Here is a 56,339-nt window from a genome sequence, read left to right on the forward strand (position 1 = left end):
CGTCAGTCACGATGGGCACGGCGGATCCGGGAACGTTGTCCTCGAACACGATTCCCCACTCGCGGTCGCCCGTCGCCGCATCGAGTGCAGCGATCCCACCGCTGTATGTGAAGGTGTCCGGATCGGTGTTGCTGAACTCGGCGCCGTCAGTTATGGCGTAGACAGAACCGTTCACAGCGGCAATCGTCTCCCCAGCGAACGACGTCGAAACGGGATCGCCCGCCTCCTCGTTATCCGGTCGTACTTCGATCTCGTCACGGTCCCACTGAACTGACCCGTCTTCGGCGTTGAGTGCATATAGCGCCCCGGCGGCAACGACGCAAATCGAGCCGTAGGTGGCTGTTGGACTGAGAATCTGGTCGTCGGTATCCAACTCCCGTTCCCACCGGACCGAGCCGTCCGCCGCGTCGAGCGCCGCGACGTACCCCTGACTACCGACGTAGACCGTGTCGTCGGCAACCGTCGGCCTCCCCTCCGACGAAATCTCGGTCTCCCACTCGAGCTCGCCGTCGTCGGCGTCGAGTGCGAGGAGTTCGGTATCCGTCTGGACGTAGACCCGACCGTCGACGACCGCGACTCGACCCTTCGCGACGCGGCCGGCTTCCGAGAAATCGTACCGCCAGGCCTCCGTGTCCGGTTCCGGGAACTCGTCCTCGAGCGGCAGGTACCGCGAGTTCGCGGCGTTCCCGCGATCCGAAGACCACCCCTCCGGGTCGCCGACCGTAACCGAACTCGAGGTCGTCTCCCCCGAACCCGTCGACTTCGCGGCCGTCGAGTTGATCGACGCGAGCGCGCCGGTCGTCGAGAGCGCTGCACAGCTTGCCAGTACGGATCGTCGTCGCCACGTAGCCATACGAACGAGCACGAAATCCAGTCACAATACTATCTAATCAATAGTGGAGTGTTTTCAGCCGTACAACTGTTTCGGACTCGATTGAGTCCAGGATTCACGCGGGGTTTTCAGCGCGGTTCGACGCGCAGTATTCGTATCCGAGCAGCTGTCCGCCGTTCGGTTCGCATCTCACCGCGGCGGCTGGTTCGAACGTTGCGAGCGGAAATCACCGACGACGCCGAGAGAGTTCCATTCTCAGTACTCAGTACGGCATTCATGACGTCGATCCGTGAAATTAATCGACCTGCTATCGACTCTTTGCCCCGTGCGCAACCACGACTGTCGACCGCTGTGAGTGATGACCGACCCCGACGAGGGGACGCTGACGGCCGAGAAAAAGCCTTTAACACCGTCGCCACGTACACCGAGCAAATGGTACTCGACGATCTCGGGAGTTCACTGCGGGGAACCCTCGACAAACTCCGCGGGAAGTCACGACTCAGCGAGGAGGACATCGAGGAGATCGTCAAGGAGATCCAGCGCTCCTTGCTCTCCGCCGACGTCGACGTCTCGCTGGTGATGGAGCTGTCGGACAACATCAAAGAGCGTGCCCTGGAGGAGGAACCCCCCGCCGGTACCCCGGCGCGGGACTTCGTCCTCCGCATCGTTTACGAGGAACTGGTCGACCTCATCGGCGAGTCGACGGATCTGCCGCTCGAGGAGCAGACGATCCTCCTGGCGGGCCTGCAGGGGTCGGGGAAGACGACCTCCGCCGCGAAGATGGCCTGGTGGTTCTCGACGAAGGGCCTTCGTCCGGCGGTCGTCCAGACGGACACCTTCCGGCCCGGCGCCTACGATCAGGCCAAGGAGATGTGCGAGCGCGCGGAGGTCGACTTCTACGGCAACCCGGACAACGACGACCCGGTCGAGATCGCTCGCAACGGCCTCGAGGAGACGAGCGAGGCCGACGTCCACATCGTGGACACGGCAGGTCGCCACGCGCTCGAGGAGGACCTGATCGACGAGATCGAGCAGATCGAGGAGACGGTCGATCCCGACAAGTCGCTGCTCGTCCTCGACGCGGCGATCGGCCAGGGTGCGAAGGACCAGGCCCAGCAGTTCGACGAGTCGATCGGGATCGACGGCGTCGTCATCACCAAACTGGACGGTACTGCGAAGGGTGGCGGTGCCCTGACTGCCGTCGATCAGACCGACAGTTCGATCGCGTTCCTCGGGACCGGCGAGGAGGTCCAGGACATCGAGCGGTTCGAACCCAACGGCTTCATCTCGCGGCTGCTCGGGATGGGCGACCTCGGCCAGCTCGCCGAGCGCGTCGAGCGCGCCATGGAGCAGACCGACGTCGAGGAGGAGGAGTGGGACCCCGAAGACATGCTCAAGGGCCAGTTCACCCTGAACGACATGCAAAAACAGATGGAGGCGATGAACAACATGGGGCCGCTCGACCAGGTGATGGACATGATCCCCGGCTTCGGCGGCGGGATCAAGGATCAGCTTCCCGACGACGCGATGGACGTCACTCAGGATCGCATGCGAAGCTTCACGGTGATCATGGATTCGATGACCGACGCCGAGAAGGAGTATCCGAAGGCGATCGGCGCGAGCCAGATCGAACGCATCGCGCGCGGCTCCGGGACGAGCGAGGAGGAGGTTCGGGAACTGCTCCAGCAGTACAAGATGATGGAACGGACGATCAAGCAGTTCCAGGGGATGGGATCGGACAAGGAGATGCAGCGCATGATGAAACAGATGCAACAGGGCGGCGGTGGCGGCGGCGGTATGGGCGGCATGGGTCCGTTCGGATAACGTCCGATTCTCGCCGCCTCGACCTTCCGTCGCGGAAGTCTCTTGGAGACGAGCTATCCAGTACGTTCATTGTATTCTAGACGTATGGTCGAGTACGAATGGATCGTCGTCACTATCTTCGGATCGGACTCTCTCTCGCGTGCTGTAGTGCAATCGCCGGCTGTCTCGACGAGGTCGATGCGACCGTCGGATCGGACGACGAAAGCGACGTCGACGTTGCGGACCGCACCGGCGAACGGGCGCTCGCCCGGGCGGTCGGGCGACTGAACGATGCGGCGCTCGCACTCGAGACCGACGACCTCGAGTCAGAGGGTGCGGCGTTCGACCCCGAGGAGCCGCGGGAACTGCTCGCCGCCGCGCGGGAGTTCCTCGAGACCGCCGCGACCGAACTCGAGGACGATCGTCGGCCGGACGTCGACGAACTGCGGGCGTACGCGGACGTTCTCGAGGCCCTGGTCGACGTCACCGAAACCGTCACCGACGAGACCCACGAGGAGGACGTCGACGCGGTCTCCGACGCCATCGCGGACCGGCGACTCGAGGACGCGTCGGAGACCGTCGACGAACTGGCCGAGACGTTCGACCGTGCAGACGATCGATTCGACACTGCCGTATCCGACCTCGAGTCGCTCGACGCCGACAGACTCGCGGCGCTCTCGATCGTCGACCTCGCGGAGATCGAATCGGGTGCGTCGGCGCTCGGCGACGTTCTGGCGTCGACGATCGCGCTCGTGACTGCCCTCGAGTCGACGGTCGGGGGGTACGAGTGTCTCAAGCGCGGCGAAGCACACGACGAGAACGAGGAGTACGAGCGCGCCGAGGAGTCGTTCCGTGACGCCGAGGCGGCGTTCGCCGCGGCGACGACGAGCCTCGAAGACGGACGGGAAGATGCGCCGACGGGACTCGAATCGCACTTCGAGACCGGACTCTGCCAGAACGCTTCCCTCGCGTCCGCGGCCGACCACTTCGTCGCGGCCGCCGAGGCGGCGACGAATCGCGATCCGCACACCGCACGGCGGCGACGGGACGACGCCGAGACGGCTCTCGAGTCCGTCGAAGACTGCTAGGCCGTCGCCGTCCGCTCGAGAATCGATTCCGGCGGCAGTTCGTCGATGAGAACGACCGCGTCGCCCTCGAGGACGACCTCGTCGGAACCGTCGCGGACGGTCGTTTCGATCCGGTACTTCGAGCGCCCGAGGTCGTCGGTCACCTCGCAGACGGCGGTCACGCGGTCGCCGACCGAGATCGGCGCGAGGAAGCTACTCTCCTGGGAGAGATAGATCGTCAGGCCCGGAAGCCGCGCGAGCGCCGCACTGATCAGCCCGTTCGCGAGGACGCCGTGAACGATCGGTTCCCCGAAGCGCGTCTCGGCGGCGTACTCCGGGTCGAGATGGAGCCGATTCGTGTCGCCGGTTACCTCGGCAAAGTCCTCGACGTCTTCGGCGGAGAGGTTCTTCGAGAAGGTGGCGACGTCGCCGACCGACACGGTCGATTCGTCTTCGCCGTGGTACTCGAACTCCCAGTCGTCGCGCTCGTACTGGGTGTCGGTTCGCACCCGGCGCTTCGGTGGCTGGGCGTCGACGCCACCCACGTGGCGAAGGAGGTGCGGGACGAAGTAGGAGAGCTCCGTGGTCGTGAGAATACCGACGAGTTCGCCGTCCCCGTCGGCTCCGCCCTCGTTCGTTCCGGAACCGTCGTCCGGTTCAGTGACCGGGAGGTGTTCGAGACCTGTCGCCCGTAATCGCTCGGCTGCGTCGACGATCGACGCGTCCGCCGCGATCGTTTCGAGCGGACGCGCCATCACGTTGGCGAGTTCGACGCCGCGAAGATCCTGCCGGTCGCAGAGACAGGTTGCGAAGTCACCCTCGGTGACGATCCCGATCGGCCGGTCGTCGCGGACGACGACGACGGAACTGACGCGATCGTCTCGCATCAGCGTTGCAGCGTCGGCGACGGTCGCGTCCGGCCGAGCGGTGACGACGTCGGTGACCATGATCTCCGAGACGGGTATCGTGCGGTGCATACCGACGACCTACACCGGTCCACCCTATCAACACCGTGCCCTCGTACCGTCGACGCGGCCGGCCGCTCGAGTCGGCTCAGGTGTCGACCGGTCTGCCGTCCTCGGTCGGCGGTGCGATCTGGTCGACGTAGCTCTCGAGATCCGGTTCTTCGACGCGCACTCGAACGGTGATCTCGCCGAGTTCGTCCGGTTCGCCGACCGAGAAGTTGACCCGGTCCTCGAAGGCTGCCTGTTTCTTCAGCGCAAAGGAGAAGGTGTCGCCCTCGCGGTTGGCGAAGAACTCGCCGCGGGCGGTATCGAGGATCTCCTGGCGGTGCAACAGTTCGGAGAAGTGATCAAGCGAGTGGGTCTCACCTCTGATCTCGCCGAACTCCTCCTCGAGTTCGGCGTTGGGGAAGACGTTCATGACGGCGTCTGCGACGCGGCTCGTCACTTCGGTGTCGTACACTGGTGCCGTGATCTCGACGTCGACGCGGTAGATCTCTGTCATGGCTGTCGTAGCTCGTTTCCTGCGTTTTCGGCCGCGCGCGACTCGTCTTCGACGATCGCCCGGATCCGCTCGCGGAACGCCTCGAGCGAGTCGGTGTTCTCGACGACGACGTCGGCGCGGTCCATCGCGTCGTCCATGCCGAAGCCCCGCTCGCGCTCGTCGCGAGCGGCGAGCGCCTCGCCGCCGCCGTCCTCGCTGACGTCGCGGCCGCGGGCGTCGATGCGCTCGGCCCGAAGCTCGAAGGGGGCCTCGATGCTGACGAGCGTGAACGACTCCTCGAACCGTTCCTCGAAGACGTCGACTTCGACGTCGGATCGGATGCCGTCGACCAGCACCGTGTCGTGGTCCTCGAGGCGGTCTTCGATCATCGGGAGCGAGCGCTCGGCGATGGCCGCCGGTCCGTTCTCGTCGCGCAGCGCCTGGGCGACGCTCCCGTGGTCTTTCGCGGGGTCGAGTCCGCGGTCGGCTGTCTCCTGGCGGACGACGTCGCCCATCGTCACTACGGGGATTCCCTCCTCGCGTGCGACGGTGGCGGCCTCGCCCTTGCCGCTGCCGGGAAGTCCCACCGTTCCGATGACGTGCATCGAGGGAACGTACCGCGGAGACGTGCATAAGGGCTGTGTTCGTCGCTCGAGAGCGTTCGTTCCGCTAGCCCGTGGATAGCGGCCCGGTTGTCTCTATTGCAACTCATTAGCGATCGATATAGTCGGACCGCGTCCGGTCGATCTGGCCTCTCGGATGCTAATTATTTCGCGATGTCGACTCGATAACGATACGGAATTCGGACGTCTCCGGTCTTTCAGTGCTTTCAGTACCGAAACAACGATCATTTTTGCAACCGTTTACGCGTCCGGATCGAACCGTTGAGAACTCGTCTGAATCCAACCCAATCGTCGAAACCGAGTCGGTCCGTTATTTACCAGTCTGCCATTGCACCCGAGTGCATACCATGACAAAACCATCCCTCGACAGGCGCCGATTCACGAAGGTAGTCGGCGCTGGTGCGGTCGCAGCTATCGCAGGTTGTATGGACGACGACGAAGAGGAAGACGACGGCCTCGGCGACGAGGAGGAAGACGGAATGGAGGAAGACGACGAGATGGGCGAAGAGGACGACGGCATGGGCGAGGACGACGAGGAGGATGACGGCCTCGGCGAGGAAGACAACGAGACGGACGAAGACGGCGGCATGGGCGAAGACGACGAGGAGGACGACGGAATGGGCGAGGACGACGAGGAGGATGACGGCCTCGGCGAGGACGACGAAGAAGAAAACGCCAGCATGGACGACGAAGAAGAAGACGACGACGGTCTCTAACGCGGCAGACAACGGCTGACGGACTGGGCTGACGTCAGTTTTGGTCACCTTCCTCTTCGGTTCGACCAGTTGGCCGATAGACACTGGCACGTACCGCGTGCTGGTCTCCGCGCGACGGCTCGAGGGCCGAAATGGGGTGTCACTGACAGCGGGTCGACGCGGTGGTCGCTGCCCGCCTCGCGACGTTCGGGGTCCTCGGGCCCGACGCACCGCCGGTCGCGTTCAGCTGTTCTTTCGGGTGTAGTCGAGTGCCTCGGGGCGGTCGTCTCGACTTGGTTCGCGACGCGGACTCCCGTGACTCGGTCGACCTCCTGTTCGCGGTATTGCGGCGCGGCTGGCGGAATTCCAACCGCTTATATCGCTCGATGGACGATTCGTACTCGAGGGCACGTAGCTCAGTCCGGAAAGAGCGTCGGACTTCTAATCCGACGGTCGTGGGTTCAAATCCCATCGTGCCCGCTGATTCTGTTGCGAGCGAACGCGAGCAACGAATCGAGGACCGCGTGGGATTTGAATCAGGGAGTAGCTTCGCTGTGACCGTGGTTCAAATCCTATCGTGCCCGTGAACGAGCCACAAAGTGACGAGTGAACCGACCGTCTGGCTCCGGTTCAAATCCCGCTGTGCCAGCTGTTGCGAACGATACAACTGTTGATATCGTAGCTTTTCACCGCGAAATCAATTCTCGAGGGGGCGCTACCGGTCGGGGGTACCGTCTCCGCCTCTGTCGACGGCCGCATCGGTTCACTGTGCAGGCCGCCGATACAACCCGCTCGAGCCGCTTTTCCAGATATGAACGAGACGGACGTCGAGACGACCGCGTACACCGAAACGATCGCCGACTCGGACACGTTCGCCGAGCAAGCGCGCCGTCGCGCGGCGACCGAGCGGGAGGTCGTCGAGTGGGCCGTCGACGAACTCGCGTCGGCGATCGCCGAGCAGGAGGTCGATCTCGAACCGCTGCTCGAGTACGGCCGTCGGAGTCGCGAGAGCCTGCCGGATCGCCACCGCCGGGCCTACGAGGCGATGGCCGAGGAGTTCGACGTCGATCCGGACGTCTACGAAGCGTACGTCTTCGCGTACTCGGAACTCTGTGAGGAACTGGCCGACGGAGCGGGGCGCACGGAGAAGCATCCGAAGGGATGTACGAACGCGCTCGTTGCGCCGTCGAAGGTCGATTCCGAGTCGGCCGCGGACACCGCCGACGCGCCGGCCGACGGCCCGCTCGTACTCAAAAACCGTGATATCGCGGGTCGAGGTGCCCGGCCGAAGTCGGTCGTCGAACAGCCGCCGATCGACGACTACTACGGATTCCTGACCGTCGACACCTGCGGGACGATCTCGGTCTTCAAGGGGGTCAACGACCAGGGGCTGGTCGCGGCGAACACCTACATCGACAGCGAGCGAGACGACGTCGATCCCGAGGAGCAGCTTCGAAACGGGACGGTCATCCGCATGCTGCTAGAGGAGTGTGCCACCGTCGAGGAGGCTCGGACGCTGCTCGAGTCCCGTCCGACGCGCCGGCTGATGGGACAGACGCTGTTTCTCGCCGACGAGGCCGACGCCGTCCTGCTCGAGATCGATCCGGTCGCCGAGCGGATCGCCGTCGACGACGAGAGTGTCGTGACGCGAACGAATCACTTCGTGCTGTCGGAGTCGACCGAGACGAGGAGTTCGATCAGGCGACGAGAACGGGCGCTGTCGCTGCTCGAGGGCGACGAGCGGCTCGATCGAGACGACCTGTGGACGTTCGCGCGGGATCACGAGAACGGGCCCGGTGACGACTCGATCTGTCGGCACCCGGAGCCCGAGACGGACGAACCGCACGCGTTCGGGCAACTGACGACCGCGAGCACGGCCATCTTCGAGGGCGGATCGCCGGAGATCGACGTCGCGATGGGCAACCCTTGCGAGACGGAGCGCGAGCGGTGTTCGTTCGCCGACGAGATTCCGACGGCGCTCCGGACCGGCCAGCGGTGGCTCGATCGACGGTAACTGCCGGCTATCGGCAACGCGTTTCCATAACGCGCAGGATCAGGCTCGAACGCGAGGCCGTTCGAGGTCGGCCTCGAGCCGTCTCGCGGCCTCGAGTCGCAGGTTCTTCGCGCGGGCTTTCGTGAGCCGCGAGTCGGGCATTCGAGCCGCGAGCGGATCGTACGCCGAGGGGGAGAACCCGAGTTCCTGCAAGTAACGCTGAACGCCCGAGTCCTCGAGACCGTCGTGGATCACGGTGTCGGTGACTTCCTCGACGGTTTCGAACGCGGGGAGCGGCATTTCGCCACCGGTGGCGCCGGTCGACGCGTCGGTGCCGTCGATAGTGGTGCCGCGGGCGTCGGCGTGCGTGACGATCGACCGAACCGTCTCCGCCAGCTGAAGCACCTGACTCGGCAGGGCCGTGTCGGGCGAGCGCCACTCGACCGTCGGCATCGCTTTTCGCAGCCGGACCGGCGTCCAGACCGCGTCGTAGGGATCGAACTCGTCGTCGAAGGCGTCCGGATCGACGCCGTACTCGAGCGCGCGTTCGCGGAACCCGTTGTAAGCGTCCTCGAGACGCGCTTCCCACTCGGCGACGCTGTCGACGTAGGGCCAGAGCTGACCCTGCTCGGGACAGGCCCCGTAACACGAGCGCCGGTAGAGGTACGGGCGTGCACAGTCGTGGATCCGTTCGCCGCGGTAGTGCGACGAACTGTTGACGAGCGCGAAAGCGGGATCGAGTGCGGTGAGCGTATTGAGCTGGTCGACGACGTTCGACTGCTCGAAGTGAACGTGCGTGCCGGCGCAGACGCGCGCGTCGTCGAACGTCGGCCCGACGATCCGGCGCTGGAGGTCGGTTCCCCGCTTCTCGCGGTAGGGGATCTCTGCCGGCGAGGCGTGCAACGGCGTCGCCAACGGGACGAGTCGCTTATCCCGTTCGCGGGCTGCGTCCACGACGGTCCTGATTCGGCCGAGGAACTCCTCGCGGAGTTCGGTCGTCGACGAACACGGGGTTGTCTTGATCTCGAGCATCGGCTCGACGAACTCGGGGTCGATCTGCTTCGAGACGTCGAGCAGCGTTTCGGGGGGTACCAGGTCGCCATCGTCGTCGATGACCCAGTACTCTACCTCGAGGCTAGTTTTCATGGATGTCTCTGTTGGACTGCGCCTGTCGTATCGGCCCTCGAGCAAGCCGTCACCGGGCCGTTGCTATCAGTCGAGCGCCGATATCCGAACTCGAACGGTACCGACGAATTCGGTGACAGCGCCCTGTTTTCCGCTTCTGGATTCTGAGCTAGGGAGGTTCTACGTGAAGCGGTTGAGCCTGCGTGTGAAGGGAAAACGTCGCTCCGAATCCAACGAGATACCGATTCCCGGCGCGTGAGGCTAATTTCCGCGGTATCCGTCTCCGGGCGTCCTCGAGTTCAGGCCTGTGACGCCACCGGCCGACGCTACGGGAGGCGGTCCCGACCCAGTGTGCGCGGTACGTAGCGATTGCGGCGAGTGGGACGTACTCCGCGCGTGGATGCAACTTATGCCGTTCAGTCACGTACCACCGATAATGGCTCCGAACGTCGCGGACAGGCGAACGTTCCTGTCGGGTGCGGCTGCGACGGTCGCGACCGCGTCCGTCGCCGGCTGTCTACGCGGCGAGGACGAGAGCGACGGAGGCGACGAGTCGGAACCCATCGTGGACGTGGCGGAAACGATCGAGGGAGACACCAGTCCCGAGGCGTGGCGAGAGGTCGAACGGATCCGTTTCGACGGCTACGTCGGGGGCTGGGTCGGCGTCGAACCGTCACACATCGACCGCGTCGAGAATCCGACCCTGGTGCTCTTCGAGGGTCGTCCGTACGAGATCACCTGGGAGAACCGGGACAACGTCAAGCACAATCTGGCGATCTACGACGCCGAGGAGCAGCTCGTCGACGAGTACGCGACCGACGTCGTCGCCGACGTCGGCGGAACTGAAACGCTCGCGTTTACCGCAACCGATGAGATGGAAACCTACATCTGCGAGCACCAGCCGGCGATCCAGCTCGGCGACATCGAGATCGTCGACGACGCAGACGCGTCGATACGCAACACGTAGCGCCGAGAACGGGTGGTATCGATCGTCTCCGTCCGGGTTCGCGACTGGTGGGTAACGACGTTCAGGCGGCTGCTATCGTAAGGAGCGTTCGTCGAGTCTGACGTCTCGAGTCCCGGCGATCTCGAGGTCACCGTCGGAGCGAAGCTCCGACGAGCCTCCGCTCGCGTCGCTCGCGGAGACGCCGTCGACGCGATCGTCTCCCTCGCGAGCGATCTCCCGGAGCGCGCGGGGGAAGTCGCTGGCGGTCGAGGGGAAGGTGAGTAACACGCAGCGAGTCGTCCCGTTCGAGAGGACTGACGGCCCCACTCAGCGGACGACGGTAACCGGGACCGGCGCCCGACGGACGATCTTCTCGGCGACGCTGCCGAGCAGGACGCGGGAGACGCCTTCTCGTCCGTGGCTCCCGATCACGATGTGGTCGACGTCGTGCTCCTCGGCGAACGTCACGACCTCACGTTCGGGCTTGCCGACGGCGGTCTCCGTCCGGAATTCGACGTCGTCGGTATCGAGTACCGCCGTGGCGTCTTCGAGTTCCGTCGAGGCCTCCTCCTCTCGGTCCTGGAGCGCTTCCTTCACGAGATTGATGCCGGCTTCGGTAGAGCCGTCCGCCGCTTCGACGACGCGCAACAGGATGATCTCCTCGTCGGCGTGGGACGAAAACGCGTACTCTACCGCCTTCTGTGCCGGCGCCGAACCGTCGTACGCGACGAGCACTGCCATGCGTCCGCTAGTCGTTCCGGGATCATAAACACCGAACTTTTTCCGCTCGGGTGGCTCGCTCCGCTCGCCACCACTCTCTGCTCACGGGCACTTCGTGCCCGTTCGCACGGCTCGCGGGACCATCGGTCCCGCGCTGGGCGCAAAAACATCCTCAGAAATCTTCGATTTCTGACGGGCCCGCAAGCGCGCAGCGCTTGCGGACTTCGATGAAAAAGGCCGCGACTCGCTCCGTTCGTCGCGGATGCTATTCTTCACGGCTCGCGTTGCACGCTACTTGCACGCTATTCCGATCCACGGTTCGAAACGAACGACGTGAGTGAGAACCGCGCTACTCTTCGAACCCGTCCTCGAATCGGAACGTCCCGTTCCGCTGCACCACTTCGCCGTCGACTTCGATGAACGAATCCTCGCTCATGTCGACGATCATGTCGACGTGAACTGCGGAGTCGTTGGCCTCGTTGCCCTCGCCGACGGTATCGTCGTAGGCGCGGCCGACGGCCATGTGGACGGTGTCGCCCATCTTCTCGTCGAACAGCATGTTGTAGGTAAACCGGTCGATGTCGCGGTTCATCCCGATCCCGAGTTCGCCCAGTCGGCGGGCGCCCGCGTCGGTCTCGAGCACCTCCGTCAGGACGTCCTCGTTCTTCGCGGCCGAGTGGGAGACGACCTCGCCGCCCTCGAACTCGAGGGAGACGTTCGTGATCTCCCGTCCCTGGTGGTACAGCGGCATGTCGAACAGCACCTCGCCCTCGACGGAGTCGGGTTCGGGTGCGGTGAAGACCTCGCCGCCGGGGAGGTTGTGCTCGCCGTAGTCGTTGAGCGTCGGGTTGCCGTCGATCGACATCGTGACGTCCGTGGTGTCGCCGCTAACGATCCGGATCTCCTCGGCGGGATTCATGATCTCGACCATGTTCGACTGGTGGTCGCGCTGTTCGTCCCAGTCCTTGTTGACGGCGTCCCAGACGAAGTTCTCGTAGCCCTCCGTGCTCATCTCCGCGAGCTGGGCGTTCGCCGGCGCCGGGTACTGAGTGAGACACCAGCGCGTCGAGAGCCGCTCCTCGAGGATGGGTTGGTGAGCCTGCTGGTAGGCCGCCTGCGTCTCGGGCTCGACGTCGCTGGTCTGGGTGACGTTGTCGCTCGCCCGGATGGCGATGTAGACGTCGGTGTTTTCGATGAGCGCGAGTTCGTGCTCGGGCGTCTCGAAATCGGGGTCGGCCGCCCGGAGGTAGGCGCGCTGCTGGCGCTTCCCGGTTCGCTGGCTGGTCGTGATCGGGTTGGCGCCGTGGTCGCCGATCACCTCGTGGAGGGCGACGACCAGGTCCTCGGCGACGGGGTGTGCGTCGACGACGACGTTATCCCCCACCTGGAGGTCGACGGAGTGGTTCGCGATGATCTCGGCGTGTTCCCGGATACGTGCGTCCATGTGACGCAAATTCTGCCACGGTGGTCATACCGTTTTCGAATCGAAATCCCCCGCCGCCGGTCAGTCGTCCCGGTTCGCCAGGAAGACGCCGAGGTAGATCGACGCCACCGCGCAGGCGACGCCGACGAGAAACGCGATCGTAAACGGCGACTCGAGCGAGAACGCGGCCGCTTCCCCCGTCGCCCAGCCGACGAATCCGGTCACGAGGAGGACGACCGCCGCGAGTCGCAGGACGGTGATGAGTTGCTGTGCGTGCACACTCGGTCCGTGGCGTTCCTCAGACACGTCGTTCTACCGCCTCCGCCTCGACCAGTTCCCGGACGAACGAGACCGACGCCGCCGTCAGCACGAGCGCGAGCGGGACGGCAGCGAGCAGCGCGAGCAGAAATCCGACGCCCCCGGCGCTGACGAACAGCGAGAGGACGAGCGAACTGACGACCGCGACGCCGACGTGCCAGAGCGCGAACGTGAGGTACGCGCGTTCGCCGACCGCGAACCCGTAGGACCGTCGGAACGCCTCGAGCACACCGTCGTCCGCGACGACGAAGAGGAACGGCGCGGCGTAGAAGAGATAGGCCAGCAGGATGAGCGCAGGGAATGCCAGCAGGAGCACGGCCGGCGAGAGTAGCACGAACGGCACGAGCGCTGCCACCGCGCCGTAGACGAGGAGATTGTACGCGAAAAAGCGCGGTCCGTACGCCGTCGCACACGTCGGGACGGCCGCAGGTTCGCCGCGGAGGCGTCGATCGAGTCCGCCGACGTAGACGGCCGCGAGTACCGCCGCGACCGCGGCGTAGGCGACGAGAACGAACGCGACCCAGCCCATCGTCTCGAGCCCGGCTCCCTCGAGCGGAAGGACGACAGTTTCGAGGGGCGTGTCGACGGTCAGATCGAACTGTCCGCCGGCCGAACCCGTCGATCCGCGGGATTCGTCCCCGGTCGGGAACGAATTCGGAGCCGAATCGTGTCCTCCGACTCCGCCGGCCGGCTCGGGCGGATCAGCGAACGTCCAGAGGTCGAGCAACGGCGTCGGCAGGGCGAACTCCAGATTGATCGACGTCCCGCGAGCGCCCTCGAGCGCCCGGGCGCCGTTCTCGAGCGGGAAGAGCGAGGTCAGCAGCGGGACGAGTGCAAAGGAAAGGATCGCCCCGAACCGGTTCAGGACGCGGGAAACGTGCCACGGGAACGAGTGGGGCCGTTCGTCGCGAGGAGTACCGGGTAGACCCTCGCTGCCGGGTCTTCCGCCCGGACCGGGTCCTGAGGTGGAGGCTGCGTGATCGGGGTCCATACGACAGCGAACAAACACGAACGCCTTGAATCCTCCGCTCACCGGAAGCCGGGAACGTCGGCTATTTGACGATCCGCCGGCTACCGGGTCGCATGATCGATCTCCGCTCCGATACCGTAACGACGCCCGACGAGGCGATGCGGGATGCCGCCGCCGCGGCCGACGTCGGCGACGACGTCTACGGGGAGGATCCGACGGTGAACGAACTCGAGGCCCGCGCCGCCGACCGCGTCGGCAAGGAGGCCGCGCTCTACGTCCCGACCGGGACGATGGGCAACCAGATCGCGGCCCGCGTCCACACCGACCGCGGCCAGGAGGTGCTCGCCGATCGCAAGAGCCACGTCGTGAAGTACGAACTCGGCGGCTTCGCCCAGCACGCGGGCCTCCAGGTGCGGATGCTCGACGCCGATCCGCGCGGGGTTCCGACGCCCGCACAGGTCGACGCGAGCTACGCCGACGAGGACCTCCACCGCGCCGGCACGGGGTTGCTCTGCCTCGAGAACACGCACAACGCCCGCGGCGGACTCGCGATCGAACCCGAGAAGATCGAAGCGGCAGCCGACGCCGCTCACGACCGCGACGTCCCGGTCCACGTCGACGGCGCGCGGCTGTTCAACGCCGCGACGGCGCTCGACGTCCCGGTCACCGACCTCACCGAGCCCGTCGACTCGGTCATGTTCTGTCTCTCGAAAGGGCTCGGCGCGCCGGTCGGCTCGATGCTCGCCGGCTCCGAAGCGTTCGTCGAGCGCGCTCGGCGGGTTCGCAAACTGTTCGGCGGCGGGATGCGCCAGGCCGGCATCATCGCCGGGCCCGGACTCGAGGCGCTCGAGAACGTCGACGACCTCGCGACCGACCACGAGCACGCTCGTCTTCTCGCCGACGAGATGCGCGATATCGACGGTCTCGACGTCCTGGAGCCGGAGACGAACATCGTTCTCGTGGACGTCTCGGGGATCGGTCTGGACGCCGACGGCGCGCTCGAGCGACTCCGCGACGAGGAGATCCTGGCGTCGGCGTTCGGCGAGACGACCCTGCGGTTCTGTACCCATCGCAGCGTCTCGCGTGAGGAGGTCGATCGGGCGATCACGCGTCTCACCGCGGCGTTCGACTGATCGCTGCTGCTCGCCTCAGCGTCCTTCCATTCCGTCGCGGAACTCGAGGATCGTTCGCCGAAGGAGCAGATACGAGAAGAAGATCAGCGACAGCAGGATCAGGACGATCGCGATAATGACGGGATCGTCGGGAATGAAAGTGACCATACTGGATCGCTACAGTGTCGGCCTGCAAAACCGTTTCGACGTTCCGTATCGAGCTCGATTCTCCGGGATCGTCTCCATTGTAGTGCCAACTAAAACGGTTCACACCGATCGCACGGCCGCCCACCGTGCGATCGGTGTGCACTGACTTTCAGTAGCTACTATAGCTAAAACTCGTTTTTCACCTTGCGCTGACTATATTGCTAGCCGTCTCGTAGCTTCAGATGCGCCTCGATCCCGCCTGCCCGTCGACATCGAGGCCACCCGTCCGGCGCAGCCCACGCGCCAGATTGCCCTCTGCCACCGGTCCACTGTCGCCGGACGCGGTTCCGGGTGGTTATGCCAGTCCCGGACCGGTCCCCGTTGACGCTGCCCTCCACACGCAGCACTGTCGACGCCGCTTCGACGACTATTCTCGAGTCGCAACGGTGAACTCCGAGACGAGCGTTCCGTCCGGTTCTCGAACTTCGCCGACCAACTCGTCTCCCGCTTCCTCGAGCACGGCGAACCCCGGCCGGTTCCCGCGCGGTTGAGCGTGACTCCCCGGGTTCAACAGCAGGACGTCGTCGGTTTCGACGACGGACGGTCGGTGACTGTGTCCCGAGACGACGACGTCGGCGTCCCGCGAACGGCCGAACATCGCCAGCCCGGTCGCGCCCCCCTCGCGTCGGTGCGTCACCGCGAACCGGACGCCGCCCTCCTCGACGACCCGCGCCGTCGGCAGTCGCTCCCGGACCGCCGCGCTGTCGGCGTTGCCGTGGACGGCGAACAGCCGATCGCACTCGCTCTGGAAGGCTTCGAGCGCCGTCGTGCTCGTGAAATCGCCGGCGTGGATCACGGTTTCCGCGGTTCGGGCCGCCTCCAGGGCCTCGTCCGCGAGTTCGTGACCGCCGGTGCTGTGCGTATCCGAGAAGATCGCGATCATGAGTGGGCGGTCGGCCGCGAGGGGGACGACACTTTCGACACGAGGTCGCGGTCGGACCGAGGCCGCGATCCGATCCCCTCGAACTGCCGATTTCGAGAGGCCGGTCGCGGCTTTTTGTGGGTGACGATCGTAGTCGCCGCCGATGGCCGGCAGTACCTCCGTCGTTATCGCCGCGCTGTTCGCGAACGCAGCGATCGCGGTTCTGAAGTTCGGCGGGTTCCTCCTCACCGGAAGCCCGGCGATGCTCTCGGAGACGTACCACTCCATCTCCGACACGGGAAATCAGGTGTTTCTGCTGATCGGGATCCGCTACGGGGCCCGGGAAGCGACGCGGAGTCACCCGTTCGGTCACGGGAAGGCCCAGTTCTTTTACAGCTTCCTCGTGAGCGTGATGCTGTTCGGTATCGCCGGCTGGGAGAGCGCCAGGCACGGGTACGACGCGCTGACGCACGGCGGCGCCCACCGCGCGAACGAACCCGTCGCGCTGCTCGGGGCGACGTTCGATCCGGTCTACGTCAACTACGCCGTGCTGCTCGGCGCGATCGCGTTCGAAAGCTACGCGTTCAAGAAGGCCTACGCGGAGACCACACGTCAGATGGACGAATACGGCTGGGGGTCGCTTCGCGAGATGTTTTCGAAGACCAGCGACGTGACGACGCTCACCGCGCTCACCGAGGACACGGTCGCCCTCGCGGGCGCCGGAATCGCGCTGTTCGGCGTGTACCTCTCCCGACAGACCGGAAATCCGGTCTACGACGCCGGTGCCGCGCTGCTCATCGGACTCCTACTCATGGGGTTCGCCGTGGCGCTGGCGCTCGAGAACAAGCGACTCCTCCTCGGCGAGAGTCTGCCGGCGCCCGCCGAGAACGAACTGCGCGCCGTCGTCGACGACTGGGACGGCGTCGCCGAGGTCGTCGACTTCCGAACGGTGTACTTCGGCCCCGAGGAACTGCTCGTCGCCGCGGACGTCGCGTTCGAACCCGGACTCGACGGAGCGGCGATCGACGACCGAATCACCGAACTCGAGCGCGCCCTGGCCGAGCGAGACGAGCAGGTTCGACGCGTTTACGTCGAACCCGAGGTGTGATCGGCGGAGCGCGGAACGACGGTTACTCGGTCGGATCGCCGGGCTCGCTGTAGTGAGCCGCGACGATCGTCGACCCCGACGGCCGGTCGTTCGTCGTCGCCGTCACGGTCGTCTCCTCGAGATCGACGGTCGACTCGAGGGTGTCCCACCCGTCGTCGGTTCCGACGGCGATCCCGACGTCGGTCGGACTCGCACCCGGCGGGAGGGCGGACGGATCGTAGACGAGCGAGATCCGGAACGCCTCCACCGCTCGCAACCCGTCGTGACCGGCGATGTCGACCGGCTCCGCGAGGGCGTCGGCCGGCGGGTCCCGGACGCTTCGCTCGAGACCGAACTCGTCGGGAACGACGCCCGCGACGACGTCGACGCGGGCTCCCGCGCGCTCGAGTGTGAACTCTGCGACGTCACCGGAATCGTAACCGGGAATGGCCATGTTCGAGGCGAAGCGCTCGAGCGGTATGTCCCTGTAGCGTGCGTACGCCGGCCGGTAATCGATCGCCGCTACGGTCCCGTGATCGCGAGCGGACCACCGGTATCCGACCGAGACGAACCCTTTTATCGAAGCGGGAACCTATCATCGTCCGTGTCCGAGACAGCCGGGTACATGCGCTTTTTCCCGTACGAGCAGCCGTACGAGAACCAGCGCGAGGCGATGGATCGCATCCACAACGCGCTCGTGCGCGATCAGAACGTGCTCTTCGAGGGGGCCTGCGGGACCGGCAAGACCCTCTCGTCGCTGGCTCCCGCACTCGAGGTCGCTCGCGAGCAGGACAAGACGGTCGTCATCACGACGAACGTCCACCAGCAGATGCGCCAGTTCGTCGCCGAGGCCCGGGCGATCACCCGCAAGGAACCCATTCGCGCGGTGGTGTTCAAGGGAAAGGGCTCGATGTGTCACATCGACGTCGGCTACGAGGAGTGTCAGGCCCTGCGGGACAACACCCGCGCGGTCGTCGACGCCGAACAGGACAGGGAGCAACTCGAGCGTCGCCAGCGCGAACTCCTCACCGAGAGCCAGCAGGGGGACGGCGACGGTACCGCCGCCGACGCCCGCAGCGCCGTCATGGACGAACTCGACTCGATCGAGGAGCGACTCGAGGACCTCGAGGACCAGAACGTCTGTGACTACTACCGGAACAACCTCACGCAGGATACGGACGACTTCTTCGCCTGGCTGTTCGACGGCGTCCGCACGCCCGACGAGATATACGAGTACGCCGAGCAACGGGAGTTCTGCGGCTACGAACTCTTGAAGGAAGGGATCGAGGGGGTCGATCTGGTCGTCTGTAACTACCACCACCTGCTCGACTCCACCATCCGCGAGCAGTTCTTCCGGTGGCTCGGTCGCGAACCCGAGGACGTCATCGCGGTCTTCGACGAGGCCCACAACGTCGAGGACGCCGCCCGCGAGCACGCGACGCGAACCTGCTCGGAGCGAACGTTCGACTCCGCGCTGGACGAACTCGCCGAGAGCGACGATCCGCGCTCGGAGGACGCGGTGAACGCCCTCTCGGCGTTCCACCGCGCGCTGGTCGACACCTACGAGGACTCCTTCAGCTTCGGCGAGCGCGAGCAGGTCGGCGAGGGCTGGGAGGACGTCTCGATCGCGAACGAGGACCGCCGGGACGACCTCACGCTGGCGTTCCTCCAGCAGTACTCGGGTCAGGGCATCGAGGACGACCTCGAGGCCGCGATGGAACTCGGCCAGGAACTCGACGAGGAGTACGAGGAGGCCTACCGCGAGGGAGAGACGGCGACGCGAACGGAGTGTCAGACCTTACAGGCGGCGGCGTTCGTCAGCGCGTGGATGAACGAGGGCGCCAAGGAGGGACTGTATCCGGTCGTCTCCGTCACGCGCGACGCCGGCACGGACGAGGTGTACGGCCGCGCGGAGCTCTACACCTGCCTGCCGCGGCAGGTCACCGGCCAACTGTTCGAGGAGGTCTCGGCGACGATCCTGATGAGCGCGACGCTCCAGCCGTTCGACGTCACCAGGGACGTGCTGGGACTCGAGGACCCGATCACGATGGCCTACGGGCTGCAGTTCCCCGAGGAGCACCGCCGGACGTACGCCGTCGAGACGCCGCCGCTGTTCTCCTCGGACCGGGACGACCCCGCGGTCCAGGAGGACGTCACCGACGCCATCTTCGACGCGGTCCGGATGACGCCCGGCAACACGCTCGCGTTCTTCCCGAACTACGGCGAGGCGAGCCGGTACGCCGAACGCCTCGAGCGCCGCTGCGAGAAGACGGTGTACGTCGACGAGCCGGGCGTCGCCGTCGAGGAGCTCCGCCGGAAGTTCGTCGCGGACGACGACGCCGTGCTCTGTACCTCGCTGTGGGGAACGCTCTCCGAGGGGGTGAGCTTCGACGGCGACGACGCGCGAACCGTCCTGGTCGTCGGCGTTCCCTACCCACACCTCGACGACCGGGCGGAGGCGGTCCAGGAGGCCTACGACGCGGCCTTCGACGGAACCGACACCGGCTGGCGCTACGCCGTCGAGATTCCGACCGTGCGCAAGACGCGCCAGGCGCTCGGCCGGGTAATCCGCTCGCCGGAGGATATCGGCGTCCGCGCGCTGCTCGACCGGCGCTACTCTCGAGACGCCAAGTCCGACCTGGGCAAGTACAGCGTTAACAGCACCTTCCCGCACGAGGAACGCGAGAATCTGATCGACATCGACCCCTCGAAGCTCAAATTCTCGATGCTCAACTTCTACGGCGATCGCGACGCCTACGACGGGGAGCCGCCGGCGCCCTGAGATACCGCCGAACGCTCCGGAATCAGTCGCCGCTCGAGGCCACGAGCGATTCCGGCTCCCAGGCGTCGTAGCCGCCGGCCATGCTCGCGACGGCCTCGGCGTCGCCGTACTCCTCGACGAGACGAGCGGCCTGGACCGAGGTTTTCCCGATGTAGCAGTAGACGACCACGTCGTCGGCCCAGTCGCGGTCGACGACGGTCTCCTCGAGTTCCTCGATGGTGGCGTGCTCCGCGCCGGGGAGGTGGCCCTCGTCGTAGTCCTCGCCGTCGCGGATGTCGACGAGGTCGAACTCGTCGTCGCGCTCGATGCGCTCGCGGACGGTTTCGGGATCGAGTTCGTCGACCATTATCGCTTCCGGAGGTAGATGCGGTAGGTCGCGTCGCCGCTTCGCCACACCTGCGCGTCGGCGTCGTCGCCGACGGCCTGAGGCACGTTCTCGGTACAGGGGACGTGGTCAGTCTCCTGGACGAGGAGGTCGCCCGACTCGAGTTTCTGGAGGCCCTTCTTGGCCTCGACCTGCGGGTACGGGCACATCTCGCCCATCATGTCCTGGACGAGATCGGCCTCCTCGAGGAGTTCGTCCGCTCGGTCGTCGCTCAGTTCGTCCGGCGTGTTCGTGACGTCGTCGATGGATGGCATTGGTGTGTTCGTGTCGGTGGAGGCGGCAGTCGGTTAGCGAGCGATTCAGAGGGCGCAGCCGACTTCGCGGTAGATCCAGTGAGTCATCACGTAGACGCCGGCGACGATGCCGACGGCCGCGACGAACGAGTGGACCGACAGTTCCGCGATGCCGGAGTAGATGTTTCCGATGTTACAGCCCGGGGCGAGTCGGGAGCCGGCGCCCATGAGCAGGCCGCCGCCGACAGCGTTCGGCAGGCGTCGACGCTTCGGGACCCGGACCGAAAAGTCGCCGCTCCAGAGGGCGGCGAGGAACGCGCCGACGATGACGAAGCCGATCATCACCATGTCGGTGGTGACGTCGACGCCCTGTCCTTGGAAGAGCACGGAGCCCCAGTAGTCGTAGGACTCGGCCTCGACGCCGGCCTGCGAGAGGAGGTAGCCCATCCAGCGCGCTTCGGGGCCCGTCACGCCGATGATCGAGACCTGGGTGAACCAGAGCACGGCGGCGCCGGTGATCCCGAGCGCGGCGGTGCGCGGGTCCCACGGTCGCTTGCTCGAGGCGAGCGGATCGCGCCACGCGAGGGCCAGGTTGCGGAAGTACTCGAACGTGCCCCGCCAGAACTGCCGGAGTCCCGCGATCGGTGCGAGCAGCACTGTCAGCCGGACGGACGCTGCGTTCGACCGCTCCTCGGGAGGGACGGTCGTCGCCGACTTCCCGATCAGCGTCGCGTAGACGAGCAGTCCGCCGCCCGCGATCGCCAGGGCGAGAAGCCCCGCCGGGATCGAGGTGACGGTGAACAGGCTGACGCCCTCGCCGAACGTGAGCGGCTCGAAGTAGGCGTTCTCGAGCGTCGGGAAGGCGACGGCGAACGCCGCGTAGCCGACGCCCATGAACAGCAGGGTGAGCCAGAACTGGAGGTAACCCTCGCCGGCGCGGTAGAGCGTCCCGCTGGCGCAGCCGCCGGCGTAGGTCATTCCGATCCCGAAGACGAAGCCGCCGACGAGCCCGGTCAGACCCCACTGTGGCGTCCAGAACCCCTGATAGTATCCGAACTGGTAGGCGATCCCCCAGAAGACCATCGTGAGTAGCGTCGCAGCGATGACGCCCTTCGTGACCCGGGAATCCTCGTACGCGAAGAAGTCACGGAAGGCGTTCACGAAACAGAATCGCCCCTTCTGGAGGAACACTCCGAGGGCGAGTCCGACGACCGCTGCGATGAGTACCGTTGGGACCACGGGGGAAACAACGCCTCGGTGAACTTAACCCGCCGTTCGTCGGGCAGATCTTCCCCGACTCTCGACGCGTACCCTCGCCGGAGTACGCACGATCTAGCGGGCGGAGGCGGCGCTTCCTCGAGAAGAAGCGCTCGTTCGCTCCCGTAGGAACCAGCAGTATTTGCGACCGGCGAAGTCAGTAGCCGATCTGACGCGTCGGTCCGGCTCCCGCCACGCCGGTCGACTCACTTCGCTCTCCGACGATCGCGATGTCGCTCTCGACCCGTGACGATTGCGCTCTCTGCGAAGCGCTACGACGGCAAGGAGACGCGACTGACCGGCAGCTTGTAGGTTCCGTCCCAGAACTCGAGTTCGCTGACCGTCCACCTGACCGACTCGACCTCGCGGTCGGCGAGCCGTTTCGCGGTCGCCTCGTCGCCGCCGCGGGCGAGGGTGACGTGTGGAACGTAGTCGTCCCCCTCGAGCCCCTCGACGACGTCGAACGTCTCGGTTAGCCTGTCGTGGAGCGCCTCGAGTCCGGGGCTCTCGACGGCGAGGTAGACGACGGGTGCCGATCCGAGCGGCGGGTCGGCGAAGTAGTCGATGCCGGTGATTCGCGCCTCGACGGCGGGCGCGCCCTCGAGTGCGCGGTGCGTTCGGTGCTGTAACTGCGTGACGTGGTCGGCGTCGCCGAGGCGCTTGAGCAGACACGAGTGGTCCTCGCGAACGGTCTCGAACCCGACCAGATCGGGGTAGAGGGCGTCCGCGACCTCGCGAACGCGTCCGGGGACCGGGACGTTGACGCTGTACACTCTCACTGTCTGTAGGGGGAAACGAGGTATGAGTGTGGCGTTCTGTTCGGCTATATTCGATCGAGCAGCCAGAGGAGGATCACGACGAGGATGGCTACTATCAACAGCGGGCGGAGCAAGGCGAGTAGGCCGCTGACGAGTATGCTCAGGACCTCGATGACGAGCAGGACGGCGACTAACGCGAGGACGACTTTCAACAGGGTCTCGACCGCGAGTGCGCCGCGCGTGTCGTTCATACTGAATGATACTGGAGAACGGTCTAAAAAACACTCCGTCGTCGTCGTCGGAAAGACCTATTTAGACGGCTCTACCATCTCCCCGTAATGGATGTGAGGGGGCTCCAGGCCCTGTTGGTGCTCACGATGGTGGTCGGGTGCCTGGTCGTGCCGATTCCGGCCGCATCGGCTGTGGTGGCCGACGGCGGCGAGACCGAGCAGCTAACGCTACAGGAAGAGGACGAACCGGAGACTGACGACGAGGACGGTCTCCAGCTCGACGACGCGAACGAGATCCACATCGACGTCTACCTGTACGAGAACGGTTCGGCGACGTTCGTCGTCGATTACCGATTCCCGATCAACGACGAGAACGAGTCCCAGGAGCAGTGGCAGACGTTGCGCGACGATATCGAGTCGAACCCCGACGAGTACCTCGAGTCGGAGGAGGATGACTGGAATAACGTCGTTGCAGACGGCGAGAACGCGACGGACCGCGAGATGGAGCTCTCGAATTTCACCGTCGACACCGACGAGAGCTCCGCGCCGCGCGACCTGGGTCACGTCGAATTCACGTTCGAGTGGTCGTCGTTCTCCCACGTCGAACTGAACCGTCTCGAGGCGGGCGACGCACTGTCGGGATTTACGCTCATGAGCGACACGACCCTGCAGATCTTCTGGCCCGAGAGCTACACCGCCTACGAGATCGATCCGGACTCCGACGACCGGGGTGAAGGGTCGGTCTTCTGGGACGGCGACGGAACCGAATTCACCGACGATCAGCCTCGTATCGTCGTGATCGAAAACAGCGAGGCCGCCGACGAACCGGCCGAAACCGAGGAGGGGCCGGCGATGCCGTGGCTCGCAGTCACCGGTGCGCTCGGGCTGCTGGCCGCTCTCGCACTCGTCGGCTGGTGGCTCAGATATCGACGCAAACCGGAGTTCGGAGCCGAAACCCACAGTGATCCACCGGCAGACGTCGTCGAGACGCCGCAGGCGGGACCGCCGCCGGAACTGCTGAGCAACGAAGAGCGCGTCGTGCGTCTGCTCGAGGAGCGCGGCGGCCGGGTCAAACAGCAGGAGGTCGTCTCGGAACTCGACTGGACCGAGGCGAAGACCAGTCAGGTCGTCAGCGGTCTCCGGGAGGACGACGAGATCGAGGTCTTCCGAATCGGCCGGGAGAACGTCCTCGCGCTTCCGACGGAGGACGGAGCGGAGTCCGAAGAGTAGTCGCGACCCGCGTAACACTTGCCACACGGGTAGGATTTAAGGCAATCCGCTCTCTTAGAAGTGAGCAATGAGACGCTCCATCGAGCGTTCGGTTGCCCTTTTCGGTACCGATGGAGCCGTCGTGCCGCGACGACCGCGACGACCGGGCCTTTGAGCCCATACTATACCCTATCCCCTGTTTCCCGGCTGCTTTCACTTCCCGCAAACCCCGATTTTCACGCGTAGAGTGCTCTATGCGATTATTTTGCAAAAGCTAAAGCAATGAATTTAAGTCTATCCTCCTGCTGCATCCGAGTACGACATGACACGCGTTGCACTCGCGTTCTCGGGCGGACTCGACACGACGGTCTGTGTCCCGCTGCTCGAGGAAGAGTACGGATACGACGACGTTATCGGCGTCACCGTCGACGTCGGACAACCGGAATCGGAGTTCGAAGAAGCCGAAGAAACCGCCGAGGCGCTCGGCCTCGAACACTACGTCGTCGACGCAAAAGACGAGTTCGCCGACCTCTGTCTCGAGAGCGTCCGCGCGAACGCGACCTACCAGGGCTACCCGCTCGGGACCGCACTCGCGCGGCCGGTGATCGCGAGCGCGATCCTCGAGGTCGCCGAAGAACAGGGCTGTACCGGCATCGCTCACGGCTGTACGGGCAAGGGGAACGATCAGCTCCGCTTCGAAGCGGTCTGGCGCAGCTCCGATCTCGAAGTGATCGCGCCCGTCCGCGAACTCGGGCTCACGCGCGAGTGGGAACAGGAGTACGCCGATGAGAAGGACCTCCCCGTCGAGGGCGGCAGCGGCGGCGACTGGTCGATCGACACCAACCTCTGGAGCCGCTCGGTCGAGGGCGACAAGCTCGAGGATCCGAGCTACGTCCCGCCGGAAGAGATCTACGCCTGGACGCAAGCACCGACCGGTGACACCCAGGAAATCGAGATCGAATTCGAGAACGGCTACCCCGTCGCCGTCGACGGCGTCGAGTACGAACCCGTCGACCTCGTCGAGCATCTCAACGGCGTGGCCGGCGCCTACGGCGTCGGTCGCACCGACTCGATGGAGGACCGCATGCTTGGGCTCAAGGTTCGCGAGAACTACGAGCACCCCGCCGCGACGACGCTGCTGAACGCCCACGAGGCGCTCGAGGCGCTCGTCCTCACGCAGGAGGAACGCGAGTTCAAACAGCTAATCGACCAGCGCTGGTCGAAGAAGGGGTACGAAGGACTCGTCGACGCCCCGCTCGTCGGCGCGCTCGAGGGCTTCATCGACGAGACCCAGAAACGCGTCACCGGCACCGTCACGATCCGCTTCGAGGGCGGACAGGCCCGTGCGGTCGCTCGCGACAGCACGTACGCCGCGTACTCCGCGGAGCACGCGTCCTTCGACACGGAGACGGTCGGCGAGATCAGCCAGGAGGACGCCACGGGCGTCGCGAAGTACCACGGCTTCCAGCGCCGTCTCGCCAACGAGGCGATCGCTGCGAACGCCGACGCTGACGAGGAAGACGAGATCGAGCTCGCAACCGACGGGGGAGAGGAGTAAATGACTGGAGAGAAAGCTCCCGGCGGATCGGCGGACGAATCCGACGGGTCGGGCGTCGTCCGACGGGACCGCTTCAGCGGCGGCCCCGCGCGGAGCTTTCTCTCCTCGCTCGCGGCCGACGAACGGATCTTCGAGGCCGACCTCGAGGTCGACCGCGCGCACGTACTCATGCTCGCGGAGCAGGGCATCGTCGACGACGACACCGCGGGATCGATCCTGACCGCCCTCGACGCGACCGAGGTCGACGGCCACGCCTCGTTACCCGACGGCGAGGACGTCCACGAGGCCGTCGAAACGGCCGTCATCGAGCGCATCGGCGCCGAGGGTGGCAAGATGCACACCGCGCGTTCGCGTAACGACGAGGTCGCGACCTGCATCCGCTACCGCCTGCGCGAGGACGTCCTCGAGGCGCTCGAGACGACGCTCGCGCTGCGCGAGGCGCTCGTCGACGCGGCGCGCGAGCACGCGGAGACGATCATGCCCGGCTACACGCACCTCCAGCCCGCCCAGCCCACCACGGTGGCTCACTGGGCGCTCTCCTACGAGGGCGCCGTTCGCCGCGACACCGAACGGCTGCTCGAGGCCTACGAGCGGATCAACCGGTCGCCGCTCGGCGGCGCGGCCTTCGCGGGAACGACGTTCGAGATCGACCGCGAGCGGACGGCCGACCTGCTCGGGTTCGACGGCGTCGTCGAGAACTCGATGGACGCCTCCTCGAGCCGGGACTTCCTGCTCGAGACCACGCAGGCGCTGTCGACCCACGCGACGACGCTGTCCGGACTCGCGGAGGATCTGATCATCTTCGCGAACCGCGGCTTCGTCGACCTCGCGGACGACTACTCCTCGACGTCGTCGATCATGCCCCAGAAGAAGAACCCGGACACGCTCGAACTCGTCCGCGGGGTCGCGGGCGACGCCGCGGGCGGCGTCCAGGGACTGACGACGACGCTCAAGGGACTTCCCCGCGCGTACAACCGCGATCTCCAGCGAGCGACGACCCACGCCTGGGAGACCGTCGACGCGGTCACCGAAGCCGGCGAGGTCGCCGCCGGTGCGGTGGCGACGGCCGACTGGAACGAGGACGCGCTCGCCGCGGAAGCCGGCGAAGGGTTCTCGACGGCGACCGGCGTCGCCGACCTGCTGGCGGCGAACGGACTGCCGTTCAGGACCGCACACGAGATGGTCGCGAAGGCGGCCGAAGCGGGGGGCGACTACGCTGCACTCGAAACCGCCGCCGAGGACGTCCTGGGCGAACCCCTCGAGAGCTACGTCGACCCCGACGCCGTCGAGGACGCACTCGACCCCGCACGGAGCGTCGCCAGCCGCGACTCGCAGGGCGGCCCCGCACCCGAAGCGGTGGCACCCCAGATCGAGTCGGCCCGCGACGCGCTCGAGAGCCACGAGAGCACCCGCGCGGAGACGGCGGCGGCGCTCGAGGACGCTCACGCGGCGCTCCGCGAGGAGGTGAACGACTATGTCTGAGCCCGCCGCGTTCCGTCCGGTTCGGCGACCGCGACGATCACCGTCCGCAGGCGCGGAACCGACCTGCGGGCGAGCGGGAGTCCCGCTTCCGCCGCCGCCGTCCCCGCCGGGGGACAACACATATTCCAAATGATACACGGAACAAAATCTGCCGGAAAATAGGCTTCTTACACCGTTAGTGGGTGGTATCGGACATATAATTTTTCTATTAGGTTCGAAGGGTTTAAGGGTCCTGCACTCCCAGTTGGGAGTACAATGACAGAATGCGTCGAGTGTGGGGCCGAAGTGTCTCTGCACGACGATCTGGAAGTTGGAGAGATCGTTGACTGTACGACCTGCGGAGCCGAACTGGAAGTCGTCGACACCGAGCCGCCAGTCCTCGAGCGAGCCCCGGAGCTCGAAGAGGACTGGGGTGAGTGACCTTGCAGATAGGAATCCTCTACTCCCGGATCCGCAAGGACGAGAAGCTCCTCCTCTCCGAGCTTCGCGAGCGCGACCACGAGATCACGAAGATCGACGTCCGCAAACAGACGTTCGACATCGGCGAGACGCCAGAGGAGTTCGCCGACCTCGACATCGTCGTCGACCGCTGTCTCGCCACGAGCCGGAGCCTGTACGCCACGCAGTTCTTCGAGGCGTACGGCATCCCCGTGGTCAACAGCCACGAGACGGCCGACATCTGCGCGGACAAGGTGAAGAACAGCCTCGCGCTCGAGAAGGCGGGTGTCCCCACGCCCGCGACGAAAGTCGCGTTCACGAAGGAGACGGCGCTCGAGGCCATCGAAGAGTTCGGCTACCCCTGCGTCCTCAAACCCGTCGTCGGCTCGTGGGGCCGCCTGATGGCCAAGATCGACTCCCGCGACGCCGCCGAGGCGATCCTGGAGCACAAGGCTACCCTCGGTCACTACGAGCACAAGGTGTTCTACGTCCAGGAGTTCGTCGAGAAACCCGGGCGGGACATCCGCGTGCTCGCGATCGACGGCGAGCCGGTCGCCGCGATGGTTCGCTCGTCGGACCACTGGATCACGAACGCCGCGAAGGGAGCCGAGACCGACGTCTTCGAACTCGACGCGGAAGCGAAGGAGTTCGTCCAGAAGGCCAGTGACGCCGTCGGCGGCGGCCTGCTGGGTGTCGACCTCATGGAAACTGGCGATTCCTACACCGTCCACGAGGTCAATCACACCGTCGAGTTCAAGGCGCTCAGCGATGCCGTCGAGACCGACGTCGCCGGCACCGTCGTCGACTGGCTCGAGCAAAAGGCGGCCGAGAACGATCCCCAGGAAGTCGAGGTGACCTTCTGATGGCGGTCGGCACCGACGCCAGCGCGGACGAGTCCGCCGAGACCGTCACCGCGAGCGTCATCGGCGGCTCCGGCTTTACGGGTGGCGAACTGTTGCGACTGCTCGCCGGCCATCCTAACTTCGAGCTCGCAGAGGTTACGAGCCGCTCGAAAGCCGGCAAGAGCGTCGGCTCCGTTCACCCGCCGCTGCGGGGGACGGACCTGCGCTTTACCGAACCCGAGGACCTCGAGTCCGTCGACGTCCTGTTCGCCGCGACGCCGCACGGCGTCTCGATGGGACAGATCGACGAGTTCTTCGACGTCGCGGATACGGTCGTGGACCTCTCGGCGGACTTCCGTCTCGAGACCGAGGAGCAGTACGACGAGTGGTACGACGGCCACAGCGCGCCGGAGTACTTAGAGAAGGCGGAGTACGCGCTCCCCGAGATCAACCGCGAGAACCTCGCGGGCGCGGAACTGATCGCCGGCGGCGGCTGTAACGCCACCGCCACCATTCTGGGACTGTACCCGCTGTTCGAACACGGGATTCTCGACGGGGGCGAGCAGATAGTCGTCGACGTGAAGGTCGGCTCCTCCGAGGGAGGGGCCGGCGGCGGCGAGGCCTCTTCGCATCCGGAACGGTCCGGTGTGGTCCGCCCCTACGCGCCGACGGGCCACCGCCACGAGGCCGAGATCGAACAGTTCCTCGGCACGAGCGTGGCGTTCACCTGTCACGCCGTGGACATGGTCCGCGGTGCGAGTGCGACGAGTCACGTCTTCCCCTCGAGTCCCGTCTCGAAGGGCGACCTCTGGAAAGCGTACCGCGGCTGCTACGAGGACGAGCCGTTCGTTCGGATGGCCGCCGGCGGCTCCGGCGTCTACCGCTACCCCGAGCCGAAGTCCGTCGCGGGGACGAACCTCGCCGAAGTCGGCTTCGAACTCGACCCCTCGAACAAGCGCGTCGTCGTCCTCTCGGCGATCGACAACATGATGAAGGGCTCGGCGGGACAGGCGGTCCACGCCGCCAACGTCGCGCTGGGTCTCGAGGAGACGGCCGGACTCGAGTTTACGGGACTCCATCCCGTGGGGGCGCCCTGAGATGACTACGCCGAGACGTTCCTGCTCGCGTTGCTGCGCGGGCTGCGACTTGTCTAGTCACACTCGCCACCGGAGGTGGCTCGCGTGACCGTAGTAGTGAAGATCGGCGGCGCCCGCGCCGTCGATCCCGAAGGCGCTCTGGCAGACGTCGCCTCGCTGGTCGAAGACGGCGAAGAGGTCGTCCTCACGCACGGCGGCTCGACGGCTGTCGACGAGACCCTCGAGGAACTCGGCGAGGAGCCGACCTACGTCGAGACGCCCGGCGGCGTCGTCGGACGGTTCACCGACGAAGACACGATGGACGTCTTCAAGATGGTCATGCCCGGCAAGCTCAATACGGACCTCGTCGAGAGCCTGCACAACGAGGGCGTGAACGCCGTCGGCCTCTCGGGCACGGACGGAAAGCTTCTCGAGGGGAAACGCAAGTCCGCCGTCCGAGTGACGGAGGACGGCAAGAAGAAGATCAAGCGCGGCGATCACTCGGGCAAGATCGAGTCCGTGAACGCGGATTTGCTCGAGACGACCCTCGCGGGCGGCTACACGCCCGTCGTTTCGGTCCCGATGCTCGGAAAGGAGAAGGACGGAGGGTACACCGCGGTCAACGCCGACGCCGACCGCGCCGCCGCGGCGATCGCGGGGGCGCTCGAGGCCGACCTGGTCGTGCTGACCGACGTATCGGGCATCTACGAGGATCCCGACGACGAGTCGACGAAGATCGACTCCGCAGCGACGCCCGAGGAGTTCGCAACCGTCGAGGACGCCGCTGAAGGCTTCATGACGAAGAAGGTCATGGCCGCGGTGGAGGCACTCGAGGGCGGCGCGTCCTCGGTGACCGTCGCGACGGCTAACGCGGACGCACCGATCACGAGCGCGCTCGCGGGCGAGGGGACGACGCTCGAGCCCGGCGCGCTCGCCGAAACGGAGGTACCTGAGCAATGAGCGGATTCGTTTTTTCCCAGAAGCCGATCAGTATCGACTCGGGCGAGGGCGTGACCCTCACCGCCGACGACGGCACCGAGTACCTGGACTTCGGCGCGAGCTACGCCTGCACGCCGACCGGCCACTGCCACCCGGACGTCGTCGAGACGGTCCGGGAGCAGGCCGGCGAGTTGCTGTACGTCCAGGGCTCCTACCCCGTCGAGTCGCGAACCGAACTCCACGAGAAACTGGGGGCGCTCGCACCCGGCGGGACGGGGAACGTCTGGCTCTGTAACTCCGGCACGGAGGCCAACGAGGCCGCCCTGAAGTTCGCCCGCAGCGCGACCGACGGCACGAAGATCGTCGCCGCGAAGCGCGCCTTCCACGGTCGCACCGCGGGGACGCTCTCCGCCACGTGGAAACCGAAGTACAAGAAGCCCTTCGAGCCGCTGCTCGAGGACCAGGTCGAGTTCGTCACCTACGGCGACGCGGACGAACTCTCCGAAGCCGTCGACGACGACACCGCCGCGCTCATTCTGGAGCCGATCCAGGGCGAGGGCGGCATCCACCCCGCACCCCAGGAGTACCTCGAGACGGCCCGCGAGGTCACCGAGGCGACCGACACGGCGCTCGTCTTCGACGAGATCCAGACCGGGATCGGCCGCACGGGCGATCTCTGGGCCTGCGAGGGGTACGGCGTGACGCCCGACATCCTGACGACCGCGAAGGGGATCGCCAGCGGCCTGCCGATGGGCGCGACGCTCTGTGCCGACTGGATCGCCGAGGACGCGGGGCCGCACGGCTCGACGTTCTCGGGGAACCCGCTCGTCGCCGCCGCGGCGAACGCGACGCTCGACGTCGTCGTCGACGAGGACCTGCCGGGGAACGCCGCCGACGTCGGCGGCCACCTGCAGGACGAACTCGCCGAACTCGACGTCCCCATCCGGGACGTCCGCGGCGAGGGACTCATGGTCGGCGTCGAGGTCAAACGCGGCGCGAACCGCGTCCTTCGGGACCTCGCGCTCGAGCACCAGATACTCGCGCTGCCGGCCGGGCGTTCGGTCGTCCGACTGCTGCCGCCGCTCGTCCTCGACGAGGCGGACGCCGACCGGCTCGTGACCGCGCTCGCGGACGTACTCGCGCCAAAAGCGGAGTCCTGACCATGAGCACGACGATGAAGGATACGGCCGACGTTCCGCTCGAGGACGCCCGACAGCTACTGACCGACCTCGTCTCGATTCCGTCGCCGTCCGGCGAGGAGCGGGACGCGGCCGAGCGACTCGTCGAGTTCTTCGAGGGCTACGGGCGCGAGGCGTGGCTCGACGACGTCGGGAACGTTCGCGCGCCGGCGGACGACGCGGTGTTGCTGACCTCCCACGTCGACACCGTTCCCGGCGAGATCCCGGTCGAGGTCGAACCCGCTGACGAGGCCGACGTCGAGCGCGAGGTCGCCGAGGAGGTGGGCGAGGACGTCCTCTGGGGGCGCGGGAGCGTCGACGCCACCGGACCGCTCGCGGCGATGGCCGCAGCGGCCGTCCGGACGGGCGTCTCCTTCGTCGGCGTCGTCGGCGAGGAGACGAACTCGCGCGGCGCGCGTCACCTGGTCGACGACCGCGAGAAACCCGACGCCGTGGTCAACGGCGAACCCAGCGGCGCGACGGGGATCACGCTCGGTTACCGCGGCTTTCTCGCGGGCACCTACGTGGCGACCAGCGAGTCCGGACACACCTCCCGACCAGAACCGAACGCGATCCAGCACGCGACGAACTGGTGGACGACCGTCGAATCGGTCTTCGAGGACGACGAGTACACGCCCGTCTTCGAACGCGTGACCGCCAAACCGGTCGATATCGACGGCGGGATTAGCGACGACGGGCTGTCGGTCGAGACGACGCTCGAGGTTCAGCTCCGGGTTCCGCCGGCGCTCGACGTCGAGACGGTCCGCGAGACGGCCGAGGCCGAACTCGAGATCGGTACCGTCTCGTGGGCGGAGCCGATCCCGCCCGTGATGAAAAGCCCCCGAACGGAGGTCGCCCGCGCGTTCCGGGCGGCGATCCGCAAGGAGGACGCCGAACCGCGGCTCCTGCGCAAGACCGGCACCAGCGACATGAACCTCTACGCCGGCGCGTGGGACTGCCCGATGGTGACCTACGGCCCCGGCAACTCCGATCTGGATCACGCGCCGGACGAGCGGCTCTCGCTCACCGAGTTCGACCGGTCGGTCGACGTCCTCGAGCGCGTCTCGACGACGCTGCGCGGAGGTGACGACTGATGGCCGAAACGGAGCCGCGGCACTTCCTCGAGATCGACGACCTCTCGCGGGAGGAGCTGACGGCGGTCCTCGAGCGGGCGAGCGAGTACAAACGCGCCCAGGAGCGCGGCGAGGACCACGCCGACCTCGAGGACCGGACGCTGGGGATGATCTTTCAGAAGCCGAGCACCCGCACCCGCGTCTCCTTCGAGACGGGGATGACCCAGCTCGGCGGCCACGCGATCTTCCTCGGCGCCGACGACATCCAGCTCGGCCGCGGCGAGCCGCTGAAGGACACCTCGCGGACGCTCTCGCGGTACGTCGACGTCGTGATGGCGCGTCTGTTCAGACACGAGAACGTCGAGGTGCTCGCCGAGTACGCGTCGGTCCCGATCGTTAACGGGCTCACCGACGACGCCCACCCCTGCCAGACGCTCGCGGATCTGCTGACGATCCGCGAGGAGATGGACGGACTCGACGGCGTCTCGGCGGCCTGGGTCGGCGACGGCAACAACGTCGCCCAGTCGTTCGTGATCGGCGCGGCACTGGCCGACATCGATCTCACGGTCGCGACGCCCGAGGGGTACGGGATCGACGACGACGTGCTCGAACGCGCCCGCGAACTCGGCGGCGATCCGACGACCACGACCGATCCCGTCGACGCGGTCGCGGACGCGGACGTCGTCTACACCGACGTCTGGATCAGCATGGGCCAGGAGGACGAGCGAGACGTCCGGATGGACGCCTTCGAGGGGTTCCAGGTCTGTTCGGACCTGCTCGAGCACGCGCCCGAGGCGTCGGTGATGCACTGTCTGCCCGCCCACCGCGGCGAGGAGATTACCGACAACGTCATCGAGAGCGAGCGCTCGGTCGTCTTCGATCAGGCCGAGAACCGGCTCCACGCCCAGAAGGCGCTGTTGAGCTGGTTACTCGAGTAGCTGCCGTCTCTTTTGCTCGTAGCTAGCGCTCGAGGAACCCGTACGCCGCGCCGAGGACGATCCCGTAGACGGCGTGGCCCATCAGGCTCCCGACGTCGACGTTCGGTAGCGGCGGCGCCATCGGGAAGCCGACGATCGAGAGCCAGCTCGGCATCACCACGACCGCGAGAGCCGCCCAGACGACGACCCCGTAAGCGAGGCCGAGGACGGTACTCCGGCCGACGCCGCGGTGATCCTGACCCGTCGCCGCGAGCAACGCCGCGAAGACGACGCCGAGTACCGCACCGTGAGAGACGTGGAGTATCCAGCCGACGAGTCCGCCTTCGAGACCGTACATCGCCGGAATCGCCGCCTCGAGGACCTCGGGCATTTGCGCCGCCATCATCGCGCCGAAGGCGATCGCACCAGCGGTGCCCCCGATGACGCCGGCCTGCCAGGGCTCGAGTGCGGTTCCCGTTCGTTCGTCCGTTCGGGTTCGTACTTTCGATGCCATATGCTACCGATAGCCGCGGCTACACGTAGCGGTGTCTCGGTCTGGCGCCGGCGACGCACGGGCGTCGAATCGAACGCGACGACGGGGACGTCAAGGTTCTTTGAGCGGGCACGCCCAGTCTGTACTGATGGCTGACCCGCTTCGCATCGGCGCCGGTGACCTCGACGCGGACGCGATTCTCGAGGCGATCCAGAACGGTCGCCGGGTCGTGATCACGACGACGACCCTGGGCGACGAACACGAGGTTACGCTGCGATACGACGGCTCGGTCTAATACTGCGACACGCCGACGCGGTTACATCGCCACGAGAGCGAGCGCGAAATGCGGGCCTGTATCCGGAACATGGGTTACGGAGCGGAGTCGTCGAAGAGTACGTGAGTGACGTTTTTGTCCGCGGAATCGTACGGAACGTATGGCCGACGAACCCCGTCACCGTCTCGACGAACTGATGGACGCGCCGAACCCGGCGTTCGAAACGGTGATGAGCTGCGTCTTCGGGATCGAAGCTCACGAGACCCGAACCTATCTCGCGCTCGTCGACCGACCCGGGAGCACGATCGACGAACTCGAAGGACCGCTCGACCGTGACCGGAGTACGATCAACCGTGCGATGACGACGCTGTACGAACGCGGCCTGATTCGACGCGATCGCCGCCTCCTCGACGGTGGCGGCTACGTCTACCAGTACACCGCCGTCGCGCTGCCGGAAGTCAAGGAAATGCTCCACGAAGCGCTAGACGCCTGGACGGCGACGGTTCACGACGTCATCGACGGCTTCGGCGACGAGTGACCGCCCGTTCGTCGTTCACCGGTGGCAGCGTTCACAGCAATCAGCCCCTTTTTCTCCGTCGCCCACTACGTCCCGATAATGAGTCTCAGTCTCTCCGCCGACCGGCCGGACGTGCCCGACGACGCGGCCGACGGAACCTGGCTCGAGTGCATCGACTGCGGCGAAACGTTCGCTCCCTTCGAGGACGTCCGCTACACCTGCGACGCCTGTGACGGGCTGCTCGAGGTTCGCTACGCGGACCTGCCGACGTTCGACGACTTCGAGGGACGTGGGGTCTGGCGCTACGCCGACGCGCTCCCGCTCGAGGAGGGCGTCACGACCCAGGAGGGCGCGACGCCGCTGTACGAGGTGCCGCGACTCGAAGACGAGATCGGCCTCGAGGCCCTGCGGATCAAACACGAGGGGATGAACCCGACGGGCTCGTTCAAGGACCGCGGGATGACCGTCGGCGTCGCCGTCGCGAGAGAACTCGGGGTCGATCGGCTGGCGTGCGCCTCGACCGGGAACACGAGCGCCGCACTGGCCGCCTACGGCTCTCGCGGCGGGATGGAGACGCTCGTTCTCTTGCCCGCGGGAAAGGTCGCCGCGGGCAAGATCGCCCAGGCGAGTCTCCACGGCGCGCGCATCCTCGAAGTCGACGGAAACTTCGACGCCTGCCTCGACATCGTCCAGGAACTCGCGGGCCAGGGCGAGGCCTACCTGCTGAACTCGCTGAACCCGTTCCGCCTCGAGGGCCAGAAGACGATCGGCCTCGAGATCCTCGAGGGGTTCCGGGCCGACTACGACGCCGTCCCCGACCGGATCGTCCTCCCGGTCGGCAACGCGGGGAACACCGCGGCCCTGTACAAGGCGTTCCGAGAGCTCGTTCAGGCGGGCGAACTCGACCGCGACGAGGTGCCGAAGCTCACCGGCGTCCAGGCCGAGGGCGCCGCGCCGATGGTCGAGGCGATCGAGAACGGTGCGGACGAGGTCCGCCGCTGGGACGACGTCGAGACGCGCGCGACGGCGATTCGGATCGGAAACCCGGTCAACGCCCCCAAGGCACTCCCCGGCGTCCGCGAAACCGGCGGGACGGCGATCGCCGTCTCGGACGAAGAGATCACCGAAGCCCAGCGCGACCTCGCGGGCGAGGGGATCGGAGTCGAACCCGCCTCGGCGGCCTCAGTCGCGGGCCTGCGCAAACTACGCACCGAGGGTATCGTAGCCTCGTCCGAACGCGTCGCCTGCCTCACTACCGGTCACCTGCTCAAGGATCCCGACGCGGCCGCCGCTGCCGGTAACGAACCCGAACCCGTGCCCGCCGACACGGACGGCGTGCTCGAGCACCTGGCGGAGTAATTCCCTCAGCGGACCGAACTTCTTCTACCAGTTGTCGAGACGACTGTTTCCGGAATATCGAGAGCGCCCACCCCTCCCGTCGGCGCATTCTGGGTGAATCTCATAGTTTAAATAAGATGACTACACTCATTAATACTAACTGGTGACAATTACCGATGGCTAGAACGGAGTCGTCCGCTACCTGTCCCGAGTGCGACGGTCGACTACGGAAAGCGGGAACCGAATTCGTCTGCGAGGAGTGTGGTCTCGTCTCCGACGAGGACGCGATCGATCGCGGTCCCGAGTGGCGTTCGTTCGACGACGGAACGGACCGACGGCGCACCGGTGCGCCGCTGACGCGCTCGAGGCACGACCGCGGACTCTCCACCGAGATCGGATACAGTAGTGGGTCGGGCTACCGCTCCCGTCTGACCGGCCGCAAACGCCGACAGATCGCCCGGCTTCGACGCGAACACAACCGCGCCCGGATCTCCTCGAAGGCGGATCAGAACCAGGTGTACGGATTTACCGAAATCAGACGCGTGAACGCACTCCTCTCGCTCCCGGACTCCGTCCGAGAGCAGGCGTGCACGCTCTTCGACTCGGCCCAGTCCGAGGGACTCCTTCAGGGACGTTCGATCGAGGGCTTCGCCGCGGCAGCGATCTACGCCACGTGTCGGACGAACTCGTTCGCTCGAACGATCGACGAGATCACCGACGCCGCTCGCGCCGACGCCGCCGAACTCAAGGCCGCCTACGACGCGCTGAACCGCGATCTCGGGCTTCCGACCGGCCCGATCGATCCGACGCAGTACCTGCCGCGCTACGCCTCGAAACTCGACCTCGAGACGGCCGTCGAGCGCCGCGCCCGCGAGCACGTGACCGCGCTCCTCGAGAACGGATCGATCGGCGGCCGCAATCCGAGCGGCGTCGCTGCGGCGTGTCTGTACAGGGCTGCCGGCGAACGCGAGGAGTGGCCGTCGGTTACCCAGACCGACGCGGCCGCGGTCGCAGACGTTGCACCCGCGACGATCCGGTCGACGGTAACGACGCTCGAGAACCAGGGTCGTTAGGCGATTCGAGGACCGGTACGACTCCCGATGTGCAGAGTTGCCGGATCGCGGTCGTCACGTCGTCCGGAGGTTGTCCGTACTCGGCTCGTAGACCTCGCCTTTCTGTTTGAGTTTGTCGATCTCGTGTTCGGCTTTCGACTGGTCCATCCCGATCTCCTCGGCCCGGTCGAGCACGATGTCGACCGGCGCACCGTCGTCGTACTCCTCCTCGATGTCGCTGATCAGCTGTTTGATGTTCTTGATCCGGTCGCGCTGGGATTTCGAGGTTCCAGCTTCGACGATGTCCGCGTCGAACTCGCCCGTCTCGGGGTCGACCCCGATATCCTGCAGACAGGAGCGAACGATCTCGATAACCCGGTTCGCGTCCGACTCCTCGACCGTGTCCGACAGCCGCACGCGAGCGCTGGCCTCCGAGAGCCGCACGAGCGCCTCGAGTTTCCGCGCCGTCACCGGGATCGGGGCGTCGTCGTCGGTCCCTTTCGACCGCAGATCGACGTAGAAGTCCCGGATCGCGTTGCGGGCCACCTCCGTCATTCGAGGGTGACAGTTCTGTTTCGCGTAGGCGATGTACTTGCGCAGGAGTTCGGCGTCGATCTCGGGGTCGACCTGCTCGGTCATCTCCTCGATCTCCTCGGTCGAGACGTCCATCGACGTCATCTGCTCTTGCTGGGTCGTCAGCTCACCCGCGTAGTTCGTCGTGATGATGTGTTCGGCGAGGTTGCGGTCTTTCTCCTCGTCGGGTTCGTCGGTAACCGTGAAGATCAGGTCGAATCGCGAGATGAGTGCCGGCTCGAGGTCGATCTGCTCGCTGATCGGTTCGTAGTGGTCGAAGCGACCGTACTTGGGGTTCGCTGCGCCGAGGAGCGAGCAGCGGGATTTGAGGGTCGCGTTGATCCCCGCCTTCGAGACCGAAATCTTCTGTTGCTCTAAGGCTTCGTGCATTGCACTTCGGTCCTCCGAGCGCATCTTGTCGAGTTCGTCCACCGCCGCGATTCCCTGATCGGCGAGGACGAGTGCGCCGGCCTCGAGCGTCCACTGCTGGCCGTCGCCGAAGTCGTCGCGAACCGCAGCGGCAGTAAGCCCTGCAGAGGACGAGCCTTTACCGGACGTATAGACGGCTCGAGGCGCAATATTCTGGATATAGCCGATCATCTGCGACTTACCGGTACCCGGATCCCCGATCAGGAGCATATGCAGGTCCCCGCGGATCCTCGAGCCGTCCGGTAACTGCTTCGTTACGCCCGAGAACAACTGGAGGATCATCGCGAGTTTCTCCTGTTCGTAGCCGTAGATCGAGGGAGCGATGGAGGCGACCATCTTCTCGTAGATGTCCTCGCTCGAGGAGAGCCGGACGATTTCCTCTTTGTCCTCGTCGGTGATGTCCATGTCCTCGAACTGTTCTTCGTCGATGTCGACGGACATCCCCTCCATGTAGAAGTCGAAGACGGGCGATTTCTCCTGCTGGTCGCCCTGTTGCTCGAGTCGGAGGACGCCCGTCGCGGAGACGTGGTCGCCGGGGGTGACCTCGCCGGTGATGTCGTCTTCGATGTGAACGTCGAGTGACTGCGGAGTTTCCCCGCCGCGAAGCCCCTCGGGACTCTCCTGCATCCGGAGCTTCTGGGAGTCGACGAACTCCGACTGGTCGAAGTTCACCTTGAACGGTCCCTGTCGCTCACAGCCCTGGCACTCGTGCGGTTCCTGGAAGTCCCCGCTGGACTGGGGAATCCGGCTCAGGGTGCCACAGAGCTGGCACTCGAAGGCGGCTTCCTCGATCTTCGGACGGACGTCGGTGGCTTTCCGGACGATGCCGTAGACCTGCACGAGGGAGTTCATATCCCGGGCGCGAATCTCCCGGATCTCGGGCGACTCGGTATCGGGGAGATTTCGAATCCGGACGTGGGCCTGACCGAGGCTGACGTCGATCGGGAGGTCGTACAGCCGCAATGCCTCCTCGGCGTAGCGCTGGAGCTGTTCGGGCTGGTTCAGGACGTCGTCGGCGAGGTTCGGATCGTACCGGTAGAGGTCCTGCCAGTCGACGTGCAGCGATCGCTGTTCGTTCGGATACTGCTGCGCAAGCTGTTTGATCTCGTTGTCGTAGTAGTTGCGGAAGAACTGCTCGAACGAGTCGACGAGTTCAGAATTTCCCGCTTGCGCCATTGCACTCTCGTAGGGTCGCCATCGTGTATAAATGGTTGCAAAGCGGAGCGAAACTGGTCGCCGGCGGACGCTCGGTCCTCGGAAGCCTATCGGCGAGAGCCGGCTTTTATCGGGGGATCGTCGGCTGTCGGCTCACCGAGTTCGTCGACGGCCACCCCGAGGGTAGCGGTCGAGCGCACGGCTTCCTCGACGGTGACGTCGACGTCGTAGACGTTTTCGGCCGGAACGTGCATGATGTACCCGTTCGTCGTCGGGTTGGGGCCGAGTGGGATCATGAGCGTCACCAGCGTCTCTTCTTCCACGTTGCGTTCGATTTTTGCCGGCGTATCCGCCGTCAGAAATCCGAACATGTACGCACCCTCGTGCGGGAACTCGACGAGTTTGACGTCCCGGAACTGCTCCGTCTCGTCGTCGGCCAGAACGTCACTGGCCCGTCGGACGGTCTCGTAGACGGTACTCACCCCAGGAATCGTCTCCATCGTCGCGTGAACTCGTTTCGAGAGGTGTTTCCCCGGCGTCTGCTCGGCCACGACCCCGATCAGCATGAAGAACGCGAACAGCGAGAGCAGCGTCGCGAGCTGAATGACGACCGTCGGCGGTTCGTTCGGCCAGACGTACGCGACGCCGTCGACGATCGGCGAGAGAATGCCGAGAACGAAATCGACGACGACCAGCAACACGAGCAGGGTGACGACCAACGGAATCGTGAGGATGATGCCGTTGACGAGCCATCGCTTGAGCGGTCCCGAGACCTCCATAACACTGCCCGCGTAGGAACCGTCCGATAGAAACCGTTCGGCTTGCAACCCACTCGTGCCCTCACCGGCTCCGCAGTTACTCGAAGCGCTCGCCGGTGTTCGCACGGGTGTCTTCAAGGGCTTGCGTTGGGTCCAGTAGCTATTTATGTGGTCTCGGTTCCAACTAGAACGTAGGCCCTGGAGGGTGGCGCGTTGCCCGACGGCTACCTTTTCCAGGGTCACTCTGCTCCGGCGAGAGTCATCCGGTCCCGTTCGTCCTGAACCGAGTGCGGCTCCCAAAAATCCCGGCCGCTGGCAGCTCAGAGGTGTGCTTTTATCTCTCGGGTGCCTACCTTCCTCATGAGTCCCAGTTCGTCGTTACGTTCGGAGACGCAGCATCGGGCGCTGCTGCTGCGTCTCGAGACGCTTACCGCCCGGCTCGAGGCGGCGGAAACTCGTCAACAGCAACTCGAGCGGACGGTCGCGGGGCTCGCCCGCGAGACCGGTGTTTCGGTCGGCTCGACGTGTACCCGCTGTGACCGGAGCAGTATCCTGATGAAATCCGGATTCATGTACTGCCCGGAGTGCGGGTACAAGCACTCGCTCTGAGACGGTGCCCCTCGAGCAGCTCGCTGCGCTCGGTGGTAAAATAGTGGTAACAGGACAACGCTGCCTGTGTTAGAAGTTACGCGGTGTCGCTCGATGGCGACAGTGCGAAACCGTAATTACGAGCGAACGACGTTCGTTGCGCGCGGGCCCTTGGGGGCCTGTTCGATATCGAATTCGATCTCAGTACCTTCCGTGAGATCGTCACCGCCGACGTCTTCCATGTGGAAGAACACGTCCTCGTCTGCGTCCTCAGTCTCGATGAATCCGTAGCCGCCTGTGTCGTTGAAGAAGTCAACCGTACCGTTTGCCATTACGATTATATCCAGGCCGACTGCACGGTTAAGGGTTTGCATTCGTCCTCATCGGACGGATATTTTCGGACGGTCGGTTCTAAGAGTTGCACAATATCGTATATTCGACCATATGCAATCGGGTCTGAGTGACTGCGGTGCCCATCTCGGCACAACGAATGCGTGCTTCCGCGGGATCCGCAGTTCTCCCGCGGTCGCGCTGCAGTCGGTCCGGGACACCGATTGTTCGTCGGTTTCCCGGCTCGAGTTCGAGCCGAACAACGGCTGCCAACCGTGATATCGATATTTTCTGTCCTACGGACCGATCGACGCTCTCGGGGTTGCAAAGCGGATCCTGTTCGAGTACCAGCGAACTCGCCAACGACCCCTTCGTTTCGTATCGAGTTCTCAGCCCGTGATAATTTGTGACACTCGAGTGTGCAGTCTCTCGGCGCTGACACTGCCCTCGAGGCGAGGACTCCGCAACATGATCGCCCCTCACGTGCTGGCTACGGTCGGCGTAGCTCTCGAGCGGTTGCTAAACTCTGTGTGAACGATGAACCCAAAGCAGCAAACTCACCACTTTACGTCTCTGCTGTCGGGGATCGCCCGGACTTGAACCACGTTGAGACGCGCCCGCTTCGCCGTGCGCGTCTCGTCCACTTCAGAATCCGCGCTCTTCCAATTGCAGGTGCTCACGAATTTGTTCGCAGCAGCAATATGGGATCGCCCGGATTTGAACCGGGGTCACGGGCACCCAAGGCCCGAAGTATACCAGGCTAACCCACGATCCCGTACCCATCCTTTCGGGTGGACCTCTTAAAGCGTTTCGTTCTGTACCGAACTGCTTTCCCTTCTCGATTCCCTACTGTCGACTATGATTACAGGACTCGAGATTCTCCTGCTAGTGCTCGTTCTCGTCGCCGTACTGGGCGCGTCGACGCTCATTCGGACGGTCAGACCCTTCATCGTCAACACGGCCGTCGGACTGCTTGTGTTGTTTCTCGCCCAGGCGGTGTTCGGACTCACGGTCGCCGTCACACCCATCGCCCTCGTGATCGTCGCGCTCGGCGGGCTTCCCGGCTCGCTGCTCGTCATTCTGCTCTCGCTGTTCGAGATCGCCTTCGTTCCGTAACCGGACCGCCGTCGATCGTTTTGTTCGATCCTGGCTCCCGCCCGTACTCGATTCGCTCGCCCGCTCGAGGTGACGTACGAACCAGTGGTCTCGTTCGCCGGCCTTTCGCCGGTTACTATCGCTAAGTAGCCGCTGACAGTCGCTACACACCCGATCGCGCGACGGCTGTGCGATCGGTCTGTGAATCGTTTCAGTCGGTACTGTGGAGCGTTTCGATGACGTCGGTCCCTTGCTCGACGAATCCGCCGTGATAGCACAGCGTCCGCTCGATGTCGAGAGGAGACAGCTTTCGAATCGAGTCGATCGCCTCCGCTTCGTCGAGCGGTCCTCGCGGGCCCGCGAGTCGCCCCTCCGGCGCGTGCAGGGCGTCGCCCGAGAGCAGCAACCGTTCCTCCTCGAAGTACAGCGACAGGTGGCCGGGTGCGTGACCGGGCGTGTGAAGGAGCTCCATCGGTCCTGCGATCGTGCTGAACCGATCCCCCTCGGTGAGCGTGATGTCGACCGGAACGGACGGATACCGTCGATCGTCCATCTTGATCGGCTCCATCCGTCCGTCGACGTACGGGGCGCATTCGCGGTGAGCGATCACGACGGGATCCGCTCGGTCGACCACGTCCGCGAGTCCGCCGGCGTGGTCGACGTCCTGGTGGGTGAGCAGCGTCGCCCACACGTCGTTCCAGTCGAACCCGGCCGCCTCGAGGCCTGCTTCGAGCTGGTCGACGATTCCGGGACAGCCGGCGTCGATCAGGACGATCCCCCGGTCGGTTTCGACCGCTGCCGGGTGTAGCGTCACGTCTCGGTCCTCGAGTTCGAGCGTCACTGGAACGGTGTAAACGCCATCGGCGAGTTCCATCCCTAACCTGCCTCCGACGATCCACTTAATAGTTAGGCTACTTACCTGTCTGCTGGGGAAACACTATGCCGGTCTCACTTTCCGATCGCCCGCATCACGCTGGTGTCCGACTGCTGAAGATAGCGTGAGGACGACTCCGAATCGGATTCGGACCGCTCTACAGGTCCTCGTCGCGCAGTTCGATGTCTGCGATCAGTTCGTACGGGTGGGCCTCCTTCCGGATTCCGTCGACCAGCGTGAACGCCTCGCCGGGAGACAGGAAGTGCTCGGTCACGACCTGTCCGAGCGGCGTCGGCTCGAAGCCGTCGATGAAGTCGTACTGCAGCAGTTTCCCGATGGCGTGTTTCGTCGGCACCTGGCCGAGCATCCGATCGTTGAGCGACTTGGCGGCTCTGCCGCCGACCGTGATGTTCGCCAGCGTCTCCTCGACGGCGGCGTCCTCGTCGTAGTGGGTCATCACCGACTCCATCTCCCCCTTGAGCAGCTTGAACGCGACCTCGTCCTCGGACATCTCCATCGAGTTGTGGTACGAACAGTCGGGTTCGACGAGCACGTACACCTTCCCCTTGTCGTGGTAGTCCGGTCGGCCCGCCCGGCCGAGCATCTGGTGGAACTCCTGGACGGAAAGCCACTCGATCCCCATCGCCAGCGAGTCGAAGACGACCTGCGAGGCCGGGAAGTCAACCCCCGCTGCGAGGGCGGCCGTCGTGACGACCGCCGAAAGCTCCTGCTCGCCGAACTGCCGTTCGACCTGCTTCCGGCGCTTGTAGTCCAGGCCCGCGTGATACGGCGCGGCGGAGTACTCGAGCTTCCGACTGATCTCGTGACACCGCCTGCGGGAGTTCGTGAAGATGATCGTCTGCCCGCGATACCCCTTCGAGGACTCCGTGTCGAACTCGCGTTTGACAAGTTTGTTCTCCACGCGCACCTTCTCCTGGCCGTCGGCGAACGTGACGTGGCGCTCGATCGGGACCGGGCGCTCCTCGAACTCGATGAGCTTCGACTCGAGCGTGTCGGCGAGCTGTCTAGGGTTGCCGACGGTCGCCGAGAGGTAGACCCACTGCGCGCCTCCGTAGTCGTCCCGCCGTTTCGCGCGCTGCTCGCAGGTGTACTTGAGCCGCGAGATGAGCCCGTCCAGTCGGTGGCCGCGCTCCTCTTCCTTGAGGGTGTGGACCTCGTCGATGACGACGGTCCCGATGTCGCCCATCTCCTTGCCCGTCCGCAGGGCGTGGTCGATCCCCTCGTAGGTGCCGACGATGACGTCGGCGTTGGGGTCGAACCGGTTGCCGTTGTCGCTGATCCGGCTCGCGCCGACGCGAATGGAGACGTCGACGAGGTGGCCGTACTCCTCTTCGAAGTCCTCGTGTTTCTGGTTCGCGAGCGCGACGAGGGGAACGAGAAAGAGCATCTTTCCCTCGCCCTTGAGCACGCGATCGAGCCCGGTCAGCTCCCCGACGAGGGTCTTCCCGGTCGCCGTCGCCGAGACGACGAGCTGGTCGTCGCCCTCGAAGAGGCCGTTCTCGACCGAGAGGCTCTGGACCGGCAGCAGGGTCTCGAACCGATCCTCGAGCAGTTCCTGGAGGTCCGGGTGCAGATCCAGCGAGTCCGTTCGGACGGGGTCGACCTCGTCGGTCGTCGCCGAAATCGTGTCGAACTTCGTCAGGTCGGGATCGAGCTGTCCCTTCAGCAGGTTGACGATCCGTTCTAAGTCCTGGACCTCCATCATGAGGTCCTCGAGTCGGTCCTTGGCGGCGCCGGTCACCCCGCCGCCGCCGGCGTAGGAGAGCTGTCGCTCGAGTTCCTGACGGGCGCAGTCCCGACAGATCCAGTCGTTGTCGTCTTTGACCGCGGTCTCGGTGGTGATCGGCGAGTACCGACCCGCGGAGGCGCAGTAGCGGCAGGTCCGGACGGTCTTAGTCTTGTCCTCGAGCTGGTAGCCGCCGAACATCTCTTCGAGTTCGCGGCGCCCCTCGGGAGAGGTCTGCTCGGAGATACGGATGCGCTTCGTGCGGCGAGCGAGTTCGACGAACTCGTCGGGCTGACGGGGTTCCTCGGTCGAGCCCTGCTTCAGCCGGAACTTGGCGGGACGCGGTCCCGCGGAGGTCTCCGAGAGCCCGAGTTTTGCCCGGAACAACCGCTTGCCGTCCCGCTGAACGACGACGAGGTAGTCGTCACCTGTCTGATGACAGAAGATCGTTTCGACGTCCTGGACCTGCTGCGACACGACGGCAACTAAGGCGGGACGGTATTTCAGCGGTTCGGACTCGACTGACCGGTTCTATTACGGTCGTGACTGCGGCGGGGACCCCACCGGACGCGAGCGATCTATACCCGCACGAAAACCCTCGATGAGTTACATGCCCGGTGCGCCGGGCTCCACGATCGATGACGCCGAGTCCGGAGGAGGGTATTCCCTCGTTCGAGAATCCAGTCGGACCGAACCGCAGTACCGTCCGCGAGAGCCGACCGCTGTGGGGCCGCCTCGAGCGTCAATCGCCGTCAGGAGCCCCCTCGGGCGTCGGCTTCTGTCGAACGCTCGAGCGATTCCGGCCGAAGCGACCGCCGCGATACTCGATTAACTGTTTCCGTTGACGATATCGCTGACGGCCTGCGGGTCGAACAGTTGCTCGTCGACGTCGTAAACCTGTTCGGCCGCGCGCTGCGTGACGACGAGATTCGTGATCGGGCCCTGATAGAGCGGGCCGCCGCGGTAGACGTCGCCGTTCTGGACGGCGGTCAACTCGCTGCCGGCGTTGTCGGCTTCCATGTCCGCGACGACGGTCTCCCGGAACTCTTCGGCGCTCGAGTCTTCGTGTCCACGACACAGGATGATCTCGGGGTCGATCTCGAGCAGCGTCTCGTAGTCCACTTGGCCGCGCGAACTGTGGAAGTCGTCGACGTCGCTCTCGGCGAGGGCGTCGCGAACGCCGAGATCGTGCCACTGTTTGAAGCTCGTCCCCTCGCTGATGACGTACGGGAGGAACGTGCCGTCGCCGTTCGGCCACAGGACCGCGACTTCGGGTCGCTCGTCTTCCGGCGGGACGACGTCCTCGAGCGCCGACTGGAACTCGTCGTGGAGGCTCTCGAACGCCTCGTAGCGCTCTTCTTCCTGGAATACCTGGGACAGTTTCTCGAAGGCCTCGTACAGCGTGAGGTACTCGTAGTCGTCGTGCCACTCGTACTCCCTCGAGAAGATGCTGTTGCCGAAAAACGGCGCGACCTGCTCGACGTCGTCGATGTCGCTCTCGTCCCAGCCGTCGTACCGATTCTGCAGGAAGTTGGGATCGATGACGTGGACGTCGGCCTCGTAGTCGTAGAACTTCTCCTTGTCGACGCCGTCGCCGTCCTCGTACAGCGCGTCTATCGACCCTCCGTCGACGCTGACGTCCGGGATCTCGTCGTAGTAGTGCGCGTGATACCGCGACGGCATCCAGAGCGCCTCCGGCGGATCCTGCCCCAGCGCGACGCCCATGTCGGCCCAGCTGCCGTTGTTGGCGACCCACGTCTCCGGGGTGCTCTCGAACTCGACGTCGCCGACCGGCGGCATCGTTACCGTGTGCGATTCGTCGTCCGACGAACTACCGCCGTTACCGTCGTCTCCCCCGCTGATACAGCCGGCCAGTGCGATCCCGCCGGCGAGCGTTCCACCCGTTCGAAGGACGGTCCGTCTCGTCCAGTTCCGTTTGTCGGCCATCATGTTTTAGGCTGGCCTAAAAATATAAAGTTCTTCCGACTGACCGCCAGTCGTTATCGTTCCGGTAGCGCTCGCTTGGGTAGCACCTGGAGCTCGGGATCGTACGTGACGGTGGCTTCGATGCCGAAGACGTCGGCGAGCAGTTGTTCGGTCACGACCTCCTCGGGCGGCCCCCAGTCGTACAGTTCGCCGTCACGCATCGCGACCAGGTAGTCCGCGAAGCGGGCCGCCTGCGAGATGTCGTGGAGGATGACGGCGACGGTGACTCCCTTTCGTTCGTTGAGCTGGCGAATCGTCTCGAGAACGCGAAACTGGTGGTGGATGTCGAGGAACGTCGTCGGCTCGTCGAGCAACAGCACGTCGGTATCCTGTGCCAGCACCATGGCGATCCAGGCGAGTTGCTTCTGGCCGCCGCTCAGCTGGCCGAGTTCGGCGTCGCGGAGCTGTTCGATCCCGGCCAGATCGATCGCGCGTTCGACGGCCTCGTGGTCCTCGCCGCTGACGCCGTCGAAGAAGCCTCGATACGGGTAGCGGCCGTGATAGACGAGGTCTTCGACGGTGATCGAATCCAACGGATCGTTCTCCTGCGAGAGGACGCCCAGTTCGCGCGCCAGCTCTTTCCGGTCGAACGAGTCGAGCTCTTCGCCGTGGATCGTGACCGCTCCCGCGTCCGGTTCGAGGTGGTTCGAGAGCGCTTTCAGGAGCGTACTCTTTCCGCTGCCGTTCGGTCCGACGAGCGCGGTCACCGCCTCCTTGGGGATGTCGAGGCGCGCACAGTCGACGATGGTCTCCTCGCTCGTCGGGTAACTGAGTTCGAGGCCGTCGCCGACCAGTGCGCTTTCGACGGCGACGCCGTCACCATCGGTGATCCGTTCCCGCTCTCGGTCCGCGTTCTGCTGTATTCGTGCCATTATAGCTCACCCATCGATTGCTGCTTGCGCATCAGATAGAGGAAGTACGGGCCGCCGATCAGGCCGGTGACGACGCCGACGGGCATCTGGGTGCCCCCCAGTGCGAGTCGCGCGGCGACGTCGGCGGTGACCATCAGCGCGGGACCGGCGAAGACGCAGCCGATCATCAGCTGTCGGTAGTCGCTTCCCACCGTGTTCCGCACGATGTGGGGGACGACGAGGCCGAAGAAGCTGACGATACCCGCGATCGCGATGGCGACGCTCGCGGCCAGGATCGCGAGGGCCGAGAGGAAAAATCGAACCCGCTCGACGCGCATGCCGAGCGATCGGGCGGTGTTCTCGCCGAGCATCAGCACGTTCAGTTGCCGTGCGCCGGCGACCGCGATCGTGATCGAGAGGATCGCCGGCAGGATCGCGATCCGGACCTCCCCCCAGCCGGTGCCGGTCAGCGACCCCGTGATCCAGGCGATCGCGCTCTGGACGACGCCCAGATCGTCCGCGAAGAAGAACAGCCCCTGCTGGAGCGACTGAAAGACCATGTTGACGATGACGCCGGCGAGCACGAGCCGCACGGGGCTCGTCCCGCCCTTCCAGGCGATCGTGTAGACGATCACGAACGCGAGCGTTCCGCCCAGCGCGGCGATCAGTGGCAGGAACGGCGAGAGGCCGCTGAAGACGACGAGCGTCGCCAGAACGGCGAACCCGGCACCCGAACTGACGCCCAGTACGAAGGGGCTCGCCAGTTCGTTGCGCGTTACGGCCTGAAAGACCGCCCCGGAGACCGCGAGCGTCGCACCGGCGATGATTCCGACGAACACCCGCGGCAGTCGGAGGCTCCAGACGACGACGCTTCCGGTACTCATGTCCGGCACCTCCGTTCCGAACAGGAACGCCGACCAGGCCTCGAGATTGAAGATCACTGCGGGGTTGAACACCGCCTTCCAGGCCTCGACGAACGTCATCGAGTACTCCCCGAAACTCACCTGTATCAGTCCGGCGACGACGGTAACGACCGTACTCGCCAAACAAAAGAGGACGAGCGTTCCCGTCACCCACCCCTCTCGCTCCCGGGCGGGTGCGTGTCCGCCGACCGACTTCGCTTCTCCCATCGTTATTTAGGTGTGCCTAAAAGGAGTATAGTAGTTGCGGTTGCGAGACGGAATGACAAATAACGAATACAAACGGTCGTTCGTCTCCGTCCGGTACTACCGGTGCCGATCGTCCCCGTCCGACGATACCGTCGCTCGAGCGGGCTGATTTCACCTGCCCCGAAACGGACCACCGAGCGCACCGTCCCGCCCGGCCACGCCCCGACCCCGGTCGCAGCGGCGTCGCGCCCCGCCGACCGATACCGAACTCGCTTTTCTCGGGGCCGTACGGCTCCGATCGGTTCAATAATCCCGATTCAGAGGTCGAGAAAAGTATCAGCGAATCAATTTTAGGCTGGCCTAAATCGGAGGATTTACAATGTTTTAGGTGAGCCTAAACCGATGTATGCGAGAACACTCTCGCCGAAACTATCGGCGCCGCGCGTCGAAAACGGCCGATGTCGGAGGTGCTGTCCCGTGAGCTACCTCGAGCACGGTAACGAGAAGATCCTCACCCAACAGGCCGAGCGCGAATCCAGCGCGCGGACGTATCCGCGCCACCTGCCGTTCGCCATCCGCGAGGCCAGCGGCGTGACCGTGACGGACATGGACGGAAACGAGTACTACGACTGCCTCGCGGGTGCGGGGACGCTCGCGCTCGGGCACAACCACCCTCGAGTCGTCGAAGCGATGGAGCGCGTCCTCGAGGCGGAGCGTCCGCTCCACACGCTCGACATCTCCACGCCCGCGAAGGAACGCTTCGTCGACTCGCTCTTCGAGAGCCTCCCCGACGAGTTCTCTCGGTCCGCGAAGGTGCAGTTCTGCAGCCCCGCCGGCACGGACGCCGTCGAGGCGGCCCTGAAGCTCGTCAAGACGGCGACGGGAAACCGGAGCGTCCTGGGATTTCAGGGAGCCTACCACGGGATGACCAACGGCGCGCTCAGCCTGATGGGTGACACCGACGCCAAAGAACCCATTTCGGGGCTCGCGAGCGACGTCCACCACCTCCCCTATCCGTCCGACTACCGCTGCCCCTTCGGCATCGGCGGCGACGAGGGACGCCGCACGGCCAGCCGGTACGTCGAGGGGCTCCTCGAGGATCCCGAGAGCGGGATCACGGAGCCCGCCGGGATGATCCTCGAGCCCGTCCAGGGCGAGGGGGGCGTCGTCCCCGCTCCCGACGCGTGGCTCCGGGAGATTCGACGCGTGACCCGCGAACGCGATATCCCGCTGATCGTCGACGAGATCCAGACGGGCCTCGGGCGCACGGGCGAGCTGTACGGGTTCGAGCGCGCGGGTATCACGCCCGACGTCGTCACGCTCTCGAAGGCCGTCGGCGGCGGACTGCCGCTCGCGGTCGTCGTCTACGACGAGTCCCTCGACGTCTGGGAACCGGGCGCTCACGCCGGCACCTTCCGCGGGAACCAGCTCGCGATGGCCGCCGGCGAGGCGACGATCGACTACGTCCTCGAGCACGACCTCGCGGACCACGCCGCGGACGTCGGCGCTCACCTGCGCGACCGCCTCGAGTCGACCGCCGAGCGGTTCGACGCGATCGGTGACGTCCGGGGTCGGGGCCTGATGCTCGGCGTCGAATTCGTCGACGAGGGCGCCGACTGGCGAGGGCCGGGCCCGCACGCCCCGGACGGCGACCTCGCCGAGGACGTTCGGGCAGCGTGTTTCGACCGCGGCCTGATCGTCGAACTCGGCGGACGGGGGAGCGCCACCGCGCGGTTCCTCCCGCCGCTGGTCGTCTCGAGGAAGCAGGTGGACGAGATCGCGCCGATCTTCGAGGAGGCCGTCGCGGCCGCCGTGCGAGAGCGGGGACGACCCCGGGAGGTGAGCGCATGAGCGCCGACGGACTGTTCCTCGGAACCGATCGCGGCGACGCCGCGTACCGGGAGGCGATGGGGTGGGCGATCGACGCGGTCCTCGCGGCGTACGCGGATCGCGAGAACCCGTACTCCGGCGCGTCGCCGGAGGCGCTCGCCGCGCGGTTCGACGACCCCGTCGTTCCCGAGGACGGCCGGGGTCTCGACGCGACCGTCGACGAGGTCGCCGAGCGCGTCTTGGCGGACTCCGTCGGCACGTCGAACCCGCGGTGTGCGGCCCACCTCCAGTGTCCGCCGATGATCCCGGGGCTGGTCGCCGAGACGCTGCTCGCCGCGACGAACCAGTCGCTGGACTCGTTCGATCAGGCGCCCGCCGCGACGGTACTCGAGGAGCGAGTCGTCGACGCGCTTTGCGACCTGTTCGACCTCCCCGCGGAGGCCGACGGCGTCTTCACGAGCGGCGGGACGCAGTCGAACTTCCAGGCGCTGCTGCTCGCCCGCGACCGCTACTGCGCCCGCCGATTCGATCGAAACGTGCAGACCGACGGCCTCCCGCCGGAGGCCGACTCGCTTCGCATCCTCTGTTCGGAGGAAGCCCACTTCACGGGAAAGCAGGCGGCCCACCACCTCGGGCTCGGGGAGGACGCCGTGGTTACCGTCCCGACGGACGACGACCGCAGGATGGATCCGGACGCGCTCGACGCGACGCTCGCCGGTCTCGAGCGGCGGGACGCGGAGCCGTTCGCCGTCGTCGGGACCGCGGGCACCACCGATTTCGGCAGCGTCGACCCGCTCGCGGCCCTCGCGGACCGGGCCGACGAGCGCGGGCTCTGGTTCCACGCGGACGCGGCCTACGGCGGCGCGCTCGCGCTGAGCGACGAGCACGACGACCTCCTCGAGGGACTCGAGCGGGCCGATTCGATCGCCGTCGACTTCCACAAGCTGTTCTACCAGCCGATCAGCTGCGGGGCGTTCCTGCTCCGCGACGGCGACGACTTCCGGTGGATGGCCCGCAACGCCGCGTACCTCAACCCCGAGGCGCACGAGGAGGGCGGCGTCCCGAACCTCGTCTCGAAGTCGGTCCAGACGACGCGGCGCTTCGACGCGCTGAAGCCGTACGTCGCGTTCCGCGCGCTCGGACGGTCGGGGATGGCGGCGCTCGTCGACCGTACCCTCGAGCTGGCCGACGAGGCGGCGGCGCTCCTCGAGTCGGCCGACGACTTCGAACTGCTGCACGAACCCACGTTGAACGCCGTCGTCTTTCGCTACCGCCCGCGAGACGGGATGGGCGACGAGGACGTGAGCCGGCTGAACGCCGCCGTTCGACGGGAACTGCTCCGTGACGGCCGTGCGATCGTGGCACGTACCGAGGTCGGCGGCGTGACCAGCCTGAAGTTCACGCTGTTGAACCCGACCGCGACGCTCGAAGACGTCGCCGCGATGCTCGAGGCCGTCCGCGACTGCGGAACTGCGGTCGCCGCGACCCGGGGGGTGGCGGTATGAGCACCGGCGCCGACCCCCGCGAGGAGAGCGAGGCGAGCGACCTCGATCCGGCGGCGCGGGCCGACGCTGCCACCGTGCACGCGTTCCTCAACTGCTACCTGCGGGAGACTGGCGACTACGAGATCCGCGAGGAGCGCGTCGCCGGCGTCGAACCCGGGTCCGACGGCCTGCTTCGGGCGACGCTGTCCGCCCAGGAGATCGAGCTGCTGGCGCCGCTCGAACACCGCTCCCCGACGGAGCGACACCTGTTCGAGCCCCCCGTCAAGTACCGGCTCGCCGACGGCGCGGCGCGTCCGATCGACGCGACCACGCTCGCCGCGCTCGCGGTGAAGGACCTCTCCCTCGATCGAGACGGCGACGCCGTTCCGGACGACCTGGTCGAGCGGGTCCTCCGGAGCAAGCGAAACGTCGAGTCGTTCGTCGCGGCGCGCGCCGACGACGAGGAGCGGCTCTACGCCGAGGAGCTGTCGTTTCGCGACGCCGAGCAGGCGCTCGTCTTCGGCCACCACCGCCACCCGACCCCGAAGAGTCGACAGGGCATCGCGGCGCGCGACCGGGCGACGTACGCGCCGGAACTGCGCGGCTCGTTCCCGCTGCACTACTTCCGGGCGGATCCGTGCCTCGTTTCGACCGACTCGGCGCTCGAGCGCGACGCCGCGACGTGGGTAAAAGACGCCCTCCGAACGGATCCGGAGGTACCCGCCTCCTTCGTCGACGAGTACGTCGACGGCGAGGACGTCCTCCTGCCCGTCCACCCGTGGCAGGCGGCGTACCTCCTCGATCAACCACGCATCCGGCGACGGCTCGGCGACGGCCTCGTGCACCTCGGGGCCGTCGGGCGGGAGTTCAACCCGACGACCTCCGTCAGAACGCTCTACGCCGAGGACGCGCCGTTCATGGTAAAGTCCTCGCTGAACGTGACGATCACCAACTCCGTCCGGACCAACAAGCGTCCGGAACTCGAGCGGGGCGTCGCCGTCGCCGAGCTCCTGGACACCGAGTTCGGCGCCGAGCTGGACGCCGCGTTCCCCGCCTTCGACGTCGTCCGCGACCCCGCGTACCTCGCGCTCGACGTCGGCGAGCGACGGGAATCGGGACTGGAGACGATCCTGCGGGCCAACCCGTTCCGCGGCGACGCCGCCGCGAACGCGACCCCGCTGGCGTCGCTCTGCCAGGACGCGATCGCAGGGCAGTCTCGCCTCGGCCGGATCGTCGAGGGGATCGCCGACCGGGAGGGACGCCCGACCGACGCCGCGAGCGCGGAGTGGTTCAGCCGCTACCTCGAGATCGCGATTCGACCGGTGCTCTGGCTCTACCTCGTCCAGGGCGTCGGCCTCGAGGCCCATCAGCAAAATTCCGTGCTCGCGCTCGACGAGGGCGGCTACCCCGCCGCGTTCCGATACCGGGACAACCAGGGCTTCTACTTCCCCGAGTCGGTCTACCCCGAAGTCGAGACGTACCTGCCCGGCGTCGGCGAGCGCGCGGACACGATCTGCTCGGACGCCGTCGCGGACGAGCGGCTCCGGTACTACGTGATCCTGAACAACGCGTTCGACCTGATCAACGCGTTCGGCTGCGCGGGGCTCGTCGCGGAGCGACGCCTTCTGGAACTGCTCCGCGAGGAACTCGAGCGCGCCCGCGACCGGTACGACCGTCCCTCGTCGAACTTCCTCGATCCGCTGCTCGCGTCGTCGACGATCCCCTGCAAGGCGAACCTGCTCACCCGATTCCGGGGGCTTGACGAACTGGAGAACGACCTCGAGAATCAGTCCGTCTACGCGGACGTGAAGAACCCGCTCGTCACCGAACTCGACCCATGACAGGACCAGACGCCACCATCGCGGCCGACTACGACTATCAGACCGTCGACCGGCGCATCGACCGAACGATTTCGCTCCGCCGGGCCTCGCTCGAGCGCGACCTCGGTCGCCTCCACGCGTGGCTCGGGAGCGAGCACGTGAAACCGTACTGGCAGCTCGACCTGCCGCTGCCGGCGTTTCGCGACCGCCTCGAGGCGAAACTGGCGGACGACCACCTCACGCCCTACGTGGGCTGTCTCGACCACGTTCCGATGAGCTACTGGGAGTGCTACTGGGCGGCCGAGGACGACGTCGCGAACCACTACGACGCCGAGCCGACCGACCAGGGCGTTCACCTGCTGATCGGTCCCGAGGAGTACCTCGGCCGCGGCTACGCCCTCCCGCTGCTGCGGGCGGTCGTCGCCATGCAGTTCCGACACCTGGAGACCGATCGGGTGATCGCGGAACCCGACGCCCGCAACGAGCGGGCCATCGGCGTCTTCGAGGACTGCGGGTTCGAACCCCGCGGGGAGTTCCGCTTCGACGAGGCCGAGAAGGACGCCCTGCTGCTGGTCTGCGAGCGCGACCGGTTCGAATCCGAGATTCTCGCCGACCCGACAGCCGCACCGACGACGGGGGTGAGCGACGATGGCTGAGGTTCACGACGTCGTCGGCGTCGGCCTCGGCCCGTTCAACCTCGGCCTCGCGGCCATGCTGGACGGGCTCGAGGAGGACGTCGACGCCGCCTTCCTCGAGCGCGACGCCGAGTTCCACTGGCACGAAGGAATGCTGCTGGAGGGGACGACCCTCGAGGTGCCGTTCCTCGCGGATCTCGTAACGCTCGCGGACCCGACGAACCCGCACAGCTACCTCAACTACCTGCGGGAGACGGGACGCGTCTACGAATTCTACTTCTACGAGACGTTCCAGATCCCCCGTCGGGAGTACGACGACTACCTCCGCTGGGTCGCCGAGCGCCTCGAGAGCTGCCGGTTCAGCCGGGAGGTCGCCGCGATCCGCTGGAACGACGACGGCGAGCACTACGTCGTCACCGCCGAGCACCCCGAGACCGGCGACCGCTTCGAGTACCGCGGCGAGAACCTCGCGCTCGGAATCGGCTCCCGACCGCGGGTTCCCGACCACCTCCGGGGACAGCCGACCGAGGACGTGTTCCACACCGCGCGGTACCGCCACAACCGCAACCGGGCGCTCGAGGCGGAGTCGATCACCGTCGTCGGCTCCGGCCAGAGCGCCGCCGAGGTGTTTCAAGACCTGCTGGAGCGCCAGCCCGAGGGCGGCTACCGTCTCGACTGGCTGACCCGGTCGGACGGCTTCTTCCCGATGGAGTACTCGAAGCTCGGCCTCCAGCACTTCACCCCCGAGTACGCGCAGTACGTCTACGATCTCCCCCAGGAGGCCAAAGACGAGCTCGTGCCGAACCAGGGCCTGCTCTACAAGGGCGTCGATCCGGGAACGAGCGCCGAGATATACGACCTGCTCTACCGGCGCTCGATCGGGAGCCGCGAGCCCGACGTCGGTCTCTTCGCGATGACGGAGGTGCGGGACATCGAGCCCGCGGGCGACGCCTACGCGCTCGACTGCCACCAGTGGCAGGCCGAGGAGTCGTTCGCCCACGAGAGCGAGGTCGTCGTCCTCGGCACGGGCTACGAGCGCCCCGTTCCGGAGTTCCTCGAGCCGCTCGAGGAGGCCATCGAGTGGGACGGACGCGGACGGTTCGAGGTGACCGAGGATCACCGCCTCGAGATCGACGCGGCGGGCGACGTCTTCCTCCAGAACGCCGAACTGCACACCCACGGCGTCGGCGTTCCCGACCTCGGACTCGGCTGCTATCGCAACACGAAGTTCGTCAACCGGCTGGTCGGTCGCGAGGCCTACCCCGAGGACGCCGACACCGTCTACCAGGACTTCTCCGTCGACCGGTTCGTCGAACGCGCGCCCGGCGCCTCCCGTCGACGCGGGAGCGAATCGACCACGACTACGACTACGACGCCGACGCGGGACGATTAACATGAATCCGAACGACCCAACGCTGCAGAACGCACTGGACGCAGAGATCTGGGAGACGGTCGAACGCCAGCTCCTGACGAAGATGCTCGAGGAGTTCACCTACGAGGAGATCCTCGCGCCGCGGGCGGTCGAGCGCGGCGACGACCGCGTCACCTACCGCTTCGACCTCGACGACGCGGCGTACCGCTTCGAGGCGACCGAGCGGCTGATGGACAGCGTACACGTCCACGAGGGGACCGTCGAGCGACGCGACGGCGACGAGTGGACGCCCCTCGGCGACCCGCTTCGCCTGCTGCGAGATCTCGGCGAGGCGACGGATCTCGACGGCCTCACCGAGGGGAACCTCGTCCGCGAGTACAAACGAACGCTGCTGGCCGACGCCCACGTCGAAGCTCGCCGCCGGGACCGTGAGGAGTTCGATC

At 65.9% G+C, this 56,339-nt stretch carries 56 protein-coding genes, 2 tRNA genes and 1 pseudogene (2 of these 59 cut by a window edge); 31 read left to right on the plus strand and 28 right to left on the minus strand.

Annotated features, from left to right (window positions below; translation table 11 throughout):
- Positions 1-853 carry the 5' portion of a PQQ-binding-like beta-propeller repeat protein gene (locus NED97_RS00850; RefSeq protein ID WP_252488855.1) on the minus strand. 851 nt of this gene lie to the left of the window's left edge, so only the first 853 of its 1,704 coding nucleotides appear in the window; it begins with the start codon at positions 851-853; the stop codon falls past the left edge of the window.
- Positions 854-1,264: 411 nt separating this feature from the next.
- On the opposite strand from NED97_RS00850, the gene NED97_RS00855 reads away from it, so the two are divergent.
- Positions 1,265-2,656, plus strand: coding sequence for a signal recognition particle protein Srp54 (locus NED97_RS00855; RefSeq protein WP_252488856.1), 1,392 nt, complete (start codon positions 1,265-1,267; stop codon positions 2,654-2,656).
- 98 nt (positions 2,657-2,754) lie between these two features.
- On the plus strand, positions 2,755-3,723 hold the full coding sequence (locus NED97_RS00860) for a hypothetical protein (protein WP_252488857.1): 969 nt from the start codon (positions 2,755-2,757) through the stop codon (positions 3,721-3,723).
- Here NED97_RS00860 and NED97_RS00865 read toward each other — a convergent pair.
- From NED97_RS00865 to NED97_RS00875, 3 genes are all read right to left on the minus strand, one after another.
- Positions 3,720-4,679 carry a CBS domain-containing protein gene (locus NED97_RS00865; protein WP_252488858.1) on the minus strand — a complete coding sequence of 320 codons (960 nt, stop codon included), beginning with the start codon at positions 4,677-4,679 and terminating at the stop codon, positions 3,720-3,722. The genes NED97_RS00860 and NED97_RS00865 overlap by 4 nt on opposite strands.
- 76 nt (positions 4,680-4,755) lie before the next feature.
- On the minus strand, positions 4,756-5,169 hold the full coding sequence (locus NED97_RS00870) for an RNA-binding domain-containing protein (protein ID WP_252488859.1): 414 nt from the start codon (positions 5,167-5,169) through the stop codon (positions 4,756-4,758).
- A complete protein-coding gene (locus tag NED97_RS00875; protein ID WP_252488860.1) occupies positions 5,166-5,753 on the minus strand; it encodes an AAA family ATPase in 588 nt (195 codons plus the stop codon). The genes NED97_RS00870 and NED97_RS00875 overlap by 4 nt, the downstream gene beginning before the upstream one ends.
- Before the next feature lie 365 nt (positions 5,754-6,118).
- Here NED97_RS00875 and NED97_RS00880 point away from each other — a divergent pair, with 365 nt between their 5' ends.
- The 3 genes from NED97_RS00880 (at position 6,119) to NED97_RS00890 (ending at position 8,480) form a co-directional block, all read left to right on the plus strand.
- The gene (locus NED97_RS00880; protein WP_252488861.1) at positions 6,119-6,487 is read left to right on the plus strand and encodes a DNA polymerase V family protein; all 369 of its coding nucleotides are present in this window, start codon (positions 6,119-6,121) and stop codon (positions 6,485-6,487) included.
- Positions 6,488-6,871: 384 nt separating this feature from the next.
- Positions 6,872-6,946 (plus strand) — tRNA-Arg (locus NED97_RS00885).
- Positions 6,947-7,277: 331 nt separating this feature from the next.
- Complete coding sequence (locus NED97_RS00890) at positions 7,278-8,480, plus strand: C45 family autoproteolytic acyltransferase/hydolase (protein ID WP_252488862.1); 1,203 nt, start codon at positions 7,278-7,280, stop codon at positions 8,478-8,480.
- A 39-nt stretch (positions 8,481-8,519) separates the two neighbouring features.
- Here NED97_RS00890 and NED97_RS00895 read toward each other — a convergent pair whose 3' ends face one another.
- Entirely contained in the window at positions 8,520-9,605 is a 1,086-nt protein-coding gene (locus NED97_RS00895; RefSeq protein WP_252488863.1) for a glutamate-cysteine ligase family protein, read from the minus strand.
- A gap of 415 nt (positions 9,606-10,020) precedes the next feature.
- Here NED97_RS00895 and NED97_RS00900 point away from each other — a divergent pair, with 415 nt between their 5' ends.
- Entirely contained in the window at positions 10,021-10,551 is a 531-nt protein-coding gene (locus NED97_RS00900; RefSeq protein WP_252488864.1) for a hypothetical protein, read from the plus strand.
- A 72-nt stretch (positions 10,552-10,623) separates the two neighbouring features.
- Here the strand turns inward: NED97_RS00900 and NED97_RS00905 are convergent, their stop codons facing one another.
- The 5 genes from NED97_RS00905 to NED97_RS00925 form a co-directional block, all read right to left on the minus strand.
- Positions 10,624-10,857 carry a hypothetical protein gene (locus tag NED97_RS00905; RefSeq protein WP_252488865.1) on the minus strand — a complete coding sequence of 78 codons (234 nt, stop codon included), beginning with the start codon at positions 10,855-10,857 and terminating at the stop codon, positions 10,624-10,626.
- Complete coding sequence (locus NED97_RS00910; RefSeq protein WP_252488866.1) at positions 10,858-11,271, minus strand: universal stress protein; 414 nt, start codon at positions 11,269-11,271, stop codon at positions 10,858-10,860.
- Positions 11,272-11,599: 328 nt separating this feature from the next.
- Positions 11,600-12,694: an aminopeptidase gene (locus NED97_RS00915; protein WP_252488867.1), complete on the minus strand. Its 1,095-nt coding sequence runs from the start codon at positions 12,692-12,694 to the stop codon at positions 11,600-11,602.
- A 60-nt stretch (positions 12,695-12,754) separates the two neighbouring features.
- The gene (locus NED97_RS00920; RefSeq protein WP_252488868.1) at positions 12,755-12,979 is read right to left on the minus strand and encodes a hypothetical protein; all 225 of its coding nucleotides are present in this window, start codon (positions 12,977-12,979) and stop codon (positions 12,755-12,757) included.
- Positions 12,972-13,982, minus strand: a complete 1,011-nt coding sequence (locus NED97_RS00925; RefSeq protein WP_252488869.1) for a hypothetical protein — start codon at positions 13,980-13,982, stop codon at positions 12,972-12,974. The genes NED97_RS00920 and NED97_RS00925 overlap by 8 nt, the downstream gene beginning before the upstream one ends.
- Positions 13,983-14,074: 92 nt before the next feature.
- Between NED97_RS00925 and NED97_RS00930 the strand changes: the two genes are divergently transcribed.
- Positions 14,075-15,094: a threonine aldolase family protein gene (locus NED97_RS00930; RefSeq protein WP_252488870.1), complete on the plus strand. Its 1,020-nt coding sequence runs from the start codon at positions 14,075-14,077 to the stop codon at positions 15,092-15,094.
- Positions 15,095-15,109: 15 nt separating this feature from the next.
- Here NED97_RS00930 and NED97_RS23055 read toward each other — a convergent pair whose 3' ends face one another.
- Both NED97_RS23055 and NED97_RS00935 read right to left on the minus strand, forming a co-directional pair.
- On the minus strand, positions 15,110-15,241 hold the full coding sequence (locus NED97_RS23055) for a DUF7859 family protein (protein ID WP_256493404.1): 132 nt from the start codon (positions 15,239-15,241) through the stop codon (positions 15,110-15,112).
- 406 nt (positions 15,242-15,647) lie between these two features.
- The gene (locus NED97_RS00935) at positions 15,648-16,163 is read right to left on the minus strand and encodes a metallophosphoesterase (RefSeq protein ID WP_252488871.1); all 516 of its coding nucleotides are present in this window, start codon (positions 16,161-16,163) and stop codon (positions 15,648-15,650) included.
- Positions 16,164-16,305: 142 nt separating this feature from the next.
- On the opposite strand from NED97_RS00935, the gene NED97_RS00940 reads away from it, so the two are divergent.
- Positions 16,306-17,250: a cation diffusion facilitator family transporter gene (locus NED97_RS00940; protein ID WP_252488872.1), complete on the plus strand. Its 945-nt coding sequence runs from the start codon at positions 16,306-16,308 to the stop codon at positions 17,248-17,250.
- A gap of 22 nt (positions 17,251-17,272) precedes the next feature.
- Here the strand turns inward: NED97_RS00940 and NED97_RS00945 are convergent, their stop codons facing one another.
- Positions 17,273-17,683 (minus strand): hypothetical protein, encoded by a 411-nt coding sequence (locus NED97_RS00945; RefSeq protein WP_252488873.1) that lies wholly within the window; start codon positions 17,681-17,683, stop codon positions 17,273-17,275.
- A 150-nt stretch (positions 17,684-17,833) separates the two neighbouring features.
- Between NED97_RS00945 and NED97_RS00950 the strand changes: the two genes are divergently transcribed.
- On the plus strand, positions 17,834-20,011 hold the full coding sequence (locus NED97_RS00950; protein WP_252488874.1) for an ATP-dependent DNA helicase: 2,178 nt from the start codon (positions 17,834-17,836) through the stop codon (positions 20,009-20,011).
- 22 nt (positions 20,012-20,033) lie between these two features.
- Here the strand turns inward: NED97_RS00950 and NED97_RS00955 are convergent, their stop codons facing one another.
- The 5 genes from NED97_RS00955 to NED97_RS00975 form a co-directional block, all read right to left on the minus strand.
- Entirely contained in the window at positions 20,034-20,357 is a 324-nt protein-coding gene (locus NED97_RS00955) for a rhodanese-like domain-containing protein (RefSeq protein WP_252488875.1), read from the minus strand.
- Positions 20,357-20,650, minus strand: coding sequence for a sulfurtransferase TusA family protein (locus NED97_RS00960; RefSeq protein ID WP_252488876.1), 294 nt, complete (start codon positions 20,648-20,650; stop codon positions 20,357-20,359). Before NED97_RS00960 ends, NED97_RS00955 begins: the two co-directional genes overlap by 1 nt.
- Positions 20,651-20,695: 45 nt before the next feature.
- Positions 20,696-21,868: a YeeE/YedE family protein gene (locus NED97_RS00965; protein WP_252488877.1), complete on the minus strand. Its 1,173-nt coding sequence runs from the start codon at positions 21,866-21,868 to the stop codon at positions 20,696-20,698.
- Positions 21,869-22,158: 290 nt separating this feature from the next.
- On the minus strand, positions 22,159-22,659 hold the full coding sequence (locus NED97_RS00970; protein ID WP_252488878.1) for a 2'-5' RNA ligase family protein: 501 nt from the start codon (positions 22,657-22,659) through the stop codon (positions 22,159-22,161).
- A 50-nt stretch (positions 22,660-22,709) separates the two neighbouring features.
- The gene (locus tag NED97_RS00975; protein WP_252488879.1) at positions 22,710-22,895 is read right to left on the minus strand and encodes a DUF7554 family protein; all 186 of its coding nucleotides are present in this window, start codon (positions 22,893-22,895) and stop codon (positions 22,710-22,712) included.
- 87 nt (positions 22,896-22,982) lie between these two features.
- Between NED97_RS00975 and NED97_RS00980 the strand changes: the two genes are divergently transcribed.
- The 10 genes from NED97_RS00980 to argF all read left to right on the plus strand — a co-directional run bounded on the left by NED97_RS00980 (position 22,983) and on the right by argF (position 33,607).
- Positions 22,983-24,104, plus strand: a complete 1,122-nt coding sequence (locus tag NED97_RS00980) for a helix-turn-helix transcriptional regulator (protein ID WP_252488880.1) — start codon at positions 22,983-22,985, stop codon at positions 24,102-24,104.
- A 301-nt stretch (positions 24,105-24,405) separates the two neighbouring features.
- Positions 24,406-25,641 (plus strand): argininosuccinate synthase, encoded by a 1,236-nt coding sequence (locus tag NED97_RS00985; RefSeq protein ID WP_252488881.1) that lies wholly within the window; start codon positions 24,406-24,408, stop codon positions 25,639-25,641.
- Positions 25,642-27,123 carry an argininosuccinate lyase gene (gene argH, locus NED97_RS00990; protein ID WP_252488882.1) on the plus strand — a complete coding sequence of 494 codons (1,482 nt, stop codon included), beginning with the start codon at positions 25,642-25,644 and terminating at the stop codon, positions 27,121-27,123.
- Between the two features lie 255 nt (positions 27,124-27,378).
- A complete protein-coding gene (gene lysW / locus NED97_RS00995) occupies positions 27,379-27,543 on the plus strand; it encodes a lysine biosynthesis protein LysW (protein WP_005554620.1) in 165 nt (54 codons plus the stop codon).
- The gene (gene lysX, locus NED97_RS01000; RefSeq protein ID WP_252488883.1) at positions 27,540-28,424 is read left to right on the plus strand and encodes a lysine biosynthesis protein LysX; all 885 of its coding nucleotides are present in this window, start codon (positions 27,540-27,542) and stop codon (positions 28,422-28,424) included. The genes lysW and lysX overlap by 4 nt, the downstream gene beginning before the upstream one ends.
- Positions 28,424-29,500, plus strand: a complete 1,077-nt coding sequence (gene argC / locus NED97_RS01005) for an N-acetyl-gamma-glutamyl-phosphate reductase (protein WP_252488884.1) — start codon at positions 28,424-28,426, stop codon at positions 29,498-29,500. The genes lysX and argC overlap by 1 nt, the downstream gene beginning before the upstream one ends.
- Before the next feature lie 84 nt (positions 29,501-29,584).
- On the plus strand, positions 29,585-30,439 hold the full coding sequence (locus NED97_RS01010; RefSeq protein WP_252488885.1) for an acetylglutamate/acetylaminoadipate kinase: 855 nt from the start codon (positions 29,585-29,587) through the stop codon (positions 30,437-30,439).
- Positions 30,436-31,578, plus strand: coding sequence for an aspartate aminotransferase family protein (locus NED97_RS01015; protein ID WP_252488886.1), 1,143 nt, complete (start codon positions 30,436-30,438; stop codon positions 31,576-31,578). Before NED97_RS01010 ends, NED97_RS01015 begins: the two co-directional genes overlap by 4 nt.
- Positions 31,579-31,580: 2 nt before the next feature.
- Positions 31,581-32,690: a [LysW]-lysine hydrolase gene (locus tag NED97_RS01020; RefSeq protein ID WP_252488887.1), complete on the plus strand. Its 1,110-nt coding sequence runs from the start codon at positions 31,581-31,583 to the stop codon at positions 32,688-32,690.
- Positions 32,690-33,607, plus strand: a complete 918-nt coding sequence (gene argF, locus NED97_RS01025) for an ornithine carbamoyltransferase (protein WP_252488888.1) — start codon at positions 32,690-32,692, stop codon at positions 33,605-33,607. The genes NED97_RS01020 and argF overlap by 1 nt, the downstream gene beginning before the upstream one ends.
- A 22-nt stretch (positions 33,608-33,629) precedes the next feature.
- Here the strand turns inward: argF and NED97_RS01030 are convergent, their stop codons facing one another.
- Positions 33,630-34,100: a histidine kinase gene (locus NED97_RS01030; RefSeq protein ID WP_252488889.1), complete on the minus strand. Its 471-nt coding sequence runs from the start codon at positions 34,098-34,100 to the stop codon at positions 33,630-33,632.
- A 127-nt stretch (positions 34,101-34,227) separates the two neighbouring features.
- Between NED97_RS01030 and NED97_RS23190 the strand changes: the two are divergent.
- The 4 genes and pseudogenes from NED97_RS23190 (at position 34,228) to NED97_RS01050 (ending at position 37,281) form a co-directional block, all read left to right on the plus strand.
- Positions 34,228-34,479 (plus strand): annotated as a pseudogene (locus NED97_RS23190) (hypothetical protein).
- Between the two features lie 34 nt (positions 34,480-34,513).
- A complete protein-coding gene (locus tag NED97_RS01040; protein ID WP_252488891.1) occupies positions 34,514-34,891 on the plus strand; it encodes a helix-turn-helix domain-containing protein in 378 nt (125 codons plus the stop codon).
- A gap of 78 nt (positions 34,892-34,969) precedes the next feature.
- Positions 34,970-36,229, plus strand: a complete 1,260-nt coding sequence (thrC, locus tag NED97_RS01045; RefSeq protein ID WP_252488892.1) for a threonine synthase — start codon at positions 34,970-34,972, stop codon at positions 36,227-36,229.
- A 155-nt stretch (positions 36,230-36,384) separates the two neighbouring features.
- On the plus strand, positions 36,385-37,281 hold the full coding sequence (locus NED97_RS01050) for a transcription initiation factor IIB (RefSeq protein WP_252488893.1): 897 nt from the start codon (positions 36,385-36,387) through the stop codon (positions 37,279-37,281).
- Between the two features lie 54 nt (positions 37,282-37,335).
- Here the strand turns inward: NED97_RS01050 and NED97_RS01055 are convergent, their stop codons facing one another.
- Both NED97_RS01055 and NED97_RS01060 read right to left on the minus strand, forming a co-directional pair.
- Positions 37,336-39,438: a minichromosome maintenance protein MCM gene (locus tag NED97_RS01055; protein ID WP_252488894.1), complete on the minus strand. Its 2,103-nt coding sequence runs from the start codon at positions 39,436-39,438 to the stop codon at positions 37,336-37,338.
- 86 nt (positions 39,439-39,524) lie between these two features.
- Entirely contained in the window at positions 39,525-40,196 is a 672-nt protein-coding gene (locus tag NED97_RS01060) for a DUF502 domain-containing protein (RefSeq protein WP_252488895.1), read from the minus strand.
- Between the two features lie 339 nt (positions 40,197-40,535).
- On the opposite strand from NED97_RS01060, the gene NED97_RS01065 reads away from it, so the two are divergent.
- Entirely contained in the window at positions 40,536-40,784 is a 249-nt protein-coding gene (locus NED97_RS01065; RefSeq protein ID WP_252488896.1) for a hypothetical protein, read from the plus strand.
- Between the two features lie 116 nt (positions 40,785-40,900).
- Here the strand turns inward: NED97_RS01065 and NED97_RS01070 are convergent, their stop codons facing one another.
- The gene (locus NED97_RS01070; RefSeq protein WP_252488897.1) at positions 40,901-41,095 is read right to left on the minus strand and encodes a cold-shock protein; all 195 of its coding nucleotides are present in this window, start codon (positions 41,093-41,095) and stop codon (positions 40,901-40,903) included.
- Between the two features lie 700 nt (positions 41,096-41,795).
- Positions 41,796-41,868 (minus strand) — tRNA-Pro (locus NED97_RS01075).
- An 83-nt stretch (positions 41,869-41,951) separates the two neighbouring features.
- Between NED97_RS01075 and NED97_RS01080 the strand changes: the two genes are divergently transcribed.
- On the plus strand, positions 41,952-42,209 hold the full coding sequence (locus NED97_RS01080) for a pro-sigmaK processing inhibitor BofA family protein (protein WP_252488898.1): 258 nt from the start codon (positions 41,952-41,954) through the stop codon (positions 42,207-42,209).
- Positions 42,210-42,399: 190 nt separating this feature from the next.
- On the opposite strand, the gene NED97_RS01085 is transcribed toward NED97_RS01080, so the two are convergent.
- The 5 genes from NED97_RS01085 to NED97_RS01105 all read right to left on the minus strand — a co-directional run bounded on the left by NED97_RS01085 (position 42,400) and on the right by NED97_RS01105 (position 48,776).
- The gene (locus NED97_RS01085; RefSeq protein WP_252488899.1) at positions 42,400-43,062 is read right to left on the minus strand and encodes an MBL fold metallo-hydrolase; all 663 of its coding nucleotides are present in this window, start codon (positions 43,060-43,062) and stop codon (positions 42,400-42,402) included.
- Between the two features lie 157 nt (positions 43,063-43,219).
- A complete protein-coding gene (locus NED97_RS01090) occupies positions 43,220-45,286 on the minus strand; it encodes a DEAD/DEAH box helicase (RefSeq protein ID WP_252488900.1) in 2,067 nt (688 codons plus the stop codon).
- A gap of 351 nt (positions 45,287-45,637) precedes the next feature.
- Positions 45,638-46,756, minus strand: coding sequence for an ABC transporter substrate-binding protein (locus NED97_RS01095; protein WP_252488901.1), 1,119 nt, complete (start codon positions 46,754-46,756; stop codon positions 45,638-45,640).
- Between the two features lie 53 nt (positions 46,757-46,809).
- Positions 46,810-47,667 carry an ABC transporter ATP-binding protein gene (locus NED97_RS01100; RefSeq protein WP_252488902.1) on the minus strand — a complete coding sequence of 286 codons (858 nt, stop codon included), beginning with the start codon at positions 47,665-47,667 and terminating at the stop codon, positions 46,810-46,812.
- The gene (locus NED97_RS01105; protein ID WP_252488903.1) at positions 47,667-48,776 is read right to left on the minus strand and encodes a FecCD family ABC transporter permease; all 1,110 of its coding nucleotides are present in this window, start codon (positions 48,774-48,776) and stop codon (positions 47,667-47,669) included. Before NED97_RS01105 ends, NED97_RS01100 begins: the two co-directional genes overlap by 1 nt.
- A 456-nt stretch (positions 48,777-49,232) precedes the next feature.
- Between NED97_RS01105 and NED97_RS01110 the strand changes: the two genes are divergently transcribed.
- The 6 genes in view from NED97_RS01110 to NED97_RS01135 are tightly spaced (at most 1 nt apart) and all read left to right on the plus strand, a layout consistent with a single transcriptional unit that may run on beyond the window.
- The gene (locus NED97_RS01110) at positions 49,233-50,606 is read left to right on the plus strand and encodes a diaminobutyrate--2-oxoglutarate transaminase (protein WP_252488904.1); all 1,374 of its coding nucleotides are present in this window, start codon (positions 49,233-49,235) and stop codon (positions 50,604-50,606) included.
- Positions 50,603-52,090: a pyridoxal phosphate-dependent decarboxylase family protein gene (locus NED97_RS01115; protein WP_252488905.1), complete on the plus strand. Its 1,488-nt coding sequence runs from the start codon at positions 50,603-50,605 to the stop codon at positions 52,088-52,090. The genes NED97_RS01110 and NED97_RS01115 overlap by 4 nt, the downstream gene beginning before the upstream one ends.
- Positions 52,087-53,910 carry an IucA/IucC family protein gene (locus tag NED97_RS01120; RefSeq protein WP_252488906.1) on the plus strand — a complete coding sequence of 608 codons (1,824 nt, stop codon included), beginning with the start codon at positions 52,087-52,089 and terminating at the stop codon, positions 53,908-53,910. Before NED97_RS01115 ends, NED97_RS01120 begins: the two co-directional genes overlap by 4 nt.
- On the plus strand, positions 53,907-54,545 hold the full coding sequence (locus NED97_RS01125) for a GNAT family N-acetyltransferase (protein ID WP_252488907.1): 639 nt from the start codon (positions 53,907-53,909) through the stop codon (positions 54,543-54,545). The genes NED97_RS01120 and NED97_RS01125 overlap by 4 nt, the downstream gene beginning before the upstream one ends.
- Complete coding sequence (locus NED97_RS01130) at positions 54,538-55,917, plus strand: lysine N(6)-hydroxylase/L-ornithine N(5)-oxygenase family protein (RefSeq protein WP_252488908.1); 1,380 nt, start codon at positions 54,538-54,540, stop codon at positions 55,915-55,917. The genes NED97_RS01125 and NED97_RS01130 overlap by 8 nt, the downstream gene beginning before the upstream one ends.
- Position 55,918: 1 nt before the next feature.
- Positions 55,919-56,339, plus strand: partial view of an IucA/IucC family protein gene (locus NED97_RS01135; RefSeq protein ID WP_252488909.1) — the 5' end (the start) only. 1,418 nt of this gene lie beyond the right edge of the window; 421 of the gene's 1,839 nt are visible here — the first part of the coding sequence; it begins with the start codon at positions 55,919-55,921; the stop codon falls past the right edge of the window.

It is taken from the genome of Natronococcus sp. CG52 (assembly GCF_023913515.1).
GTDB classification, from domain to species: Archaea; Halobacteriota; Halobacteria; order Halobacteriales; family Natrialbaceae; genus Natronococcus; species Natronococcus zhouii.

Bases quoted from the DNA above. Each gene is read 5' to 3' on its own strand.
- NED97_RS01060 (WP_252488895.1), bottom strand. From the start codon at position 40,196: ATGGAGGTCTCGGGACCGCTCAAGCGATGGCTCGTCAACGGCATCATC.
- argC (WP_252488884.1), top strand. From the start codon at position 28,424: ATGGCGGTCGGCACCGACGCCAGCGCGGACGAGTCCGCCGAGACCGTC.
- NED97_RS00935 (WP_252488871.1), bottom strand. From the start codon at position 16,163: ATGATCGCGATCTTCTCGGATACGCACAGCACCGGCGGTCACGAACTC.
- NED97_RS00915 (WP_252488867.1), bottom strand. From the start codon at position 12,694: ATGGACGCACGTATCCGGGAACACGCCGAGATCATCGCGAACCACTCC.
- NED97_RS00895 (WP_252488863.1), bottom strand. From the start codon at position 9,605: ATGAAAACTAGCCTCGAGGTAGAGTACTGGGTCATCGACGACGATGGC.
- NED97_RS01100 (WP_252488902.1), bottom strand. From the start codon at position 47,667: ATGGCACGAATACAGCAGAACGCGGACCGAGAGCGGGAACGGATCACC.
- argF (WP_252488888.1), top strand. From the start codon at position 32,690: ATGGCCGAAACGGAGCCGCGGCACTTCCTCGAGATCGACGACCTCTCG.
- NED97_RS00855 (WP_252488856.1), top strand. From the start codon at position 1,265: ATGGTACTCGACGATCTCGGGAGTTCACTGCGGGGAACCCTCGACAAA.
- NED97_RS00960 (WP_252488876.1), bottom strand. From the start codon at position 20,650: ATGCCATCCATCGACGACGTCACGAACACGCCGGACGAACTGAGCGAC.
- NED97_RS00980 (WP_252488880.1), top strand. From the start codon at position 22,983: ATGGATGTGAGGGGGCTCCAGGCCCTGTTGGTGCTCACGATGGTGGTC.
- NED97_RS01105 (WP_252488903.1), bottom strand. From the start codon at position 48,776: ATGGGAGAAGCGAAGTCGGTCGGCGGACACGCACCCGCCCGGGAGCGA.
- NED97_RS00900 (WP_252488864.1), top strand. From the start codon at position 10,021: ATGGCTCCGAACGTCGCGGACAGGCGAACGTTCCTGTCGGGTGCGGCT.
- NED97_RS00910 (WP_252488866.1), bottom strand. From the start codon at position 11,271: ATGGCAGTGCTCGTCGCGTACGACGGTTCGGCGCCGGCACAGAAGGCG.
- NED97_RS00985 (WP_252488881.1), top strand. From the start codon at position 24,406: ATGACACGCGTTGCACTCGCGTTCTCGGGCGGACTCGACACGACGGTC.
- NED97_RS01030 (WP_252488889.1), bottom strand. From the start codon at position 34,100: ATGGCATCGAAAGTACGAACCCGAACGGACGAACGAACGGGAACCGCA.
- NED97_RS01070 (WP_252488897.1), bottom strand. From the start codon at position 41,095: ATGGCAAACGGTACGGTTGACTTCTTCAACGACACAGGCGGCTACGGA.
- NED97_RS01020 (WP_252488887.1), top strand. From the start codon at position 31,581: ATGAGCACGACGATGAAGGATACGGCCGACGTTCCGCTCGAGGACGCC.
- NED97_RS00860 (WP_252488857.1), top strand. From the start codon at position 2,755: ATGGATCGTCGTCACTATCTTCGGATCGGACTCTCTCTCGCGTGCTGT.
- NED97_RS01085 (WP_252488899.1), bottom strand. From the start codon at position 43,062: ATGGAACTCGCCGATGGCGTTTACACCGTTCCAGTGACGCTCGAACTC.
- NED97_RS01050 (WP_252488893.1), top strand. From the start codon at position 36,385: ATGGCTAGAACGGAGTCGTCCGCTACCTGTCCCGAGTGCGACGGTCGA.
- NED97_RS00865 (WP_252488858.1), bottom strand. From the start codon at position 4,679: ATGCACCGCACGATACCCGTCTCGGAGATCATGGTCACCGACGTCGTC.
- argH (WP_252488882.1), top strand. From the start codon at position 25,642: ATGACTGGAGAGAAAGCTCCCGGCGGATCGGCGGACGAATCCGACGGG.
- NED97_RS01065 (WP_252488896.1), top strand. From the start codon at position 40,536: ATGAGTCCCAGTTCGTCGTTACGTTCGGAGACGCAGCATCGGGCGCTG.
- NED97_RS01125 (WP_252488907.1), top strand. From the start codon at position 53,907: ATGACAGGACCAGACGCCACCATCGCGGCCGACTACGACTATCAGACC.
- NED97_RS23055 (WP_256493404.1), bottom strand. From the start codon at position 15,241: ATGGTCACTTTCATTCCCGACGATCCCGTCATTATCGCGATCGTCCTG.
- NED97_RS01080 (WP_252488898.1), top strand. From the start codon at position 41,952: ATGATTACAGGACTCGAGATTCTCCTGCTAGTGCTCGTTCTCGTCGCC.
- NED97_RS00870 (WP_252488859.1), bottom strand. From the start codon at position 5,169: ATGACAGAGATCTACCGCGTCGACGTCGAGATCACGGCACCAGTGTAC.
- NED97_RS00955 (WP_252488875.1), bottom strand. From the start codon at position 20,357: ATGGTCGACGAACTCGATCCCGAAACCGTCCGCGAGCGCATCGAGCGC.
- NED97_RS00880 (WP_252488861.1), top strand. From the start codon at position 6,119: ATGACAAAACCATCCCTCGACAGGCGCCGATTCACGAAGGTAGTCGGC.
- NED97_RS01040 (WP_252488891.1), top strand. From the start codon at position 34,514: ATGGCCGACGAACCCCGTCACCGTCTCGACGAACTGATGGACGCGCCG.
- NED97_RS00890 (WP_252488862.1), top strand. From the start codon at position 7,278: ATGAACGAGACGGACGTCGAGACGACCGCGTACACCGAAACGATCGCC.
- NED97_RS01115 (WP_252488905.1), top strand. From the start codon at position 50,603: ATGAGCGCCGACGGACTGTTCCTCGGAACCGATCGCGGCGACGCCGCG.
- NED97_RS00930 (WP_252488870.1), top strand. From the start codon at position 14,075: ATGATCGATCTCCGCTCCGATACCGTAACGACGCCCGACGAGGCGATG.
- lysW (WP_005554620.1), top strand. From the start codon at position 27,379: ATGACAGAATGCGTCGAGTGTGGGGCCGAAGTGTCTCTGCACGACGAT.
- NED97_RS01095 (WP_252488901.1), bottom strand. From the start codon at position 46,756: ATGGCCGACAAACGGAACTGGACGAGACGGACCGTCCTTCGAACGGGT.
- NED97_RS01120 (WP_252488906.1), top strand. From the start codon at position 52,087: ATGAGCACCGGCGCCGACCCCCGCGAGGAGAGCGAGGCGAGCGACCTC.
- thrC (WP_252488892.1), top strand. From the start codon at position 34,970: ATGAGTCTCAGTCTCTCCGCCGACCGGCCGGACGTGCCCGACGACGCG.
- NED97_RS00940 (WP_252488872.1), top strand. From the start codon at position 16,306: ATGGCCGGCAGTACCTCCGTCGTTATCGCCGCGCTGTTCGCGAACGCA.
- NED97_RS01015 (WP_252488886.1), top strand. From the start codon at position 30,436: ATGAGCGGATTCGTTTTTTCCCAGAAGCCGATCAGTATCGACTCGGGC.
- NED97_RS00945 (WP_252488873.1), bottom strand. From the start codon at position 17,683: ATGGCCATTCCCGGTTACGATTCCGGTGACGTCGCAGAGTTCACACTC.
- NED97_RS00875 (WP_252488860.1), bottom strand. From the start codon at position 5,753: ATGCACGTCATCGGAACGGTGGGACTTCCCGGCAGCGGCAAGGGCGAG.
- NED97_RS01130 (WP_252488908.1), top strand. From the start codon at position 54,538: ATGGCTGAGGTTCACGACGTCGTCGGCGTCGGCCTCGGCCCGTTCAAC.
- NED97_RS01055 (WP_252488894.1), bottom strand. From the start codon at position 39,438: ATGGCGCAAGCGGGAAATTCTGAACTCGTCGACTCGTTCGAGCAGTTC.
- NED97_RS00925 (WP_252488869.1), bottom strand. From the start codon at position 13,982: ATGGACCCCGATCACGCAGCCTCCACCTCAGGACCCGGTCCGGGCGGA.
- NED97_RS00975 (WP_252488879.1), bottom strand. From the start codon at position 22,895: ATGAACGACACGCGCGGCGCACTCGCGGTCGAGACCCTGTTGAAAGTC.